The organism is Dysgonomonas massiliensis, from assembly GCF_900240225.1.
In the GTDB taxonomy this organism is placed as follows: domain Bacteria; phylum Bacteroidota; class Bacteroidia; order Bacteroidales; family Dysgonomonadaceae; genus Dysgonomonas; species Dysgonomonas massiliensis.
In genome coordinates this window covers 115,344-173,014 of the sequence record NZ_OEPV01000010.1, presented here as the reverse complement: position 1 = coordinate 173,014, position 57,671 = coordinate 115,344, and the positions used below count along the sequence as shown (strand labels likewise).

The 57,671-nt window shown below is 46.7% G+C and carries 56 protein-coding genes, 1 tRNA gene and 2 pseudogenes (2 of these 59 cut by a window edge); 22 read left to right on the top strand and 37 right to left on the bottom strand.

The genetic code is table 11. The annotated features are described in order from the left end of the window. A protein-coding gene (locus C1A06_RS11820; RefSeq protein WP_101690418.1) for an energy transducer TonB crosses the window boundary here: on the top strand, positions 1 to 205 show its 3' portion. 593 nt of this gene lie to the left of the window's left edge; 205 of the gene's 798 nt are visible here — the last part of the coding sequence; its start codon lies off the left edge, out of view; its stop codon occupies positions 203 to 205. A gap of 78 nt (positions 206 to 283) precedes the next feature. On the opposite strand, the gene C1A06_RS11815 is transcribed toward C1A06_RS11820, so the two are convergent. Continuing rightward, positions 284 to 1,606 carry an NAD(P)-dependent oxidoreductase gene (locus C1A06_RS11815; protein WP_101690417.1) on the bottom strand — a complete coding sequence of 441 codons (1,323 nt, stop codon included), beginning with the start codon at positions 1,604 to 1,606 and terminating at the stop codon, positions 284 to 286. A gap of 334 nt (positions 1,607 to 1,940) precedes the next feature. Here C1A06_RS11815 and C1A06_RS11810 point away from each other — a divergent pair, with 334 nt between their 5' ends. From C1A06_RS11810 to C1A06_RS11790, 5 genes are read left to right on the top strand one after another with little or no spacing between them, the layout of a single operon-like run. Beyond that, positions 1,941 to 3,011 (top strand): glycosyltransferase family 2 protein, encoded by a 1,071-nt coding sequence (locus C1A06_RS11810; protein ID WP_101690425.1) that lies wholly within the window; start codon positions 1,941 to 1,943, stop codon positions 3,009 to 3,011. Beyond that, positions 3,012 to 4,274: a hypothetical protein gene (locus C1A06_RS11805; protein WP_101690416.1), complete on the top strand. Its 1,263-nt coding sequence runs from the start codon at positions 3,012 to 3,014 to the stop codon at positions 4,272 to 4,274. It abuts the gene before it with no gap. A gap of 7 nt (positions 4,275 to 4,281) precedes the next feature. Further along, complete coding sequence (locus C1A06_RS11800; RefSeq protein WP_101690415.1) at positions 4,282 to 4,977, top strand: nucleotidyltransferase family protein; 696 nt, start codon at positions 4,282 to 4,284, stop codon at positions 4,975 to 4,977. Continuing rightward, the gene (locus tag C1A06_RS11795; protein ID WP_101690414.1) at positions 4,978 to 5,541 is read left to right on the top strand and encodes a D-glycero-alpha-D-manno-heptose-1,7-bisphosphate 7-phosphatase; all 564 of its coding nucleotides are present in this window, start codon (positions 4,978 to 4,980) and stop codon (positions 5,539 to 5,541) included. It begins immediately after the preceding gene. Then, positions 5,538 to 6,374: a hypothetical protein gene (locus C1A06_RS11790; protein WP_101690413.1), complete on the top strand. Its 837-nt coding sequence runs from the start codon at positions 5,538 to 5,540 to the stop codon at positions 6,372 to 6,374. Before C1A06_RS11795 ends, C1A06_RS11790 begins: the two co-directional genes overlap by 4 nt. Before the next feature lie 104 nt (positions 6,375 to 6,478). On the opposite strand, the gene C1A06_RS11785 is transcribed toward C1A06_RS11790, so the two are convergent. The 3 genes from C1A06_RS11785 to C1A06_RS11775 form a co-directional block, all read right to left on the bottom strand. Beyond that, positions 6,479 to 6,551: transfer RNA gene (locus tag C1A06_RS11785), tRNA-Gly, on the bottom strand. 118 nt (positions 6,552 to 6,669) lie between these two features. Continuing rightward, complete coding sequence (locus C1A06_RS11780) at positions 6,670 to 7,695, bottom strand: 2-oxoacid:ferredoxin oxidoreductase subunit beta (RefSeq protein ID WP_101690412.1); 1,026 nt, start codon at positions 7,693 to 7,695, stop codon at positions 6,670 to 6,672. 2 nt (positions 7,696 to 7,697) lie between these two features. After that, a complete protein-coding gene (locus C1A06_RS11775; RefSeq protein ID WP_101690411.1) occupies positions 7,698 to 9,545 on the bottom strand; it encodes a 2-oxoacid:acceptor oxidoreductase subunit alpha in 1,848 nt (615 codons plus the stop codon). A 729-nt stretch (positions 9,546 to 10,274) separates the two neighbouring features. Between C1A06_RS11775 and C1A06_RS15175 the strand changes: the two genes are divergently transcribed. The 5 genes and pseudogenes from C1A06_RS15175 to C1A06_RS11745 form a co-directional block, all read left to right on the top strand. After that, complete coding sequence (locus C1A06_RS15175; protein WP_032588465.1) at positions 10,275 to 10,685, top strand: hypothetical protein; 411 nt, start codon at positions 10,275 to 10,277, stop codon at positions 10,683 to 10,685. Between the two features lie 62 nt (positions 10,686 to 10,747). Then, the gene (locus C1A06_RS11760) at positions 10,748 to 11,083 is read left to right on the top strand and encodes a hypothetical protein (RefSeq protein ID WP_004310306.1); all 336 of its coding nucleotides are present in this window, start codon (positions 10,748 to 10,750) and stop codon (positions 11,081 to 11,083) included. Positions 11,084 to 11,090: 7 nt separating this feature from the next. Next, a complete protein-coding gene (locus tag C1A06_RS11755) occupies positions 11,091 to 11,306 on the top strand; it encodes a hypothetical protein (protein ID WP_005643957.1) in 216 nt (71 codons plus the stop codon). 11 nt (positions 11,307 to 11,317) lie between these two features. Continuing rightward, the gene (locus C1A06_RS11750; protein WP_008019901.1) at positions 11,318 to 11,539 is read left to right on the top strand and encodes a hypothetical protein; all 222 of its coding nucleotides are present in this window, start codon (positions 11,318 to 11,320) and stop codon (positions 11,537 to 11,539) included. Between the two features lie 23 nt (positions 11,540 to 11,562). Then, a pseudogene (locus C1A06_RS11745) lies at positions 11,563 to 11,766 on the top strand (PcfK-like family protein); the annotation flags it as partial. Between the two features lie 94 nt (positions 11,767 to 11,860). Here the strand turns inward: C1A06_RS11745 and C1A06_RS11740 are convergent. The 3 genes from C1A06_RS11740 to C1A06_RS15255 are packed head-to-tail and all read right to left on the bottom strand — an operon-like array spanning position 11,861 to position 15,100. Further along, complete coding sequence (locus tag C1A06_RS11740) at positions 11,861 to 12,889, bottom strand: tyrosine-type recombinase/integrase (protein WP_101690410.1); 1,029 nt, start codon at positions 12,887 to 12,889, stop codon at positions 11,861 to 11,863. Continuing rightward, entirely contained in the window at positions 12,886 to 13,875 is a 990-nt protein-coding gene (locus C1A06_RS11735; RefSeq protein WP_158639707.1) for a tyrosine-type recombinase/integrase, read from the bottom strand. The genes C1A06_RS11740 and C1A06_RS11735 overlap by 4 nt, the downstream gene beginning before the upstream one ends. After that, on the bottom strand, positions 13,868 to 15,100 hold the full coding sequence (locus C1A06_RS15255; RefSeq protein WP_237476146.1) for a site-specific integrase: 1,233 nt from the start codon (positions 15,098 to 15,100) through the stop codon (positions 13,868 to 13,870). The genes C1A06_RS11735 and C1A06_RS15255 overlap by 8 nt, the downstream gene beginning before the upstream one ends. Before the next feature lie 167 nt (positions 15,101 to 15,267). Between C1A06_RS15255 and C1A06_RS11725 the strand changes: the two are divergent. The 7 genes and pseudogenes from C1A06_RS11725 to C1A06_RS11695 form a co-directional block, all read left to right on the top strand. Further along, positions 15,268 to 15,492, top strand: a pseudogene (locus tag C1A06_RS11725) (PcfK-like family protein); the annotation flags it as partial. Then, a complete protein-coding gene (locus tag C1A06_RS11720; RefSeq protein WP_004310303.1) occupies positions 15,489 to 16,754 on the top strand; it encodes a PcfJ domain-containing protein in 1,266 nt (421 codons plus the stop codon). The pseudogene C1A06_RS11725 and the gene C1A06_RS11720, both read left to right, overlap by 4 nt. A 24-nt stretch (positions 16,755 to 16,778) precedes the next feature. Then, on the top strand, positions 16,779 to 17,036 hold the full coding sequence (locus tag C1A06_RS11715) for a DUF8466 domain-containing protein (protein ID WP_005827305.1): 258 nt from the start codon (positions 16,779 to 16,781) through the stop codon (positions 17,034 to 17,036). A 31-nt stretch (positions 17,037 to 17,067) separates the two neighbouring features. Beyond that, a complete protein-coding gene (locus C1A06_RS11710) occupies positions 17,068 to 17,286 on the top strand; it encodes a DUF3873 domain-containing protein (protein ID WP_008770680.1) in 219 nt (72 codons plus the stop codon). Then, on the top strand, positions 17,226 to 17,531 hold the full coding sequence (locus C1A06_RS11705) for a DUF6956 domain-containing protein (protein ID WP_004310302.1): 306 nt from the start codon (positions 17,226 to 17,228) through the stop codon (positions 17,529 to 17,531). Before C1A06_RS11710 ends, C1A06_RS11705 begins: the two co-directional genes overlap by 61 nt. A gap of 53 nt (positions 17,532 to 17,584) precedes the next feature. Beyond that, entirely contained in the window at positions 17,585 to 17,893 is a 309-nt protein-coding gene (locus C1A06_RS11700; protein ID WP_004310301.1) for a hypothetical protein, read from the top strand. 116 nt (positions 17,894 to 18,009) lie between these two features. After that, positions 18,010 to 18,231 carry a DUF7688 family protein gene (locus C1A06_RS11695; RefSeq protein WP_004310300.1) on the top strand — a complete coding sequence of 74 codons (222 nt, stop codon included), beginning with the start codon at positions 18,010 to 18,012 and terminating at the stop codon, positions 18,229 to 18,231. 62 nt (positions 18,232 to 18,293) lie between these two features. Here the strand turns inward: C1A06_RS11695 and C1A06_RS11690 are convergent, their stop codons facing one another. The 18 genes from C1A06_RS11690 to C1A06_RS11605 form a co-directional block, all read right to left on the bottom strand. Beyond that, on the bottom strand, positions 18,294 to 18,821 hold the full coding sequence (locus tag C1A06_RS11690) for a glycoside hydrolase family protein (RefSeq protein WP_005827312.1): 528 nt from the start codon (positions 18,819 to 18,821) through the stop codon (positions 18,294 to 18,296). Beyond that, positions 18,818 to 19,324 carry a DUF3872 domain-containing protein gene (locus tag C1A06_RS11685; RefSeq protein WP_032595742.1) on the bottom strand — a complete coding sequence of 169 codons (507 nt, stop codon included), beginning with the start codon at positions 19,322 to 19,324 and terminating at the stop codon, positions 18,818 to 18,820. The genes C1A06_RS11690 and C1A06_RS11685 overlap by 4 nt, the downstream gene beginning before the upstream one ends. Further along, complete coding sequence (locus C1A06_RS11680) at positions 19,324 to 20,223, bottom strand: DUF8464 domain-containing protein (protein WP_004310298.1); 900 nt, start codon at positions 20,221 to 20,223, stop codon at positions 19,324 to 19,326. Before C1A06_RS11680 ends, C1A06_RS11685 begins: the two co-directional genes overlap by 1 nt. Positions 20,224 to 20,231: 8 nt before the next feature. After that, positions 20,232 to 20,807: a conjugal transfer protein TraO gene (locus tag C1A06_RS11675; protein WP_032588474.1), complete on the bottom strand. Its 576-nt coding sequence runs from the start codon at positions 20,805 to 20,807 to the stop codon at positions 20,232 to 20,234. Between the two features lie 2 nt (positions 20,808 to 20,809). After that, positions 20,810 to 21,868, bottom strand: a complete 1,059-nt coding sequence (traN, locus tag C1A06_RS11670) for a conjugative transposon protein TraN (protein ID WP_032588475.1) — start codon at positions 21,866 to 21,868, stop codon at positions 20,810 to 20,812. 69 nt (positions 21,869 to 21,937) lie between these two features. Further along, positions 21,938 to 23,293: a conjugative transposon protein TraM gene (gene traM / locus C1A06_RS11665; protein ID WP_032595739.1), complete on the bottom strand. Its 1,356-nt coding sequence runs from the start codon at positions 23,291 to 23,293 to the stop codon at positions 21,938 to 21,940. Next, the gene (locus C1A06_RS11660; protein WP_004308924.1) at positions 23,274 to 23,582 is read right to left on the bottom strand and encodes a TraL conjugative transposon family protein; all 309 of its coding nucleotides are present in this window, start codon (positions 23,580 to 23,582) and stop codon (positions 23,274 to 23,276) included. The genes traM and C1A06_RS11660 overlap by 20 nt, the downstream gene beginning before the upstream one ends. A 6-nt stretch (positions 23,583 to 23,588) precedes the next feature. Next, positions 23,589 to 24,212, bottom strand: a complete 624-nt coding sequence (traK, locus tag C1A06_RS11655; RefSeq protein WP_004308925.1) for a conjugative transposon protein TraK — start codon at positions 24,210 to 24,212, stop codon at positions 23,589 to 23,591. 31 nt (positions 24,213 to 24,243) lie between these two features. Further along, positions 24,244 to 25,248 carry a conjugative transposon protein TraJ gene (gene traJ, locus C1A06_RS11650; protein ID WP_004308926.1) on the bottom strand — a complete coding sequence of 335 codons (1,005 nt, stop codon included), beginning with the start codon at positions 25,246 to 25,248 and terminating at the stop codon, positions 24,244 to 24,246. Between the two features lie 3 nt (positions 25,249 to 25,251). After that, complete coding sequence (locus tag C1A06_RS11645) at positions 25,252 to 25,881, bottom strand: DUF4141 domain-containing protein (protein ID WP_004308927.1); 630 nt, start codon at positions 25,879 to 25,881, stop codon at positions 25,252 to 25,254. Positions 25,882 to 25,911: 30 nt separating this feature from the next. Then, complete coding sequence (locus tag C1A06_RS11640) at positions 25,912 to 26,295, bottom strand: DUF3876 domain-containing protein (RefSeq protein ID WP_004308928.1); 384 nt, start codon at positions 26,293 to 26,295, stop codon at positions 25,912 to 25,914. Between the two features lie 37 nt (positions 26,296 to 26,332). Continuing rightward, on the bottom strand, positions 26,333 to 28,837 hold the full coding sequence (locus C1A06_RS11635; RefSeq protein ID WP_005827325.1) for a TraG family conjugative transposon ATPase: 2,505 nt from the start codon (positions 28,835 to 28,837) through the stop codon (positions 26,333 to 26,335). Continuing rightward, complete coding sequence (locus tag C1A06_RS11630) at positions 28,834 to 29,166, bottom strand: DUF4133 domain-containing protein (RefSeq protein WP_004311206.1); 333 nt, start codon at positions 29,164 to 29,166, stop codon at positions 28,834 to 28,836. The genes C1A06_RS11635 and C1A06_RS11630 overlap by 4 nt, the downstream gene beginning before the upstream one ends. A gap of 10 nt (positions 29,167 to 29,176) precedes the next feature. Further along, positions 29,177 to 29,488 carry a DUF4134 domain-containing protein gene (locus C1A06_RS11625; RefSeq protein WP_004311205.1) on the bottom strand — a complete coding sequence of 104 codons (312 nt, stop codon included), beginning with the start codon at positions 29,486 to 29,488 and terminating at the stop codon, positions 29,177 to 29,179. Between the two features lie 201 nt (positions 29,489 to 29,689). Further along, positions 29,690 to 30,430, bottom strand: coding sequence for a hypothetical protein (locus C1A06_RS11620; RefSeq protein WP_032595736.1), 741 nt, complete (start codon positions 30,428 to 30,430; stop codon positions 29,690 to 29,692). Then, positions 30,427 to 30,816, bottom strand: a complete 390-nt coding sequence (locus C1A06_RS11615) for a DUF3408 domain-containing protein (protein WP_299338276.1) — start codon at positions 30,814 to 30,816, stop codon at positions 30,427 to 30,429. Before C1A06_RS11615 ends, C1A06_RS11620 begins: the two co-directional genes overlap by 4 nt. Continuing rightward, positions 30,813 to 31,262: a DUF3408 domain-containing protein gene (locus tag C1A06_RS11610; RefSeq protein ID WP_004311202.1), complete on the bottom strand. Its 450-nt coding sequence runs from the start codon at positions 31,260 to 31,262 to the stop codon at positions 30,813 to 30,815. Before C1A06_RS11610 ends, C1A06_RS11615 begins: the two co-directional genes overlap by 4 nt. Before the next feature lie 5 nt (positions 31,263 to 31,267). Next, positions 31,268 to 32,023: a ParA family protein gene (locus C1A06_RS11605; protein ID WP_005643916.1), complete on the bottom strand. Its 756-nt coding sequence runs from the start codon at positions 32,021 to 32,023 to the stop codon at positions 31,268 to 31,270. Positions 32,024 to 32,169: 146 nt separating this feature from the next. Here C1A06_RS11605 and C1A06_RS15405 point away from each other — a divergent pair, with 146 nt between their 5' ends. The 4 genes from C1A06_RS15405 to mobC all read left to right on the top strand — a co-directional run bounded on the left by C1A06_RS15405 (position 32,170) and on the right by mobC (position 36,408). Next, complete coding sequence (locus tag C1A06_RS15405; RefSeq protein ID WP_032595732.1) at positions 32,170 to 32,391, top strand: hypothetical protein; 222 nt, start codon at positions 32,170 to 32,172, stop codon at positions 32,389 to 32,391. Positions 32,392 to 32,704: 313 nt separating this feature from the next. After that, entirely contained in the window at positions 32,705 to 33,133 is a 429-nt protein-coding gene (gene mobA, locus C1A06_RS11590) for a conjugal transfer protein MobA (RefSeq protein ID WP_004291488.1), read from the top strand. Then, positions 33,112 to 34,359, top strand: coding sequence for a conjugal transfer protein MobB (mobB, locus tag C1A06_RS11585; RefSeq protein WP_004291483.1), 1,248 nt, complete (start codon positions 33,112 to 33,114; stop codon positions 34,357 to 34,359). Before mobA ends, mobB begins: the two co-directional genes overlap by 22 nt. Before the next feature lie 30 nt (positions 34,360 to 34,389). Continuing rightward, the gene (mobC, locus tag C1A06_RS11580) at positions 34,390 to 36,408 is read left to right on the top strand and encodes a conjugal transfer protein MobC (protein WP_101690407.1); all 2,019 of its coding nucleotides are present in this window, start codon (positions 34,390 to 34,392) and stop codon (positions 36,406 to 36,408) included. A gap of 131 nt (positions 36,409 to 36,539) precedes the next feature. Here the strand turns inward: mobC and C1A06_RS11575 are convergent, their stop codons facing one another. From C1A06_RS11575 to C1A06_RS11525, 12 genes are all read right to left on the bottom strand, one after another. Further along, positions 36,540 to 39,794 carry a P-loop NTPase fold protein gene (locus tag C1A06_RS11575; RefSeq protein ID WP_004291481.1) on the bottom strand — a complete coding sequence of 1,085 codons (3,255 nt, stop codon included), beginning with the start codon at positions 39,792 to 39,794 and terminating at the stop codon, positions 36,540 to 36,542. A 16-nt stretch (positions 39,795 to 39,810) separates the two neighbouring features. Beyond that, positions 39,811 to 40,941, bottom strand: a complete 1,131-nt coding sequence (locus C1A06_RS11570) for an ATP-binding protein (RefSeq protein WP_004291480.1) — start codon at positions 40,939 to 40,941, stop codon at positions 39,811 to 39,813. A gap of 301 nt (positions 40,942 to 41,242) precedes the next feature. Further along, positions 41,243 to 41,848, bottom strand: a complete 606-nt coding sequence (locus C1A06_RS11565; protein ID WP_004304269.1) for an RteC domain-containing protein — start codon at positions 41,846 to 41,848, stop codon at positions 41,243 to 41,245. 238 nt (positions 41,849 to 42,086) lie between these two features. Then, positions 42,087 to 42,509, bottom strand: a complete 423-nt coding sequence (locus C1A06_RS11560; protein WP_004291474.1) for a dihydrofolate reductase family protein — start codon at positions 42,507 to 42,509, stop codon at positions 42,087 to 42,089. Further along, a complete protein-coding gene (locus C1A06_RS15015; protein WP_008777431.1) occupies positions 42,502 to 42,750 on the bottom strand; it encodes a hypothetical protein in 249 nt (82 codons plus the stop codon). Before C1A06_RS15015 ends, C1A06_RS11560 begins: the two co-directional genes overlap by 8 nt. A gap of 38 nt (positions 42,751 to 42,788) precedes the next feature. Next, on the bottom strand, positions 42,789 to 44,111 hold the full coding sequence (locus tag C1A06_RS11555) for a sigma-54-dependent transcriptional regulator (RefSeq protein WP_101690406.1): 1,323 nt from the start codon (positions 44,109 to 44,111) through the stop codon (positions 42,789 to 42,791). Further along, on the bottom strand, positions 44,104 to 46,422 hold the full coding sequence (locus C1A06_RS11550; RefSeq protein WP_004291467.1) for a hybrid sensor histidine kinase/response regulator: 2,319 nt from the start codon (positions 46,420 to 46,422) through the stop codon (positions 44,104 to 44,106). Before C1A06_RS11550 ends, C1A06_RS11555 begins: the two co-directional genes overlap by 8 nt. Next, complete coding sequence (gene tet(Q) / locus C1A06_RS11545) at positions 46,422 to 48,347, bottom strand: tetracycline resistance ribosomal protection protein Tet(Q) (protein WP_004291466.1); 1,926 nt, start codon at positions 48,345 to 48,347, stop codon at positions 46,422 to 46,424. The genes C1A06_RS11550 and tet(Q) overlap by 1 nt, the downstream gene beginning before the upstream one ends. Positions 48,348 to 49,004: 657 nt before the next feature. Then, positions 49,005 to 54,821 carry a helicase-like domain-containing protein gene (locus C1A06_RS11540; RefSeq protein ID WP_004291462.1) on the bottom strand — a complete coding sequence of 1,939 codons (5,817 nt, stop codon included), beginning with the start codon at positions 54,819 to 54,821 and terminating at the stop codon, positions 49,005 to 49,007. Further along, on the bottom strand, positions 54,811 to 55,263 hold the full coding sequence (locus tag C1A06_RS11535) for a DUF1896 domain-containing protein (RefSeq protein ID WP_004304266.1): 453 nt from the start codon (positions 55,261 to 55,263) through the stop codon (positions 54,811 to 54,813). The genes C1A06_RS11540 and C1A06_RS11535 overlap by 11 nt, the downstream gene beginning before the upstream one ends. 162 nt (positions 55,264 to 55,425) lie before the next feature. After that, positions 55,426 to 57,513, bottom strand: coding sequence for a type IA DNA topoisomerase (locus tag C1A06_RS11530; RefSeq protein ID WP_004291456.1), 2,088 nt, complete (start codon positions 57,511 to 57,513; stop codon positions 55,426 to 55,428). A gap of 60 nt (positions 57,514 to 57,573) precedes the next feature. After that, positions 57,574 to 57,671, bottom strand: the 3' portion of a protein-coding gene (locus C1A06_RS11525; protein WP_004291455.1) for a DUF3945 domain-containing protein. The gene runs 1,474 nt beyond the window's last position; only the last 98 of its 1,572 coding nucleotides appear in the window; its start codon lies beyond the right edge, outside the window — the gene reads right to left on this strand; it ends in the stop codon at positions 57,574 to 57,576.

Below are 57,671 nucleotides of genomic sequence, written 5' to 3'. Positions count from 1 at the left end.
TAAAGGACGAACTGTGATTCGCTTTGTTGTTACAGAGAAAGGTAAAGTTAATGATGTTACTATTTTGAAATCCAGCGGATCGAAGGTATTAGACAATACAGCAAAAAAAATAGTAGAAAGGATGCCTGATTGGGAGCCTGGCTTAAAGAACGGCAAGCCTGTATCAGTATATTTTAGCCTTCCCTTCAATTTCAATAGGCCATAAACAATATCTCGATATACAAAATAAGTCCCAAAAGTTATTCAACATTTGGGACTTTTATCATATAGTTTGAAAGCAAATCTAGCTCAATAGCTTCACTGCATCTACATACATTGCAATACCTTTAGCAACTTCTTTCGCCTCGCGCATTGCCAATACAACGGTTTGCGGAGTATGCACGACATCTCCTCCGGCAAATACCCCTTTGCGAGTAGTCATTCCATAAGGATGATTAGTAGTTTTCACATAACCATTATCATCAACATCTATACCTAAAGTAGTAGATACAATTCTATTAGCCGGTTTCGTTCCAATTGCAAGCATTACTCGATCTACACCAAGTATTTCTTCCCCTTCAGGAGTTTCAACTCTCATACCTGCCAATACTCCACCTTCTCCTATAAATTCTTTAGTAGCTGTATTCCATCTGAATTTAACACCTTCTTCTACTGCCTCATTATATTCGGTTTGAAGGGCTGACATATTCTCAATACCACGATAGTAAACTACAGTAACTTCTTTTGCTCCCATTCTAATTGCTGTACGTGCTGTATCCATAGCTACATTTCCAGCTCCGATGACTACAACTCTATCACCTTCTAACATAGGGACACGATGACGACCAACACTACCACTTGTATGCAAATAGACCATTCGAAGGAAATAAGATGACTGAATTACTTTGTGCAAATTAGCTCCCGGCACATCCATTGTCTTAGGAACAGCTGTTCCTGAACCAATAAAGACTGCATCGAAGCCTTGTTCGAACATCTCATCAACTGTGATATTTTTACCAACTAAACAATTACAAAGAAAAGTCACACCTAGGGCTTCAATCTTCTTCACCTCACGACTTACAATATCACGAGGTAATCGATATTCCGGAATACCATACAACAGAACTCCTCCCGGTTCATTTTGTCCTTCGTATACTGTTACATTAAATCCATCTTTTGCCAGATCACCGGCTACACTTAATCCGGCAGGGCCTGAGCCAATAACAGCAACTTTACCTCTTGTTTTTTGAGGTAGTTTTTCTTTGATTAGCTTCATTTCGCTATCAAAATCAGCAACAAAACGTTCAAGTTTCCCAACACGAACTGGATTTCCTTTTTTATTTAGAATACAATGTCCTTCACACTGTTTCTCGTGCGGACAAACTCGCCCACAGATAGCAGGCAAATTACTCTTCTCGTTAATAATACTAATTGCACCACCTAGATTCCCCATTGAAATCTGGTTGATAAATCCCGGTATATCATGACTGATCGGACATCCTTCAATACAAGTAGGCTTCTTACAATTTAGACATCTTTTGGCTTCTGTTATAGCCTCAAGCATCGTATAGCCTTTTTCCAGTTCTCTAAAGTTTTTGTTTACGTTTAATGTTTTATCTTCTTCCATTTTGAATAATCAAGTATTACTAAGCTGCAAATATAATCATTTTTGCAATCTCTAGTTTACAAAACAGAGACATAAATAATATATCAAATAAAAAGCATTTCCTAAATTCAATAATCTTTATTGTTAAAACTGTATTACATTGAACAATCATAGCTTTTCTTGGCATTGATTATACAATTTGATCAAAGAGTATTAATACGCTCAGAGCTATCATTTTTTTCTATATCCTTGATAAGAGTATTTGAACTAGTCAAAAACTAAAAAAGACAAGTACAAGATGTTTTTAACAGACAAAAGGAGTATCTTTGCGTGGTCACAAAACATGCTACAATACATGAATAAACCTCTTGTCTCTGTTTTAATGCCTTGCTATAATGCTGAAAAGCATGTAGAACAAGCTTTACGATCTATTATGAACCAGACTTATGACAATCTGGAGATAATAACGATCAATGATTGTTCGACAGATAAGACAAGAGAAATACTTATTAGTTTATCTAACATTGACAAACGAATAAAAGTAATTGATAACGAAACTAATCTTCGTCTTATACCAACTTTAAACAAAGGAATTTCCTTATGCAATGGTGAGTACATTGCACGAATGGACGCTGATGATATTTCTCTTCCTGAACGAATCGAAAAAGAAATACTTTTTCTAGAAGAGAATAAAGATATAGACATAGTAAGTACACTATTTTATGCCTTTCCGTCAAGAAATCCCAATAAAAGGAGTTTACATCATAGTCCGTCCAAACCCGAGGAACTTCAGGCCTATATGCTATTCAAAAGTGGAATATGCCATCCTGCTTCAATGATAAGAAAAAGAGTCTTTACTGAGCTAGGATTAAAATTTGAGAATCAATATCTCCATGTAGAAGACTATGCACTCTGGTCAAAAGCAATTTATAAAACTAAAATAGCAAATATAGCTGAACCACTTTTACTCTATCGTGTACATGAAAACCAAGTATCTTCGTTGAATGAACAACTTCAAGCCGATAATAAAAAGTTAGTGTTTAAAATTCATTGCGATAATTTAGAGTTACCCCAAGATGATGAATATCTCGACGTATATGCATCGGTAGCAGAATGCGTACCTAAAATTCCATCTGCTGAATATCTAGGTAAATGTGAAAAATTTATGGTTAATCTTATAGACAAGAATAGGAAGAAACCTTTTTGTGACAGCACTTTTCTGCAGCATATGATGTCTATCCATTGGTTGCGATTATGCGCAAACTCACAACTTGGATTTAAAGTGGTAAAACAACTAAAAAAATCGACTTTATATTCAAGAACAAATTATAGTAGACAGGATATGCTGATTTTCTACTTCAAATGTTTATTTAAAATTAAGTACAAACAATCATCTATATACAAATATATAGACATGTTTTCATAAATGGAATCAAGTTCTTTTATTACATACGCAAAACATTTTGGATTGCTTTTAGCATTCTACTACTATATATATCCCCAGGCTATAGCTGTGGGAAGCAGTTCGATGTTAATCCCAATGGCAGCACTAGGCTTAGGAATATATCTTCTACATGGTTATCCTTTCCGTGAAGTATTTAAGGTTCTTGCAGCCTTCACTATTCTCATTTTCTGGTTTTATACAGCACCATTTATCAATAAATTCTGGCGTGAAGACTTCCATATAATGTATACAAGAACTCAAATGGGTTTTTTCTTTGCATCATATCTGGTCACTTTCTTATTTTTTAGTTTACATAAAAAACCTACTTTCAATAAATTTGTATTGTATATTGTTGGAGCAGTAACATTACAATCTGTTGTGACATTTTTAATGTATAAGTTCCCTGATGTAAATGAATTCTTTTTATCTATTCAAGTTGGTAACGCTTTAGAAGATGCTGATCGCAGCCGTTTTCAGACCGAACGCTTGGTGGGAAATGGTACAGGCCTATTTGGAGCTGGTGTAACTTCTGGGGCTGCACTCATAATGTATGCATATGTGCTTATATCTAAAAGACATACAACTTTTCAGTTAATCTTACTAACCATCGGTTTTGCAATTACCTTCTTTATTGGATTATTTATGGCTCGTACTACTGTCATCGGACTTGCCGGAGCAGCAGTATATCTGATTGTCTTTTTCATCACTAACAAAGATTCATCGAATAAAAGACAGTTTCTCAAATTCATAGGGCTTTGTTTCATATTTTTCAGTCTCGGTACTAGTTTCGCATATGTATACATGCCTCAGTTTACCGATTGGGGGTTTGAGTTATTTATTAATTTTCAAAGAACTGGAGAATTAACCACAAGTTCATCCGAAGATCTTTTAGGTATGTTTATTATTCCTGACGATGCTATGACATTCTGGGTTGGTAATGGATCACTATTCTTTATGGGGCATGATGTAGGCTATACTAGATTATGGTTCTATTCCGGTATTATTGGAACAGTATTATTCTTTGCATATCAGGCATATGTTGTTGCATTAAGTATGACTAAAGATCATGCCGCAAATCTTATGATAGTATTTATTTTCGGGCACTGCCTTATATCAAATATCAAAGGTATAGTTGACGAAAATTATTATTTATACTTGTTCTTTTTCTTTTTTGTTTATTACAAGTATTACGTATATTATCCGAGAACTTATAGTATTGCATTATCGCATAGTCTAAAAAAATAATCCCTATATGAAAGAATGCATTATACTTGCAGGAGGACTTGGAACACGCCTGCAGACTGTAGTAAATGATGTTCCTAAGTGTATGGCTATCGTTGCAGGGAAGCCATTCCTTAAGTATATTTTGGATTATTTAGAACTGGAAAAAATCGAACATCTGGTTTTATCGCTTGGCTACAAACATAAAGTTATCCTTGATTGGCTAACTACACAAAAATATCCTTTTTCCATATCTTATGTCATAGAAGAGGAGCCTCTTGGCACAGGCGGAGCCATTATATTAGCTTTTGAGAAGATTCAGTCTGAACGAGCGTTAGTGATTAATGGAGATACATTTTTCGATATAAAATTAGATGATCTATATCATTTTCATGGTGTACATGGTGCAGATATAAGTGTTGCGCTAAAAGAGATGAAAGATTTTGACCGATATGGTACAGTTAAAATAAATTCAGAAAATAAGATCGAGATATTCGAAGAAAAAAAATACCAAGATAAAGGTTTGATTAATGCTGGGATATATTGTATCGAGAAAAAACTATTTACGAACCTTAATTTACCTCAAAAATTTTCTTTTGAAAAAGAAATACTAGAAAGTAAATTAAGGGTATTAAAGATATACGGCTTTGAAACTAGTGGCTATTTTATTGATATCGGCATTCCTTCTGACTATGAGAAAGCAAATATTGATTTCAAAAATAAGTAAATGACAAAGTTTGATCCCACAAAATATAAATTTCTTCTTCTTGACAGAGATGGCGTAATCAACATAGAACGTCCTGCGGACTATGTTAAGGACGAGAGTGAATTTATTTTTACCGAGAATGCTGTCAAAGCCATCAATATTCTCACCAATGAATTTGACAAAATATTTATCGTAACGAATCAGCGGGGTATTGGAAGAGGTCGAATGACAGTAGAGACTCTAAATACGGTTCATTCTTATATGTTAGGAGAAATAAATAAAGCATCTGGAAAAATAGATGGGATATACTTTTGTACTGATATTTCGGATCATTCAATTAACCGCAAACCGAATATAGGAATGGCTTTCCAGATCCAGATGGATAATCCTGAATTTAAATTTGAGGAGACAATCATGATCGGAAATAGCAAATCGGATATTATTTTCGGAAATAAGCTAGGTATGTACACTGTGTTGGTTGGAGACAAATATCCAAAGAACGACTCCATATATAAAATAGCCAACACCTACTTTGAAAGCCTATATAAATTTGCCGAATTCTATAAAACTGAAAAAGAAAAATGAAAATTGCTGTACTTATACGTGTATACGACAGAATTGAAGATCTGGGATATAATTTGCAGATAATTCGTGATACATGGAAAAACAACGAATATTATATTATCGTTGTTAGCAATGGTAAAAATAAAGGTTATACTATTTCAGACGACATTGCATCTAAGATTGACAAACTTGTTATTCTTCAAGAGAATGCAGGTCACAAAAAAGGGAATTCTCAACTACTAATGGAAGGAGCCAAATTCATCCCCGACAATTGTGAATATACCCTTATTCTTGAAGCTGATACTTGGATGTACGGAGATCATATACAATCGAAATATACGAATTTATTATCTCAATCATCAGATAAAGTATGGGCCAGTGCCGATTGGTATGACAAATATTATGCTTTGGCAACTGATTTTTCGATTATCAAAACTCAATATATAAAAGAGAATCCTGATATATTTAATTTCGAATTATACCCTGAGTGTCATATATCAAACTTCCTTCGTGACACAGGAAAAGGCTACATCTGGATCACAGAGAATATGCCAGTACATGTACCTAGTTATGTAAAAAAATATCCTTATATCCCAAACATTAAAGAATGTAGATTCTATGTATTTCCCAAATCAAAGATGATTACGCATCACATAGAATATCTAAAAAAAGGAATGTATCGCAAAAAACAATATTTTAATATTATTTCCGATACTGATTACTTCACAGATGTGGAGCGTATCCAAAATAAATCTTGGGAAAGGTTCAAAATGAAACTCTGGATTTCGCTAAGTAAATGCTTCATAAAACGAAGCTGGTATAGCGCAAAAACATACAAGCAGATAGACGAATAAAATTCAAATAATAAAGGCTTATAGTAAAATCTATAAGCCTTTATTATTTACACTTCATCTGTATAAAACAAAAAATGTGACTTATTAGGTCACATTCTGATCAGAGCGAAAGACGGGATTCGAACCCGCGACCCCAACCTTGGCAAGGTTGTGCTCTACCAACTGAGCTACTTTCGCGTTTGCGATTGCAAATATAGAACCATTTTTCGAATTTGCAAAATTTCATTTTCACTTTTTAGAAATAAAATTTCACATCCTATAAAGAAGCAATCACAACTATTAGAATATGAATATTTTACTTAATTTCCCAAATATCTTTAGTCATCAAGTATTCATTCAACGAACGTATAGGATTCTTCTTCTTAACCTCATTTATCTGATTTTCGACCTCACGATCGTAGACCAAAGCCTCAACATCACGAATCACACCCAATGCTAGAGGTAGTCCATCTTCCGGAAGCATCAGTCCCAACTTCATATGCAACGTACTATCTTTACATTTCGCATCGTGAACTAGAATATCATCCAAAGTATAGCCGTCTTCTCCTACAGTTACAACTTTTAAATTCCAACCATCTAAAACAAGGCCTTTTTCTTTATTTTTACCAAACAGCATTTTTTCGCCATGACGCAAAGATATTGTATTAGTTGCTCTGGCTTCTTTATCACGAACAGCTTTATGCACCTCATCATTAAATATCACACAATTCTGAAGTACTTCTACGACCGAAGTTCCTTTATGTTTAGCAGCTTCAACCATCATTTCTGTCGTATTAGCCAAATCTACATCAATGCAACGGGCAAAAAACGTTCCACGTGCTCCTAATGTTAATTCGATCGAACGAAAAGGATCCTCGATAGTTCCGAAAGGAGAAGTTTTTGTTTTGAATCCTCGATCAGTAGTCGGCGAGTATTGACCTTTCGTTAACCCATATATCTTATTGTTAAACAGCAAAATATTAATATCAATATTACGTCTCAATGCATGAATAAAATGATTACCTCCGATAGCTAAACAGTCGCCATCTCCAGTAGCTAGCCAAACTGTCAGTTCGGGCTTAGCAACTTTCACTCCTGTTGCGATTGTAGCTCCACGTCCATGTATCGTATGAAATCCGTACGTACCCATATAATAAGGCAAACGGGATGAACATCCTATACCTGAAATTACGGCCGTCATATGTGGGGGAATATTCAATTCACCCATTGCTTTGTGTAAACAATTCAATACTGCATGATCTCCACAACCCGGACACCAACGTACATACTGATTGCTTTTATAATCTTTGGCATCATAAAGAGCCATTTTAATTGCTTCCATAATTATGCCTCCATTTCTTTAATGAATGTTTCAACTAAATCTGATACTGAGAATGGCTGACCTTCAACTTTATTGTATCGAATGATATTTAATCCTTTGATTTTAGACTCCAGATAATCTGCAAACTGGCCATTATTTTGCTCTGCCACTATCACTTTCTTATATTTAGACAATAATTCAGCCGTATTTATAGGAAGTGGACTAATAAAACGAAAATGAGCTAAAGCCAATTTCTGTCCTTGCTTGTTTATTTGCTCTACAGCTTCTCGTAAATAACCATACGTACCGCCCCATCCTACTATAATTGTATCAGCATCTTGATTTCCAAAAACCTCTTGCCCCGGAATATATTTAGCAATTCTATCAACTTTCTCTTGACGAAGATTAACCATCTTCTGATGATTTTCAGCATCTGTAGAGATTGCTCCCGTAATAAAATCTTTTTCGAGGCCTCCAGTACGATACATACGACCTTCGGTACCAGCAGCAGCAATATATCTTGCCAATGTTTCCTCATTACGAGCCATACTAGTCCAATCATCTCCTCTAAATTGAGATGCATCATTTGGTATAATAGGCGGATATTTTGACGTGTCAGGTATTCTCCATGCCGAAGATCCATTTGCAATATAACCATCCGACAAAAGAATAACTGGAGTAACATGCTCTAGGGCAATCTTAGAAGCCCAGTATGCTGCATCGAAACAATCAGTAGGACTAATAGCCGACATCACTACAGCCGGACTCTCTCCATTTCTGCCATATAATGCCTGACGCAAGTCTGTTTGCTCTGTTTTGGTAGGCAGACCAGTCGATGGACCTCCTCGTTGGACATCAATTACAACTAAAGGCAATTCAGCCATTACAGCCAGCCCAATAGCTTCACTCTTAAGTGCCAGCCCCGGTCCTGAAGTAGATGTAGCAGCTAATGAACCTGCAAAGCTTGCTCCAATAGCTGTTCCTATACCCGAAATTTCATCCTCAGCTTGAATAGTCTTGACACCTAGATTTTTGAATTTCGATAATTCTTGAAGAATATCGGTAGCAGGAGTAATTGGATATGATCCTAGAAATAATGGTCTTCCTGAGTTTTCGGAAGCAGCTATCAAACCATAAGCTAAAGCTGAATTACCATTTATATCCAAATAATATCCTTTTTCTATATCAACTGTTTCAATACGATACGTAGTTGCAGTCAAATGCTGATTTTCGCCATAGTTATATCCATCAGCTAAAACTTTCAGATTGGCATGAGCCACTACTTCATTTTTCGAGAATTTTTCGGATAACATATGGTTTGCGACCTCTAAAGGACGATTAAATAACCAGCAAACTAGTCCTAATGCAAACATATTTTTACATCGTACTTTTGCTTTATTATCCAAATCAAATTCAGCTAAGCTTTCTTTAGTTAAAGTAGTAATTGGAATTGCCAAAATCTGTTGAGTAACCAACCCTAATTCGTTGAAAGGATTATCAGTCTTAAATTCGGCTTTTTCTAAGTCCTTAGGACCAAATGAATCCGAATCTACCAATATTATAGCATCCTTCTTAATGAATTTCGCGTTAACTTTTAAAGCTGCAGGGTTCATCGCAACTAGTGCATCTGTTTTATCCCCAGAGTTGAACACCTTTGTTCCTATATGTACCTGAAAGCCCGAAACCCCAAACAAAACTCCTTGAGGAGCGCGTATCTCAGCTGGATAATCTGGGAATGTCGCAATCTGATTTCCAAAAACAGCTGACAAATTCGAAAAAATTGTCCCAGTCAATTGCATTCCGTCACCCGAGTCACCCGAGAAACGGACCACAATGTTGCTGACATCTGTAACATCAACTTTTTTATTCATATGCAATTAGATCTATAAAGGTTTGTATAGTTGTCTATTGATTGATTCTTATAAATACGAGCGACATAGATGATATTAATTATGACAAGCTAATATCTATTAGATCAATTTGCAATATAATAAATTTTCTAAAAATAGACAGTTAAAAGTTAGCTAAATAAAATACGAATCATATAATAGCTTTTTTTGTACCTTTGCACGCTGAAGTTACGAAAAGAGTGTAATTTATTGGAAATGAGCATTGGGTAATCGCTCATAATAGTAATAGGTTACGAATTAGTTAGTTATCTACTGCATTATTCTTCTGTGCGTTGCGTAACCTTCAAAGAACTCTTCGTATGCAAAAGTAACAATAAAACGGGAGATTTAGAAATGAATCTCCTGATTTTTTCTTCTCACACAAGTTTTTCCGTAAAAGCGATTTTATCCGTCAGCACACCATCGCCCAAAAAGATTTTGAACGAACGTGTGCCGACTGCCGCATAAGCGGAGAAAAGGGCTTTGCCTCACGCCTAAACAATAGTTTAGACTGATGAGACAAGGCCCCTTTCTTTTGTGCTTATGCCAAAGAGGTGCTTTTACGGGGTTTTGACGATTTTTCTTTTTTCGTTGTCCTTTTGAGCCGGAAGCGGAAAGCCGTGTATGACCGCACATTCCATAAATGGAACAAGCCGTCACTCACGGCAGACAAACCGGGAAGAATGATTTTATCCATCCGACCAAACACGTTTGGCCAAACAGATAAAAACATACTTCCTTGCCGATGGTTTGCTCGGTTTCACGCTACCGGCTATGTTCTTTTCTGTTGGGGATGTCTTTTTCACGGATTTCTCTTTTGAAGTTTTCCTGTCTAATCTGCCTCCACTTCCGTTTACCTCCATTTTCGCGCCTTTCAGTGAGCCGCATCAGGCAGTCATTTTCGTGCTGGGTGCAAAGGTAACTCCGGGATTGTACGGGAAAGCAAGGTCAAGCCTCCTGTTTTCTGGAAAAATCTCCAGCCTTTCGGGTAGTATTTTTCCGAAAAACCTTGCATTCCCTAATCCCTACCTTTTTAAGCACCCGAAACGAAAACGACCGATGCGACAGAAAGACGCATTAAAAAAAATGTCGGATAAACGAGAAGCAGATAAGATAGTTTGAAACTCAACTCCCTCAGCTCTTGAATCCGCATTAAAAAACAAAAAATCAAAAACAAAACGGATATGAGAACGGCAATAGCAACAAAATTCGTGGCATGGGAAGTACCAAGTTTGGAGAACCTGCAAGGCAGCAAGGTGTACGGACTTCGCACCAAACTGAACAATGGTGAGAAATTGAGCCGAGAGGAAAAGGATTGGCTTACACGCAACGTGAACAGCAACACCTATTTCAAGAGCGCAGTACCCTTGCAAGGTTGGATGTTTGACTTTTCCGACATTCTCCGAACCTACATTGTAAAGCAGTATGGACATTGGGCGGAATACAAGGCTACCGACAAGACCGCACTCCGCAGTTTCCTATACGGCAGGATAGACAGCATCGTGGAACTTAACAAATGATACGGCTATGACAGCAACGGTAAATTTCAGACAAATGGCGCAATACATAGGGCTTGCGATATGCACCCTAATCATGCGCACCGCCTTTTGGGTGTCCGGCATCCTTTGGTACATCGTCAGAGAGATAATAAACGGAGTGTTCCGAGTGGCAATAGGGGTAATCGTGGCTATTCTTTCCGTTATCCTGTTCTTCGGCTTCATTCTTTGGTTATTCACCCTTTAATCCCTACCGACATGGCAAAGAGAAGAAGCAAGACAGTGGAGCAACAATGCAGATACTACGAGGTGGGCAACATCTTCGAGTACATGGTGGAAACATACCTCAACGGCAATATGTCCGTGTTCCGTGGACTCTACCACGAACTGAACAAGGACGCACGGAAGGACTTTATAGACTTCCTATTGAGCGAGGTTGAGCCGATTTATTGGAGGGAGATTTTGAAACATACTATTTGACAACTCATAAAAACGACAGCGATATGAAAGGAACAGACCATTTCAAGAGAACGATACAGATGTATTTGGAACAACGTGCGGAGGAAGACACGCTCTTTGCGAAGAACTACCGCAATCCAGCCAAGAACATTGACGATTGCGTAACCTACATTCTGAACTATGTGCAGAAAAGCGGTTGTAACGGCTTCACGGACGGAGAGATATACGGACAAGCAGTACACTATTATCCCAATTAGATTATTATCCAAAGTCGCATACAAATAGTGTTGATTATCAATTGGTACAACACCCAACTTTGTAAAACGACTTTGGATAATATTTTTATCTACCAAGACTTCTCAACCATTTTTTGAGTTCTTGGTCGCTTTCCCATACCCCATCCGTGGATGCTTTGGGGATTAAATCCTGATATGCGTTTTCCAGAGCTTCACGCTTTTGCTTAGAATCTGCCCGTGCATATATTTCAGTAGTTTTCATGGAAACATGCCCAAGAATGTCTCTGACATAGATTATGTTCACGCCGGATTGGAGAAGATGCATAGCCTTTGAGTGACGGAATGAGTGTGGCGACAACTTTCCGGGTATCAGGTCAGGACGCAACACTCTCGCAGGAGATGCGTAAAGTGAGATGATATATGCCAGACCAGTTGTTGTCAATTTTCGACCGTTTTTGTTCATGAAGAGCGGTCGGTTGGATGTGTCAGCAGTGTCTAAATCCCAATCTTCCATATACTTTTTGACAATGGCGCACAGTTTGTCCTGCAACGGAACGATGCGTCGTTTCCGCCCTTTGCCAAAGAGGGTCGCATGTGCCGGAATTTCAAAGAAGATGTCGCTTGGTTTAAGGTTCACCAATTCGCTTGCTCTTGCACCTGAGTCATAGAGAAAAGCGAGTATGGCGAGATGCCGCCTGCCATCCCTCGTATCTGTCGGGATTTGCGAGAGCAACAGTGCCATGCCCTCCGTAGTTAGGTACGAGAATGCATCGCGGTCGATTTTCTTTTGTTTAATCGCAAGTATTGCCTGCCACTGGCCCACGTGCATCGTATCATAGTACTGCATAAAGCAGGAGAACGACTTAATGGCGGCCAATCGTATGTTCCGTGTTGACACAAGGTTATTCTTTTCTTTTTCCAACCAAAAAAGGAAGTCCTTGATTGTCTGATGAGTCACATCTTTAAGCCTTACTTTGTGGGCTGGAACTGAACGCACCAATGACATAAAATCGTAGAAAAGATTAAACGTGTCGCTATAGCTTCTCAACGTGTGGGGACTGACACCGCGTTCTCCAACAAGATATTGTGTGAAGAACAGTGTGACATATTTACCAAAGTCTGTTTCTATTTTCATGGCGTATCAATGTTTGGGAAGATTGACTTCACGGCATCTCCGTTTTTTGTTACAATGTCAGGGAATAACTGGATGGTGAGTCTGACATAATTTTCCGTAGCATATACACTGGAGTGTCCGAGAAGCACCGACAATATCGGAAGAGCAGTATAAATGTCAAGGCCGGATTCGACCATATGCTGAAGCGAGTGTACAGCGAAGGTGTGGCGGATATCATGCAGGCGAGGTCCCTGATTGTGGCCAAGGTGAGATATTCCGCATTTCTCCAGAATTTCCTTGAACCTGTTGTATGCAGAGTTGGCGGAGATTCTTGTGCCGTCTGCCTTGACAAAGAACGGACCTGATGGAATGTCAAGGCCATCGGCCTTCAATCTGGCGCGATACCATAGGTATTGGGAGAAGATGGATTTCATGTTGTCATTCAAAGGTATCAACCGGTTCTTTCTGTTCTTGGTATTACGCAAAAGAACCATGCCTTTGACCATATCGACATCCTCGTTGTTAATCGAGATTGTCTCTCCGACTCGACAACCTGCGTAATACAGAAAACGAATCAAAGCAGGCATTGATATAAGGCAACTGTTGAACATGGGTTTTGGTAGAGTTGTAGCATCGGCAATGCTGAAAATTTTTGCAATTTCTTCTTTGGAGAAGATTCTTGGTACAAAAGAATTGGCCGGCCGTTTGGGCTTCGGCATAATGTATGAGTCGATTCCAATGTGGCACAGGTAGGTACAAAATCTAATCATTTGACAAGCCTTTGCGTATTTTGTGCGATCAGATTCATTAAATTGCATACTCTGCCATTCCTCGATAAGCTCGCGGGTAATCCGTTCCACAGGTTTTCCATGTCTGGCCATTATTTGATCCAGCTCTTTCATTATTGTCAGCTCATGGGCGATGTTGACACCTTGGCTCTGTCTTATGCGCAGGTATTCATTGATTACCCGGGCAAAAGAGCTTTTGAAGATTATCGTATTATTCATACAAGATGCCTCCTTTCTGATTGTAGAATTCATCCGGCACGGGCGGTACCGGCAACAAGCAGCATTTCATTGCCTCTATGTCCACGCGCAGGTAGTTCATTGTTGATGTCTGGCTTGTATGCCCGAGTATTCCGGAGATTGTCGGCAGCGGGACTTGTGAACTCAGAAGTTCCGAAGCGAGTGAATGACGCATGGCATGGATACCATGATGACGTCGCCCGGCGTTTATGCCGGCATCGCTGAACGCTTTTCTGAAACCTGTATTGACCGTGTCCTTGGAGACGCGCTGAAACGGAGGTTTAAGTGAGATGAACATATGCTCGTCATTGCATACCGGCCTTTCGCTGCGCAGATAATCTATTATTGCGTTGCCAACTTCCACAAGCAGAGGAAGTTCCACGACTTTTCCGGTTTTGAACTGCTCGATGCGGACGATATTCCTATCCCAGTCTATGTTTTTCAATTTTAGGCGTATGATATCGGAGATGCGAAGTGCAAGTCTTGCCGCAAGAAGAAACATGGCATATAGACGTTTCCCACCGACCTTGTTACGGTTTATAGCCTTCTCTATCAATTGTACCTCTTCCGGTGTATATACCGACGGTAGCTTTTCTCGAATTGGGAAACGATAGCCTTGAACCAGACTTCCGTAATGAGCAGGAACCAAACCCTCTTGAACAAGATATTGGCAAAAGCCACGGACGACCATCACTCTCTGTGATGGGTTTGACTGTGATGATGAGAGGAACTCAAGAAGCAGGGGTTCCGACATCTTGGAAAGGCTTGTAACCTCTTTTATACTCAGGAAAGATATGAGGCGACCCAGCATACGGTTATAAACTTGAACAGTTATGCTACTAACCAACTGTGATTTCTTTTTAGCCAAAAACGACTTGGCAATTTCTCCAATTTCGCCAGGCATGTCGAACGATACCCATTGCGGTTTAATTCGCCCGATTTTGCCATCCTGAAGGACTGTGTCAAGGATAGTGATAACACGTCTCCAGCGATTGGTTAGTGTGAGCTTGTCTCCCGGCAGGGAGTTTAAGAAATCAAAACCGACTTCAGAGGTATACATCGTAATTCTTTTCTGCTGCATGAAAGGTTTCAGATGCCATTCCCACAGTTCATTGTAAGTGGCCAGTGTTCTCGCACTGTAACCAGCTTCGTTCATCAATGCCTTGCATTGGTCAACGAGGTCTTGAAGTAATTTTTCTTGTGCCATATCAAATATAATTTGGTTACGACACAAGATAAAAATATTATCGGGAGCACATTATCAAAAGTGACGTTGTAAAGTATTGTTTTTTAATATTTTATACTTCAACAAAAATATCAACTTGTGATAAGTCACTAATTGGGATAATAGTGGTTATCACAAGTTTTGATAAGCACTACTATGACGAGAACGAGATTGAGGTGGGCAAGCCTATCCAATGCCAAGTGGCGGTGAACCACATTGTGGAACTCACGGCAGAGGAAAAAGCAGAAGCACGTCAGCAGGCAGTCCGCAGATACCAAGACGAGGAACTCCGCAAGTTGCAGAACCGCACCAAGCCGACAAAGGCGAAAACAGAAACCCAAGTTCAACCCTCATTATTTGATTTTGGCTTATGAAACCGAGAAACAAATTTGAAAAAGCAGTTCTTGCCCAAAGCAAGAAACTACGCCCGATAACCCCGATACAGATAAATTGGGCATTCCGTAATTGCGTGGAGCATTATGCACACCGCTTGCCGAAAGGTCGTACCACTTGTATGGATTGCGGTCATAGTTGGGTAATGACGGAGCAGACCGAGCATTGTACGTGTCCCGAATGTGGAGCAAGTTTGAAAGTCTGCCTCACCTATCAGCGCAAGGTAAGACAAAAGCAGTATTTCACAACCCTTACCACAAGCGGAGAATACCAAGTGCTACGAATGTTCTTGCTTGTCGTGGGTATGGAGAAAGGGGTTAATGCCAAGTCCTATGCCCTTGAAATCGGGCAGTATTGGTGGAATGAACAAGGGCGTAAGGCTGTTGTTGCCATTCCACGCACATTGGGATGCTACATCGACACGTTCTCATTCGCTTCTCCTTTTGCTATCCGCAATGACAATGAAGCGTACCGCCATATCTCATATTCCCCGATATATCCAAGATATAAGGTGTTGCCGACGCTCCGCAGAAACGGCTTTAACGGCAATTTCCACGACATTGTACCCACCAAACTAATACCGGCATTATTGTCGGACAGCCGTGCGGAAACGCTGTTGAAGGCAGGGCAATATCCCATGTTGCGCTACTATCTGTACCACTCTTTCAATATTGGAGAGTATTGGGCTTCAATCAAGATATGTATCCGCAACGGCTATACTATTGAGGACGGCTCAATGTGGCGTGACACCATAGACCTCCTGCGTCATTTCGGCAAGGACACAAACAGCCCGAAATACGTTTGCCCTGCCGACCTCAAAGTTGAACACGACAAGTTGGTGGCAAAGCGCAACCTGCAAAGGAAACATGAGCGGACTGAACAGCAACGCAGGAAAGCGATTGAGGACGAGAAACAATATCTGAAAGCTAAGGGCATATTCTTCGGACTTGCCTTTACCGACAGCCTTATTTGCGTCAAAGTCATAGAGAGCGTGGAAGAAATGGCAGAGGAAGGAAGGACGATGCACCATTGTGTGGGCGGTTACCACAAACGAAAAGACTCCCTTATCCTATCCGCCACCATTGACGGAAAACGAATTGAAACGATAGAGGTGTCACTAAAAACTTTTGAGGTGGTGCAGTGTCGTGGCGTATGCAACGAGAACTCCGAATACCACGACCGCATCATCGCCCTTGTGAACAAGAACGCCAACCTTATCCGCCAGCGGATGAAAGCGGCATAATATCGACATCTAACAACTAACATTATGGAAGTAAGATTTGAAAGCATGGTTTTCCTATGGGATGATAAAATCCCCACGATGTTCCTTGAATTTATGAACCTCCTCACTCTTTGTCAGAGTGAGGAGCAATTAAGGGCGAGCGTCAAGGACTTTGCCGAGAAACACGAACTTGACAAGTTCTTCCTTTACGGCTTCGGCTCTCATCATTTCTACCTGCACCAACGCTACACGAGCGACCCCGAAATGGTGATGCAACACAGAGTGCTGTCTGTACATTTCTAATCATCTAAATAACAACGACTATGGCAACAAAATGACAATTAACGGAGTAAGCACCTGCCAATCGGCAGGAACGGAGAACTACGAGAAATTCCAAACGGGTATCGACAGACGCAAACGCACCCTTGTGCAATACGACTACCGCCACACGGACGGGGAACTTTTCTCTTGTGTCAAACCCACATTAGACGAATGTCGAGCCGCACGGGACAAGTGGCTAACGGCAAAGGAAAGGAAGGAGGAGAAGCGATGAACGAAGCAGGCTACCAAACGCTGATAGTCAAATTCAGCGAACCCATTACGGCATTGGACGGCATCTTTGACGATGCCGAAGCGTGGGGAGTTGATACCCTAAAGGGGTGGATAGACAGCTATGAAAGCAGCCGTTTCACTGCCATTGACAGCCATACGGCAGTCATCACGAGCGAGTATAGCATGGAATGTCTGAAAGAGTGGCTGGAAAAATGCACACCCATAACCGAGAAAACAGAATTTTGAACATTGGGGCGGTGTCCGCACCGCCCGAACCATAAACCTAAAAGACAACGGATATGATAGCAAAGACAATTTTAGAGCAGATTGGCGGCAGACGCTTTGCCGCCATGACGGGAAGCAAAGACTTCACAGACATGGGCAACGGCTTGCGCATGAGCCTTGCGAGGAACAAGACCAGTGCCAACCGCCTTGACATCATCTATGACGGAGGGGCAGACCTATACAATATGCGTTTCTACCGCAAGACGTTCAGCAAAAAGACATTCGAGAGCAGGACGAAGGACATTGAAACGCACGAGGGGATATATTGCGATATGCTGGAGGAAATGTTCACGATGGTAACGGGACTTTACACCCGCTTTTGAGGGGTGGGCGGCAAAAGCCGCCTACTTTCTTTCATGAGCATGATGGCGGATAAGAAAGTAGGCAAAGAAACCTTTGTACCAATCTACGATAGTATTCACAAAAACAAGTTTTAATCATGGAAACAATCAGACAGAACGGAAAAACCATCTTGTACAGCAACGACGGCATAAGCATAAAGATGGTTTTCAAGAACCTTACGGGCAGGAATTTTCAAGGTCAGGAATATACAGACTATATCCGGCATATCGCAATCGGCAGCATGGGATTTTCACCCGGTATCATAGAGCATTGCAGGGACGGTGAGGTTGCAGGCAAAGGGACAATCCCGAATGTATGAAAACTGAAACTCCGATGAAGTTGGCGGCTTCATCGGAGTTTCTTTCGTCAGACACTTATTCTTTATGGTACATACAGCAGCGCAAACTCAGCCTTCCTTCGTTTGAGCAGCATGGCGTGGCGTTTCCCCTTATAGTTACAGAAAGCGATATACTCCCGGTAGATGTTCCTGTCACCCGCCTCCAGCTTTCGGATTAGCGTGCTTTTGGGTATCTTCCCACTCCCCAAAAGACGGTACGGACCGACATTGTAGGCGAGCGTGGCAAGCAGAAGCGAATCCTTCCCGAACTGCTGGAACATCGCGCAGAACTTCCGCAGGTCTTTTCGCAGAAGCGCGTCCGCCTGCCGCTTCGTCATGGTGCGTGCCGAATACCTTTCCCCCGGCTGCAACCGATGTCCATATCCTACATACGGGTGATGTTTTTCCGAATGCCAGCCCTCAAAATACTTCGTGCATCGCACCGCCCTCTCAAATGGTGGCAGCCGGTAGATAGCCGCCTGCCCGTCCGTTCCCTCATGGCGTCTGTTCCGTGCGGACACGGAACAGACCGCCAGAAGCGAACAGAGGATAGCCATGAATACACGCATCATCGTGTAAAGGGCTTGAAGTTCCCGATGGGGACAACAGTGATAACCCCGTCATCCTTCACGTTTCGGTTGTTGAAGTCAAATTCCAACTCATAGGAGTTGCCGAAATTGTCCTCCACTACCACGATGAAGTTGTGCGCCTCGTCACCTTGCGCCGTGTAGTACAGCCGGAACTTCTCGTTTTCGAGCAGGTAGCGGTCATTGGGCAGGAAAGTGATGCCGTTGTCCATTTTCAGTGTGCCCTCACCCTCGAACTGGAAATACCGGATGGTATAGAGGGTATTGGCGAAATCGCCCGTTTTCTTCAGCTCACAGCGGATTTCCACCGTCTGCCCCTTTGTGACCTTGTTCGGCACGGGCATGGTTTCCACCGTGAAGGGATAGGATTGCTGGATGTCCATATCGTCGTCGCACGATACGAATGTGAATGACACTGCGGCGAACAGGCAGAGTGCCAACGCCTTGAAGATTGATGTTCTCTTGTTCTTGTTGTTCAGTATGTTCATTATTCTTTGATTTTTAGATTGTTGTTCTTTTGTTGTTTTCTTGATACTTGTTGCAGGTACTCGTTCAAGTCCTTGCAGCCTTGATAGATGCCGGAACGGTCTGTCACCTTTCCTCCGTAGCGTGTCCGCAGGGCTTCCATTGCCCTGCGTCCGGCTTCGTCTCGGTCGAGGTAACAGTCGATGCGCTCGTACCCGTCCAGATGTTTCAAAGCCTTTTCCACGTTGGCGACGGAGTTCAGCACAAGGCAGTCACCCGTTGCCAAACCGAGCGTGACGGCGGACAGGAAGTCCATAAAGCCCTCGAACACGCTGCACACGTCCGCCGGGATGTCCCCCGCCTTGACCAGCGACACGTCCTTTGGTGGTACGCAACCCTTGAAACGGCGGCTTCGGGTTTCATAGCCGCCCGACACGTTCGGAAAGCCGACGGCAAAGTACCGCTTACCACGCACGCCGTAGTTCAGGCGGCAGCAGTGGCGGGATGCAACGGCATAAGGGATGCCTCTTTCCTTCAAATACTCCGTCAGCGGAGAGCGGAGCAGCGGGACGGCTTCCACTCCCTCAAAGGCAGGTTCGGACGGTTCCGGCAGGTACAACGGCTTTTCTGCTGCGGCAAGCGGCATACGGGCGGTTTCCGCTATGAATCTCGCCTGCGCCATGAAATCCCCGCTTCGGGTAAACTCCCCGACAAGCGTGAAGATGTCGCCGCCCTTGCCCAAGCCGAAGTCGTACCAGAGCTGTTTCGCCACGTTCACACGGAAGGAGGGCGTGCGTTCACTGCGGTATGGCGCACGATACCACAGCTCGTTTCCGCTCCTTCGGACAGGCTCATGTCCCAGCCGTGCGAGAAAGTCCGCAATGGGTATCTGCCTCATATTCTCAATGTCCGTCCGTTCCATGCGACGTGTCAGTTGATGATTATCTTGACGCCCGCCCCGAACTGCGTATGGAACTTCCGTGTGTCGCCACCCCACAGCAGGCGCTCCCGGAGGTTGGCGAGCAGGGCGATACGGTCAGCCACGTAAAACTCCACATCGAGCGTCAGCGCACCGCCGTAGATGAAGGCGTCCCGGTCATGGAGCGTGGAGCCGTCATGCAGCACTTTCTCGCCCCAATTCACCGACTCATATCCGGCGAGAGCCGAAGCCCCCGCATAGACGAACACTATTTTACGGGCGTCGGAGAGTATCTTGAAATAATAACCGCCCTCCGCCGTGAACTGCGCCACAGGTATGGCGGTATCCTTGTACGGGTTGTTCTTCAAGAGGTATTCGCCACCGAACACCCACTTGTTACCGTTCTTCGTGTAGGTGGAGAGAGCCGCCCCGAAACTGTAACCGCCATTGTTGCCACTTAAACGCATACCGTCCACAAGGTTAGCTCTCAATTCGATGCCCTGCATCTTCGGCAGGCATCGCTGGGCGTGCGCCTGCCCCGTGAACAGGGCAAGCGACACGATGATTATTGCGATGTACTTTCTCATGGTCAGCGCACTTGAAGTTCGTTGATGGTATTGGCACGTACCAAGTCCTCGTTTTCAATCACGAAAGACTGGTGACGCCCCCCGTTCTTCTCGTTGAGTTCCACCACGAGGCATTTGTCGTCGGGAATGGTGAACTTCGCCATCGTGAATACCGTGCGCTCGCTCTTCTTGCCCGGCACGAGTGTGGCGTAATTCTGCGCACGGAGCGGCAGGATAATCTGCTCCTGCACGGCGGTACGCTTCGCCACCTTCTTGTCCACGATTTTCCATGTGATGTAGTCCACATCGAAAGGCACGTTGCTCTGGTTCTTTATCTCCGTGTGGAAATAGAGTAACCCATTATGCGTGTAGATACCTTTCAGCAGGTACTGGATGCCGAATCGCTTGCAGCCGATGTGCTTCACCTCACGCTTGTTCTGCTTGTGGATGGACTTCATGATAAGGCGCACCAGCATCGGGCTTTCGCTGCCCAGTTCCTTCAGGTAGATTTCCTGCGCGTTGTTCGGGCGGTTCACCTTCTCGCCGTCATGGATGAAGTCGCACATCTCCACGTTGAGAAGCAGCGGTTCGGAGGCGTACTTCACGTTAAAAGTATAGAAACTCCCGTCCTCCGTGATTACCGACATATTGGTTTCGTTCGGGAAGTTACGCACGGTAGCTTTCACGCGGATGACGTTCTCCGCTCCGTCGGCTTTACCCGCAATCAGGTCGGGCGAGCCTAAATCGACGTAGCGCACCTCCGAGGGGAAAATGACGTGGACGGTCTTGTCGTAGGTCACTTCCAATCCGTGCGGGGGAACCATGCGGTCGAAGGTCAGCTTCTTTGTCAGCCCGTGATACAGATCGCCGTCCGCCTCCTTCTGCGGATAGACCTCCTTTGTCAAGGTCGGTTGTTGGCTTTGCCTTCCTCCTCCTTGCGAGGCATAGTCAAGCGAGCTTGTCTCTGCTCTCGCTTCGTTCGTCGGTTCACTTCCGTTGTTCTCTCCAACGGTTACGTTCTCCTGCGCGTTGGCAGTTATGATGCCCATAGCGAGGGCAAACATGATGATTACTTTTTTCATTCTACTTTGGATTTTAGTGGTAAATAAAAATTTGGTTGTTGTTTTTTTAGTCGTTGATTGTTATTGTTTTCAATCTCTGTCCTGATATAGCATGACCTTGTATCCGGATTTCAGATGCACCTTGACGGTACGCATCTTCTTGGCGATATACTGGCTCGTGCCTTGTATCAGCCCCTTGCCCAAGTCGGAGGCGAGCTGCGCCCCTGCGTTGGTGGAGATATTAATGCTGCTGCCCAGCGAGCCGCCCATGTTGGCGGCAACCTCCCTGACGGCGTTCATCTCCATCGAGTTTGGAATGAAGATGCCGGGCTGTCCGTCCGTGTCATACACCGCCAGTTCTACCGGGATAATCGTACCTGCGTACTCCAGCGAAGTAATTTCAATATCGAGTCGTTCGCCCTGAATCTTTGCCGTGCCTACCACCACTGCATTGCGGGGTATGATTTTGTCCGCCACTGCCATCGGCTCCAGCAGCCGTAATCTTACCGCCTGCCCGTCAGTCACACTCTGCGCCCCATAGACACACGCCGATATGGTGTTCCTGTCCGATACAGTCGTGACACCCACCGCCGTATTGAAACTGCGGTTGCGCTCCTGCGAGAAGGAGGCGACAAACTCAGCGTTGCTCATCGGCTGTGAGAGCGAAGATACCACCTGATGCGTTACCTGCCTGACAGGTGCAGCCGTGTTCTTTCCGGCTTTCTGCACGGGGTAAGGCTCTGCCGCCTGTCCGACAGGTGGCTGTGTGCCGTTCTGCCCGCCCATGTACTTCGCCGCCAGTTCATAGGACTTCTCCATGAGTGCCACTTGGTCATCCATAGCGGATGCCTTGCCTTTCTCGGTTTCCAGTTCCGATTCCAGCGAGGCGATACGCTCTAACAGTTCGTCCATTTCCGCGTTGTCGTTCTTCGGCTGCTCATAGAAGTTGCCGAGCGTGGTATTGAGGTCGCGGTAGGCAGCTGCGGAGGATTGGATGGTTTTCGGAGCGGATGATTTTGCTGTTGCATCTTCCGCATTTCCGGGATTAGCAAGGTCGAAGTCCCTGCCGCCGTCCGTTTCCGCCACCTCGCGGTCGAACATATCGCCCAGTTCCTGCATGGCGCGGCTGCGGTTCTCCTGCCGTTCCTCCATTGCTCCCTGTTCGTAGGCTTTCGCCTTGTCGCCGATGATCTGGCGGTTCGCCTTGTCAGCGTCGGGCATTTCGATGTTGTAACCACCCGTTCCCGGTTGCTGCTCCTTGTCGGAAGACGGGGCGAATATCAGCCACATAGCACCGATGAATACCAGCACTATAGCGGGCAGCACTATCATTTTCTGACGTTTCAGCCTTTGGGCTTCGGTCAGCGGCTTGCGCTCCTTCTTCGGTTTCCCGTTGTCGGGAGCCGCCTTGTTCTCGTTTTTAGGTTCATTCTTCGTCTGTTCCATATAAATAAGGTATTACATTATGATTGTTGTCCGGCTTTATGGACAGTTCCACCTGTCCGGCATGGTCTGTTACCATCCGGCTGCCGTCATTCCTGCCGATTTCATAGACGGCTTTGCCGAAGGTGTAGAGGGCAAGCACCGCAAAGGCGGCGAGCATCGCCAGCACGATGCGCCTGCGTGTCTTCGGGGGCAAACCGTCCAGATAGCCTTTGAGCCTTGCCACCAGCATTTTCTTTTTGTCGTGGAGCTTCCAGTACGCACGCCAAAATGATTTTTTGATTTTCTTCATGTCCGTTTACCTTTTGATGGTTTGTAAATCCTTGTTCTCGATGATGGTGAATCCCTCGATGGTGAAACCGTTGGGATTGTCGTCCGAACGGGACGAGTTCAAGAGGCGGCACGTAGTCACGAGGCTGCGCTCGGTGACGTTGCTCTGCCGGATGATCTTCTGCGTGGCGTAGGTCACGGCACGGTAGGGATAGCCGTTGAAATCGCACACCACGCTGTCCACCTTCAACACCTGATTGATGTTCCCGGCGATGATGCGGTTGTAGTACCCCTTCTCGGCAAAGTCCGAATAGTAGTTGTACACGCTTTTGTCCGCTAATAGCAGGGCGCGTTTCACGTTATGCTCTATCGCGCTCTTTTCGGGTGAGAGCGTGAAGAACAGCTCGTGGAAACGGCGCACGTGTTCCCTCGCTTCTGCCGGACGGTTCTGCGACAAGTCTTGCGAGAGAGCCAGCATCAGCGACTTGCCGTTGTCCAGCACGTAAATCTTTTCCCGTTGCCGCTCCGCGAAGCGGTAGGAACTCCACACGCTCCATACCGTTATTACGGCACACAACGAGAGGAAGACGATACCGAACAGGCGTATCTGCCTGAACGATGATTCGATGTTTTTAAGTGACTTAAATTCCATTGTTGTTTATTCGTTTTTAATTGTCAGTTGATTATTTCAGCAGCTTCCCGACACGTCCGACCACGTTTCCTGCGGCTGCGCCCGCCACGCTGCCCGCCATACTTCCGGCTCGTCCTGCCGTCTGGTTCACGTTGCGACCGTAGCTTCCCATGCCTCCGGCTTGGATAATCCAGCCTGCTACCGTGGGGATGGTGAAGTAACCAATGATGCCGATTATCATGAAGACGATGTACACCCCGTCGCTCGAATCCAGCGAGAAGTTCGGGTCAGCCTGCATCCGTTCGATGTCGCTTTGCAGCATCAGCACTTGTATCTTCGCCAGTATGGTGCTGAACATATCCGACACGGGCAGCCACAGATAGACCTGTATGTAGCGGCATATCCACTGTGTAAGCGTGCTTTGGAAGCCGTCCCACACCGATATGGCGAAGGCTATCGGACCGAGTATCGCCAGCACCACGAGGAAGAACGTGCGGATGGTGTCTATCACGAGGGCGGCGGCTTGGAACATCAGTTCCAGTATCTCGCGGAAGAAGTCGCGGATGCCCTTCTTCATGTTGTACATCCCGCGCTCGATGTACATCCCCGCCATCGTCACCATGTCGCCGGGCGACCAGCCCAGTTCTTCCAGTTGTTTGTCAAACTCCTCATTTGACACGAGGTAGGCGGTTTCGGGATTGCGCATCATCGCTTCGTACTCCAGTTTGTCCTTCTGCTCACGGTATCGGTTCATGTCCAGCGTTTCCGCCTCCAGCATCTTTGCCGTACCCTGCACGACGGGCGACATGATGCTGTTTATCGTACCCAGTACCACCGTCGGAAAGAACATGATGCACAGACCGATAGCGAACGGGCGGAGCATAGGGAACACGTCTATCGGTTCGGCTCTCGCCAGCGACTGCCATACCCGGTAGGCCACATAAAAGAGTGCGCCCAGCCCGGCGATGCCTTTCGCCACGCCCGCCATGTCCCCGCATAGCGGCATCATCTGTTCGTAGAGCGAGCGCAGAATTTGGTGAAGGTTGTCGAAATTCATAGGCTACCAATATCTTTCGTTCATGTTCCCGTACAGCCCCATGATGCGGTCAAGGTCGTTTTTCTTCTTCGCACGCAGGTAACTCACGCTAATGTTCTTGTTGGTGTAGTAGCTCACGAGGTTGCGGTAACGCTTCATTTTGGAGTAGCAGCGTTCCACCACGTCCATGCGCTCCTTGTCCGTCATGGAGAGCGTGGTGATATTCACCACATTCTTCAGTTCCGTCAGCACATCGTTGGATTCCTCCAATAACTTGGTGTAGCCAAAGGCGATGGCTCCCAGTTCCTCCACCGTGAAGTTGTCGTCACGCATCATCTTCTGGAAACTGGTCACATAGGTGTCGGTGATGTCACCCACCATCAGAATGGTCTGCTGCACCTTCCGGGCGTCCTTTACCAGATTGTTCACGGATTTGAGTGCGTCGTAATACTTCTTGCCCTGTTCGTAAATCTTCACGGTCTCTTGAAAATTTTTTATCATATTCTGGGCGGTCGTGGAAGTGTGTACCACGTTCTTCGAGGTGTTCACGATGCTCTGCGCGATGTTGGACGGGTCTATCACCGCCCACTGTGCGCTTGCCCTGCCGACTGCAAACAGGCACAGGCAGATAATAAGTGTTATTCTTGTTCTCATGTTACTTTGGATTTTAGTGGATTTCATTATTTATTGCTCGCCTATCGGATGGTCCGGTTTCGGGTTCACACGCACGTAGTCCCCGTTCGGCGAGAAGGTCAGGATGTCCGTCGCCTCGTTGTAGGACACGTCGATGCGGAATCCGGTGTTCATGAACAGATTGCCGTTCTCCTCCTGCAAGAGATAGGTTTCCGGCTTCAGCTTGCGGCGGATGCCGCTCCGCTTGAATACCGTCACCTTATAGGCTTCGCCCTCCTTGTAGATAAGCACGTCGGGCTTGCCCTCCACACTCTCCCAGTTTCCGCAAAGCAGGTCGCGTCGGTTGTCCGTTATGTCGCAGGATTGCAGCACCATGACCGCCAGCCCGATTAAACACTTGCTGACTTGCAGCATTTTCGTTCTTGATATACTCATACGCATTTTCTTTTTTAGTTGATGAATCTGTTTCTATTTATTCCTTTTTTCTCCGCCTTTCGGCAAGCTGCCGGATGACGGCTTCAATGTCGCCGCCCAACTGTTCCGCCAGACGGTAAACCTCTACTTTTTCCGTTTCTTCGGTGGTGTACGCCAGATACTCTTCAGCACTAACTTCGGTGGCATAGACTGCCGACTGCGTGCCGCCCAGTCCTATCCACACTTCCTTGTAGAGCCTTGACGGGTTGTTCGCCATGTTGATGGAGAGTATCTGCGACTTCTCTTTCTCCGTCAGACCCAACAGGGACTGTATGGCATCAAACTTGTTCATGTACTTCCGCTGGTCAAGGAGTATCTTGCAGTCGGAGTTGTTGATGATGCTCTCCTTGACGACGGGCGAGGAAATGATGTCGTCCACCTCCTGCGTCACCACGATTGCCTCCCCGTAATACTTGCGCACGGTCTTGTACATATAGCGCAGGTACTCAGCCATGTTCGCCGAAGATAGAGCCTTCCAAGCCTCTTCCACTATCAACTGTTTCCTTACGCCTTTCAATCGGCGCATCTTGTTGATGAAGGCTTCCATGATGATGATGGTCACCACAGGGAAAAGCTCGCGATTTTCCTTTATACTGTCAATCTCGAAGACGATGAACCGCTTGCCGAGCAGGTCGATGTTCTCCGTGGAGTTGAGCAGGAAGTCGTAGCGTCCGTCCCGGTAATACTGCCGCATGGTGGTGAGCATATTGTCGATGTTGAAGTCGGACTTCTCCACCTTTATCTCACGTTCCGCCAGTTCGCGGCGGTAGTCGTCGCGCATATACTCGTAGAAGGTGTTGAACGAGGGGACGATGCTCCGGTCAGCCCTGATACGCTCGATATAGGCGTTCACCGCACTGCCCAGTTCGCCGCTCTCCGTCTTCGTCACTTTGTCGTCCTCCGACTTCCAGAGCGTCAGCAGCAATGTCTTGATGCTGTCCTTTTTCTCCACGTCGAACACGTAATCATCGGTGTAGAACGGGTTGAACGAAATCGGTTTCTCCTCCGTGTAGGTGAAGTACACGCCGTCCGCCCCGTTTGTCTTGCACCGGATCATCTCGCACAAGCCCTGATAGGAGTTTCCCGTGTCCACCAGCACCACGTGCGTACCCTGCTCGTAGTATTGCCTCACGAGGTGGTTCATAAAAAAGGATTTGCCGCTGCCCGAAGGACCCAACACGAACTTGTTGCGGTTGGTCGTGATACCCCGCTTCATCGGCAGGTCGCTGATGTCGAGGTGCAACGGTTTTCCCGTAAGCCTGTCCACCATCTTGATGCCGAAGGGCGAGAGCGAACTGCGGTAGTTGGTTTCCTCCGTGAAGAGGCACACCGCCTGCTCGATGAATGTATGGAAACTCTCTTCCGCCGGGAAGTCCGCCGCGTTGCCGGGCATCGCCGCCCAGTAGAGCGTCGGGCAGTCGATGGTATTGTGGTGCGGCACGCACTCCATGCTTGCCAGCTGGCTGCCCACATCGTTCTTGATATGCTTCAGTTCCTCCGCGTCATCGCTCCACGCCATGACGTTGAAGTGCGCCCGTACCGAGGTCAGCCCGTAGGAATGGGCTTCGTTCAGGTACTGGTCTATCCACTCGCGGTTGATGCTGTTGCTCCGGCTGTATCGGGATAGCGACTGCATATTCCTTGCGGACTTCTCGAACTTCTGCAAATTTTCCTCGCTGTTGTCGATAATCACATACTGGTTATAGATGTGGTTGCAGGAAAGCAGCAGCCCCACGGGGGAGGCGAAGGAGAGGCGACAGTCCGAGCGGTCGGTGGAGAGTTTCTCGTAGCGGATGTCGGTAGCCACCTTTCCTGGCATATCCTCCGCGTCGGAGAGGGTGTGCAGGCACAGGCGGTTGTCACCGATACGCATTTCTTTTGCCGAGAGGTCGATGTCCTGCAAGGTCGTGTCGCCTTCGGGCATGAGCGAGAAGTAACGCTCTATCAGCCCGGCGGACTTCTCCGTCCCGACAATCTCGTCGGTGGAGAGGCGGCGCAGCCTCACAAAGCCGCTGTCGTTCATGATGCGCTCGAACTGTTCGGCGGCCTCCATGAACTTCCCGGCGGTTTCCTTGTCCAGCTCCTTCGGGATGATATGTCCCCGGCACAGCGTACTGAAGTTGCTCTGCATACGGTTACGTTCTTTCGTCGTCTTGGTCAAGTAGAGATAGCAGGAGTGTTTCAGGTACGGACGCTCGTTGAAGTGGCGTTCAAAGGAACGGCTCAAGAAACTCATGTCGTCCTTCTGTAACTCCGGCATATATTTCTCCTTGATGAACCAATCCTGCTTATGCACGACGCAGAAGTACGGCAGCACCTTGATAGCCTTGCACCAGCAGCCGTGTATCGCCTCGTACTCTGCGCCCGTCACGGTGTAAAGCTCCGGCAGTTCCACCTCAAAAGCCACCGTGATGTCGGCGTCTTTGGAGATGATGCAGCCATGCTCCACCGCCAGCAGGGGGAACTTGTTTTCCAGTGTTGTCATTTTGGATGTATTTCTCATGTCGTTTCTTCCTTTCGTTGCCGTTTGAGTAATCGGGTGATCCGCCGTCGGTTGATAAGGTATCGGGGATGGCTCCTTGCCGCTCCCAATTTCATCAGCCCGTGTTCGCCGTACCGGGCGTTCAGCGCGAAGGTCTGCCATACGAGGACGGAAGACGATGCCGCGCCGAAGCCGATACATATCCACTGGTCGATGCCGACCATATAGAGGATGACGAACAGGACGAAGAGAGCCAGCAGACCTCCGCAGAAGATGAAGAGGTACTGAGCCTTCAAACCCTTGAACTCGACCGGACGGCCGATACCCTTGTTTATCGGGTATTCAGCCATACATTGTTTATTAAAGGAAGAATGAGCGCAGGATAGTGGCGGCGACAATCAAGAAGATACAAGCCCCGAACCACGAGGCGGCGGTCTTCGAGGTGTCCGGGTCTCCGGACGAGAATTTTCCGTACACTTTCACGCCACCGATAAGCCCGACTACCGCGCCGATGGCGTAGATTAATTTCGTGCCGGGGTCGAAATACGAACTCACCATAGAGGTGGCTTCGTTGATGCCAGCCAGACCGTTTCCCTGTGCGAAAGCGGAGGCGGTTGCGGCAATCATAAGTGCCGCAGCGATGATTAACTTTTGTCTGATGTTCTTGTTCATAAACTGTTCTTTTTTGTGCCGTCCAAAGGGTGGATAGTCCTTTTTCGGGCGGTTGATACTTGATTACTTTACTTTGGTTTTAGTGGTTGCCCGTTTGTTTCTACGGACTTGGGGCTGTCCGTTGCGGGTTGGCTGTACCTTGTACCGCCGTGCGCGTGGGTGTCGTCATTTTACGTTTTCATTTCCATTCTTTTTTAGTTGTTATACATAGTTTCGGAAGTCGAACTCCTCGATGTTGTCGGGAATCACGAACACCTTTTCCTTTTGTTGTGTCACGGTCATGTTCACCGTGTCCACGAAAACTGCCATCGCCTTTGCAATCCTCTCGCTCATTGCTTCATCGGTCAGGCGTTCCGTTATTCTTGTGAAAAGCTCTGTCCCGTCCAGTTCCGTCATGACCTTTCCGGCGTGTCGCATTTCCTCATCGGATGGTGATTCCTTCCGTATGGTGTGTACTGCCATGTCAATATCCTCGAAGCTACTTCCCGAAGCCTGCTTTTTGTCTGGTTCTTCATCCTCCGGTTCATCTTCTCCGTACTCCAGTTCCGAGGGCGGGATGCTCGTGAAGGTTTCATCGAGTTTGTCCTCCGGTACTTGTGTCGGGCGTGAGACGGTTTCCGTGTTTCCGTCGTCAAAAGTAGCCTCTTCCTCCGACAGCTCAATGCCTTTTTCCGAAGTGGCGGCTTCTTGCGTCGGTATGGCAGCGGTTGTCCGGGTCGATGCCATCTTGAAACGGCTCTTGCCAATGATGTCCGAGGTGTCTGCGTGAGGTATTTCCTTATCCTTTCCTTGCTCTGCCACCGTACTGTCCAATGACCGCCACAGCCCGGCAATATGTCTGAAGAAACGGATGAGCTTCATGTCCATGATGCGGTCATAGAACAGCAGAAACAGAAACCACACGTTGCAAGCAACCGATACGATTAAAAACGCCTTTGTCATAATCTTACTTTTTGGGCGTTTTCAATCTGTTCCATGTACTGCTGCCCGTATTGTCGGAAATGGTCGCGGAGGATGTTATCCACAAACTTGCCGATGCTCAAACCGTTTCCCATCCGACTGGTAACGATAGCGACTTTCTCATGAATTTCTCGGCTGATGTATATACATTGCCGCGTTTTGATTTCCGATGCTTGCAGGAAAGTCGAGAGCGGTTTGTCTCTGCCTTTATCCTTGCGGAAGTCAACGTCGGTATTTTCATGCCCGTAGTCGGTTACACACTTTGCTGCACGGACAGCGGTTCTTTCACTCTTTCCTGTTTGCAGATACTCAGCCTGACGGTTCTTATTTGTTCTTTTCATACTTCTTTGTTGTTTTTGAGTGTTTATAAATTATAGGATTCCATGTGCCGTTTGAACGATTCGGCTATCTCGTCTTGGAACAGCGTGAAATGGTGTGTCAGCACGTTGTCAAGAAATGCCGCGATAGTCACTTCGTTGCCTCCGATTACATGAAGCATCTTCTGTATGCGGTCGTGGTACTCCTTGCGGATATAGACCTGCTTGCCGAGCCTTGCCGTGATATTGGAACCGCATATGAATACTGTGTCATAATCCAATTTTTCCGGCTTGCTGTTCCTGCGCCTGCGTTCCGGCTCCTCTTTGGAGTGCGAGGCGGGTGGAGAAACGGCTTCTTGTATCGCTTCTTTCGGAGGTGGGACAGGAGCGTTCCCGTCCGTGCTTCTCGCTTCCGGCGGAATGCTTGTATCGTCCAGTCGAAATGAGTTGATTACGGCTTCGCTGTCGATGTCCTCGATTCTTGTTTTCTTTGCCATGCCGTTCAGTTTTTGATGATGCCGAGAATCTCATCGACGAGTTTGTCGAGGTTGCTGCCGCGTACCAGTATTTTGTCCGCCGGAAACGCCGTGGAGCGGAATACCGCCTTGCGTTCTGCCGCCGTCTCCTTGCGGAAGCGCTTACTGTCCGGTAGATGTGTTTCCAGAATGGGCAGGGCGAACTCGGCACAGACCTTGTCGTATGCCTTGTAAAGTTCAGTCTTTTCGCGTCCGTCCACCATGTTCCACACGAGGTAAATCCCTTTGATGCCGGACTTGCCCGTGCTTATCATCTGTTCGTTGATGACAGTGGCGAACTTGATGGAACTCTCCATCACCACACGGTCGGCGATGATGGGCGTGAAGATATAGTCCATTTGGGAAATGGTCTGCACCACATCGGCATTGTTGATTGTTCCCGGCAGGTCGAAGAACACGAAATCGAGGTCGGGCTGCGCTGCCACCAGATTTTCGGCGGTCTTTACCGCATCTTCCGCACGGCTGCATCTGATGGTGTACGGGTTCTTCTTCAGTCGTTTGAGCTGCTCATACGCCAGCACCTTGTAATGCCCGTCCTCCATGACGGCTTTCATGTCACGCTTGCGCATGTCATGGATACTGTACTGCGGGAAATCGCAGTCCACCACGGCTACGTTGTAGCCTTTCACATAGTGCAGATAGCTTGCTACAAGCACTGTCAGGGTTGTCTTACCCGCTCCACCTTTCTGCGTGGAGATTGCCACATAAGTTGCTTCTTTCATTTTTTTGATAATTTATTTGGTTATACATCTGTCCGGTGGCGGTAGCGTATTGTCATTAGTACGTACGCACGCACTCCCATTCATTTATTTATTCACTCCTTAATCCGGCTGTGCCTGCGGGTATTCATCGGTTTGTCCAACCGTCCATGCTTTTATCCGTCCGCACGGACGTGTGCTTGGAAAACTATCTGAATACATACACCTGTTTTCAACCGTTTGGATTGATGCCCGGATTGCTGTCCGAACATCCGGCGGAAGGAGTGTATTTTCAGTCCCACATCCGAATCACACTGCAAATAAACAAGGATATTTTGGAACTTGTATCACTTCTCCGGCAAGTGGCAGCACGTTGCGCCGGTTGGCACTGATTGTCCGGGTCAAGCCTCTGTCGGACATCGCCTTAAGGGCGTAACTTTGCACCCGAACGGCAGGGTACGCCGCAGGTAGCGCAGCCCGGAGTTTGAAAGGAATCATCCCCAATCCGTCCCCGACGGATTTTTATGTTCACCTGAACATAGCAAGATGTCTTTTCAGCCGCTCAAAATATTTTGAGCAGCCACGAAAAGCACTTGCCCTTGCAGGGGGCGGGCTTTCCCTCCGAAGTCGGGAAGCCTTTCAGAACTGCGGTGCTGTAATCCGAAGCGGCGGCTTATGCCGTCAATCCGCTAAATCCAAAGTAATATGAAAGAGAAAAGGAAAAGCAAATCAGGGAGAAATCCCAAACTTGATCCGGCGGTGTACCGGTACACCGTCCGTTTCAACGAGGAGGAACACAACCGTTTCCTCGCCATGTTCGGAAAATCGGGTGTCTATGCACGGTCTGTTTTCCTCAAAGCGCACTTCTTCGGGCAACCGTTCAAGGTGCTGAAGGTGGACAAGACGTTGGTGGACTATTACACCAAACTGTCGGATTTTCATGCACAATTCCGTGCCGTGGGTACGAATTACAACCAAGTCGTGAAGGAACTGAGGCTGCATTTTTCAGAGAAAAAGGCGATGGCGTTGCTCTACAAATTAGAGCAACACACCGTCGAACTCGTGAAACTGAGCCGCCGGATTGTGGAACTTTCAAGGGAAATGGAGGCAAAATGGTCGCAAAAATCAGTGTAGGAAGTTCGTTGTACGGCGCGATTGCCTACAACGGGGAGAAGATTAACGAGGCGCAGGGGCGGCTTCTCACCACCAACCGCATCTACAATGACGGTTCGGGAACGGTGGACATAGGCAAGGCGATGGAGGGTTTTCTCACCTTCCTGCCACCGCAGATGAAGATCGAGAAGCCGGTGGTGCATATCTCTCTCAACCCGCACCCGGAGGATGTGCTGACCGATATTGAGTTGCAGAATATCGCCCGCGAGTATCTGGAAAAACTCGGTTTCGGAAACCAGCCTTATCTTGTATTCAAGCACGAGGACATCGACCGCCACCACCTGCACATCGTGACGGTCAACGTGGACGAGAACGGGAAAAGGCTCAACCGGGATTTTCTCTACCGCCGCAGCGACCGTATCCGCAGGGAACTGGAACAGAAGTACGGATTGCATCCGGCAGAACGTAAAAATCAGAGATTGGATAATCCGTTGCGCAAGGTGGCCGCATCGGCAGGTGATGTGAAGAAGCAGGTAGGCAACACCGTGAAGGCTCTGAATGGGCAGTACCGTTTCCAGACGATGGGCGAATACCGTGCGCTCCTTTCCTTATATAATATGACGGTGGAGGAAGCGAGGGGCAACGTGCGCGGACGGGAGTATCACGGGCTGGTCTATTCCGTCACGGACGACAAGGGTAACAAGGTGGGCAACCCGTTCAAATCCTCGCTTTTCGGGAAGTCCGCAGGCTATGAAGCCGTACAGAAGAAGTTTGTCCGTTCCAAATCGGAAATCAAGGATAGGAAACTGGCAGACATGACGAAACGCACCGTCCTTTCCGTGCTGCAAGGCACTTATGACAAGGACAAATTTGTATCCCAACTCAAAGAGAAGGGCATCGACACCGTACTGCGCTACACAGAGGAAGGGCGCATCTATGGGGCTACCTTCATCGACCACCGCACGGGATGCGTGCTGAACGGTTCGCGCATGGGTAAGGAGCTTTCGGCGAATGCCTTGCAGGAACACTTCACCCTGCCATACGCCGGACAACCGCCGATACCGCTATCCATCCCTGTGGATGCTGCGGACAAGGCACACGGGCAGACCGCCTACGACAGTGAAGATATATCGGGCGGTATGGGCTTGCTCACTCCCGAAGGTCCGGCGGTAGATGCCGAGGAAGAGGCTTTCATCCGGGCGATGAAGCGCAAAAAGAAGAAAAAACGCAAGGGCTTGGGTATGTAATCAGAGTATCAACAATTAAAAAATCAATGTATGTCACAACAAGAAGACGATTTGAGGGCATTGGCGAAAATCATGGATTTTCTGCGTGCCGTGAGTATCATTTTAGTGGTCATGAACGTGTACTGGTTCTGCTACGAAGCCATCCGGCTGTGGGGCGTGAACATCGGCGTGGTGGACAAAATCCTTCTGAACTTCGACCGCACGGCGGGGCTGTTCCATTCCATTCTCTACACGAAGCTGTTTTCCGTCCTTTTGCTTGCCTTGTCCTGTCTGGGTACGAAGGGTGTCAAGGGTGAGAAAATCACTTGGGGGAGAATCTGGACAGCATTTGCCGTCGGGTTCGTGCTGTTTTTCCTGAACTGGTGGTTGCTGCCCCTGCCGCTGCCGCTTGAAGCGGTGACGGGACTGTATGTCCTTACCATTGGAACGGGCTATGTCTGCCTGTTGATGGGTGGTCTGTGGATGAGCCGCCTGTTGAAACACAATTTGATGGAGGATGTTTTCAACAACGAGAACGAGAGTTTCATGCAGGAAACGAGGCTTATCGAAAGCGAGTATTCGGTCAATCTGCCGACACGTTTCTATTACAGGAAACGCTGGAACAACGGTTGGATCAATGTAGTTAATCCCTTCCGTGCGTCCATCGTGTTGGGTACGCCGGGCAGCGGCAAGTCCTATGCCGTGGTAAACAATTTTATCAAGCAACAGATTGAAAAGGGCTTTAGTCAATACATCTACGATTTCAAGTATCCCGACCTATCTACTATTGCCTACAACCATTTGCTGAACCACCCGGACGGCTACAAGGTAAAGCCGAAGTTCTATGTGATCAACTTCGACGACCCGCGACGCTCTCATCGGTGCAATCCCATTCACCCGGATTTTATGGAAGATATTACGGATGCCTATGAGAGTGCCTACACAATAATGCTCAACCTCAATAAAACGTGGGTGCAAAAGCAGGGCGACTTCTTCGTGGAGTCACCTATCATTCTGTTTGCCAGTATTATCTGGTATCTCAAAATCTATCAGAACGGGAAGTTTTGCACGTTTCCCCATGCTATCGAGTTTCTGAACCGCCGTTACGAGGATATATTTCCGATACTGACCTCTTATCCGGAGCTGGAGAACTACCTTTCGCCGTTCATGGATGCGTGGCTTGGAGGGGCTGCGGAGCAGCTCATGGGTCAGATAGCGTCGGCAAAAATCCCGCTTTCGAGGATGATTTCACCGCAGCTCTACTGGGTGATGTCAGACAGCGAGTTTACGCTGGACATCAACAATCCCGAAGAGCCGAAAATCCTCTGCGTGGGTAACAATCCCGACCGTCAGAATATCTACGGTGCGGCACTCGGTCTGTATAATTCCCGTATCGTGAAGCTCATCAACAAGAAGGGGATGCTGAAGTCATCGGTCATCATCGACGAGTTGCCCACAATATACTTCAAAGGGTTGGACAATCTTATAGCTACCGCCCGAAGCAACAAGGTTGCCGTGTGTCTGGGCTTTCAGGATTTCAGCCAGTTAGTGCGTGACTACGGGGACAAAGAGGCGAAAGTGGTGATGAACACTGTCGGCAATATTTTCTCCGGTCAGGTGGTGGGGGAAACAGCCAAGACGCTCTCCGAGCGGTTCGGTAAGGTGTTGCAGAAACGGCAGTCCATCTCCATCAACCGGCAGGATGTTTCCACCTCCATCAACACGCAGATGGACGCGCTCATTCCACCGAGTAAGATTTCCGGGCTTACGCAGGGAATGTTTGTCGGTTCTGTATCCGACAACTTCAACGAGTGTATCGAGCAGAAGATTTTTCATTGCGAGATTGTGGTGGATGCCGAAAAGGTGAAACGGGAAGAAAGTGCCTACAAGAAAATTCCCGTCATTACAAACTTCACGGACGAGGACGGCAACGACCGCATGAAGGAAACGGTGCAGGCGAACTACCGGCGCATCAAGGAAGAGGTGAAGCAGATTGTGCAGGAGGAACTGGAGCGTATCAAAAACGATCCGGTGCTGTGTAAACTGCTACCAGATAATGAGACTGTCTAACAAGTCCCCAAAATTGAAAATTATCCCTATCGAAGTTTGAAGTGACCCCCAAAAGTTGGATACAATTTTTTTGGGGGGCACTTCAGTTCTGACGGGTAAAATCGTAAAATTCGGACTTGTTAGACAAATACTTACGCGGTTTCAACCTCAGGTACTGAATCTATCGAATTGACAAATTTAACCAATTGCGGATCTGAATCTTTTTGTATGAGGTTTCGGAGACTCTTTTTCAATTCATAAGCATCATCCCCTGCTGTATTTATTAAATCCATATAAAAATCTTTGTTTTGCAGAATCAATGAACGGCATGCCCCATCGGAAATTACAGGTTTCACTATTTTATCAATAACGTCTCCAGCTTGACTTTTCAAATTACCATGCGATCTAAGCCATGTTTCGAAAAATTGAAACTTTATTGCATTGATAGTCTTTTTACCGATGCAGAAATCATTTCTTATATCGGTAACTGTCGATTTAATTTTTCGTTTATCCAATCTTTCAACTATATTCTTGAAACAATTAGGGAAAGGATTCAAACTTTGAGTTCCAGAAGCAATATCCATCAGAATCTTTTTGCCAAATTCAGTCAAGTTATCTGGCAAGGATTTGATTTTAGCCAGTAAATGTTTTATTGCGACAAACCAATAATATGATGTATGTGCTGTTCTTTGGGCGTATAATGTATCAACACTTATTTCAGACAACGCTTCGAACGCTATTTTATTGATATGATCGGTCAGGACATTGCTTATTTTAGTGGTCAAATCGTAAAAAGATGCGTCAGGAATTACATCTTTAATATTGTTCTTAGTGATATACTTATCCAAATCGGTATTCCACTCTGCTAAATGCTCGATAAATACCTCATCCGTTACACCTATTCTGTTCTTAATATCTTCAAATTGGGGCAATATGTCTGAGAGCAATAATTTATAGCCAAGTTTATGATTTACCATGTATTGTAGTGTTTCATTTAATAGCGGTATATTCCATCCCACACTATTTACTAATAAGTCTCCATGATCCACATAATAGTCCATGAGTTCTGCAACATATTTTATATCTCCACCCTCTATTAAGGAAACGGAATGACCATGTGCCAATTGCATGGCGACTAAATCGTAATATCCAGACTCTTTAATGTTTCGGCCATCAGTTTCTAATTCAGAATGCAACTGATTTATGTAGGTTGAATCTAACGTTACAGGTAAAGGTCTTTCTTCGTCAGATGCCAATAAACGATAGGTTGTAAATATAGCCCCTATATTATCTTTATTTACATTCTGTTCATCAATGCAATTCGTGATCGCTTGCAAAAGCGTTGGAAACGTATAGGTAGAATTATCTTTTAACGTTTTTACAATATCTGCATGGTCGAAATTATCGGGTAGTAAGTTTGCCAAATAATTATCGAGCGCCTCCGAATTTGTTGCTACTTGATAATATTTATATGCTTTAGTTGTCGCGTTATCCCGATAGGCAGCATCTGTTGCATTTGCAGCTTGAATATAATCGATAAATGTATTTGGCTTGACTGTTTTTGCTTCAATCAATGACGTAAAATCGCACGCCAACTTATTTTGCGCAATAAACCTGTCTATTGCATCTAACGTTTTGAAATAGTCGCCGCCATTGAAGTCATTGAACCGAACTATCTTCTTATATAATTGAGCAATCACATGGTTTTGGCTTTCCGTGTCTAAATGCAACAGCAGTTCTTGGTATTCGACAGGGAACACCTGCTTCTCTATGGATTCTTTTAATTTCAATTGTGCTATTCTTTGCCATACACGCAGAATAACATCGCTCTTTCGAGTTAATTTATGCAAACAATGTATAATCTTATCGATAAGCGCATTGTCCATACATTGTATAACTTCTTCTAATACAGTGTCAAATTGTTTATTAGTCTCTGCATATTGATTTATGTCGTGGTCTTCTTCTCCGTTGATGCAGCCTTCAATATATTTTTTCAATGGAATTTGTCGAGCATCTTCAACATCGACACCATATACCAAAGCTGCAATTTCGCGTTGTGTTTGCAGATCATTGTTAATTATTGTTTGAATGCCATTCAGATAGTCGCCGGACAATATTTGTTCTACTGGATTTGCCAGAATATCCGTCTTCTTCAAACAGAACAATGCTATGTTTATCATCAAAATTTCGTTACACCACTCTTGTTTAAGAGCGACCATCTCATTGATATATGATATAATTTCCCTAACATTGGCATTAGGATTTACCAATCTGAATATCCGATTTATAGTTTCTTTCGCTTCATTTTCTGTTTCTCCAAATGCTTCAACAAACAGTTTGTTGAATATACTTCGATAGTCGGTAATAACAGGAGGAGCAACACGATAAACAATAGGGAAAGTTTTATTGATAAAATACTTGGTCAGTTGTTTCGTTTGTTCGTCGGTCTCATCTCCGAATGCACAAGCTAAATGTGTTTCATCGAAAGGAATAACAGCCCAAACATTTTCAAAACCGCTATCGGCGAAGAACGTATGGATAGAAGACCATAATTCTTTTACTTTTTCAGCGGGGAGACGATCCATGTTGTCAAAAACAAGGACTAATTTACGTTGTCCTTTTTCCTTGATAAAATCAGAAATGTCTTGCATCCATGTTTTGAACTCGTAAACCGTTGGTTCGTCTTCGCTCAAAGTCTCATAGCAAACGTCCTTTTCGACTTTATCTTGATAAATAGCTAACATATAACTCCATCCATATTTATGATCTTTGCTATATGCCCATTTCCAAACGCACAATGCAATAAGAACTGGCAGTGCAGCTATGATAATAGACAATAAAGAAAACCACCATGTTGTGGGTGTAGGTTTTACTGCATACGCAATAAATGTAAATATCGGAGTTAAAACTGCAACCAAAAATGCCGCAACCATACCATTACTGATAAGGGGATATTTTTCGGTTACGGTCTCCGTTTTACGGGCTAATAAATATTTCAGCTTTTCAGACCATGATACGGTTTTCGTACCTCCACCTTTGACTTTTATTGTTGCATTTCCAGATAGGATACCATCATCAATAAGTTTGCTTGTAAGCAATTCCAATATAGAGCGGCGTTGCAAGTCCTCTTGATGTCCCCATGCGTCATACTCAAAAAAGTAATAGTCGTCTGATAATTCACGTTCCAACATTTTAACCACGTTGGATTTTCCAGATCCCCAAATACCTTCGATGCCGATAATTCGAGGTAAAGTACATTCCTCATCCAATGAATCATTCTGACAAAAATGGCGAGCAATAGTTTTTGCCAACCTTTCTTGCGAACCTCCATCGAATTTGTCAATACCACACGGTTTATTTTGGATAAACCGCGGATATTGCTGTTTGGATTGTAGTTTTGTTTCCATATACGTAATTTATTGATTATACGAACTCCAAATAATTCTCCCGATTTACCACATGAAACTCGGCATAGGGATAGGCTTCTTGGAAGGCTTTCGGTGCGGCCGGCATTTTATTTCCCCACTTGAACTCCAAGGCGGTAAGACTGTCGGCACTCTCCTCAATCAGGTCGATTTCCTGTTTGTCGTAGGTGCGCCAGAAATAGAACTCCCTGTGCAGTCCCTCATTGAAGTTCGCTTTGCGCCGCTCTCCGATGATGTAGTTCTCCCACAGCGCACCGACATCCTGCCGAATGGCCAGCGGTGAGAAAGCCCCGATAATGGCATTGCGAATGCCGTTGTCGTAGAAGTACCACTTGCCAGCTTTTGTAACCTCCTTGCGTAGGTTACGCGAATAAGCCCCCAGACGATAGATAACGAAGACCTTTTCCAATAGGTCGAGGTATTTTTCAACGGTCGTCTTGCTCATGCCGAGTTGTTTACCTAACTCTTCGTAAGAAACTTCGCTGCCCAACTGAAAAGCTATCAATCGCAGTAGATCGCGCATCTTGCTCGAATTTTTTAAGCCGTCAATTGCTAAGATATCTTTAAGCAGGTATGCACCGACAATATCACGTAGGTAGTCTGTTTTACGTTCATAGTTCTCCATCATTACTACTTCGGGATAGGAACCGTAAATCAAGCGCGCTTCGAGGTTCTGGCGGGTTTCAAGTGCCGTTTCCGTCTGTGCGATTTCCCGTTGCGAGAATGGTGTAAGGAGAAATTGCGTACTGCGGCCGACCAACGGTTCACCAGTCTTATTCAGCAAATCGAATGACGAAGAACCACTTGCCAAGACACTTATTCCCGGTATTTCATCAACTATCAACTTCAGAATACTACCGATTTGTGGTATGTTCTGTGCCTCATCAATAGCCAGCAAATCAATACCATCCAATAAATGCCGATAATTGGCTATTGAGCGATTCTCCAATAGTGCTAATGTGTCGTAGTCTTCGCCGTTGAGCATCATCGTCCTACCTGAATAGTTGTCCACAATTTTACGCATCATTACCGTTTTACCAACACGGCGAGCACCAAAAATCAGTACTGCTTTATTGGGCGCGATTCGTGCTGTAATCTTCTCTTGAAGTATTCTATTTACTGTTTCCATACCTTATAAAATATAATGCAAAGATAATCATATTTTTTTAATTGGCGAATTTTACAAAAAAAACGGGCTATTAAATGGCGATTTTTACAACCACAATCTTATGGAAGTTGTTTCATTGTTTTTAGTAATGATATATGTTCATACTATGATGACTCAATAATTTACCAGACATACGTTTCTGAAATTTGTCCTTATAGGAATGAAAAACTCACATATATTGTGCTAATTAATATATAATTAAATGAAAATAAAAAGACAGGATACGAGTATTCCTGTCTTCTCATATGTAATGGATATTTTTTTATTTTCTCATCCGCTCCAACTCCTCATCACGCAACATTCTCTCGTTCAGTTTTTCCTGCATCCTGTCAATGAAATAGGTGCGGCTTTCGTTCTTCCGGCGTTTGATATCAGTGTAGAAGCGGTAGCAGTCTTTAGAATCAACCCCGAATATCTTATAGAGAAGTGGGGCGAGCTGTTTGAGCGGCATATTGCCGTTGTTGATGCAGCCCATCACGTCTATGCCGTAGATAAGTTCCACGAGGTCGATGGCATTGCCCGTCCATTGAAGAAGGCTGGCGGTGGTTTCTGTTGCGTTGTTGGCGGATATTAGTGGTGGCACTTGGGGCGTGGCAAGGAATTTCTGCATCTTTCTTACGAAAGACAGAGCCTTGCTGACGTAGGCGGCAATCTCTCTTTTTTCTTCTGACAGATTACGTACGGGATGGTGCTGCAACTCGATTTCGATGTAGGCAAGCGCGATGACGGTAAGGTTCATGTCCATGCCGCCGTTGCACAGTTCGATCACTTGGGTGGCGAAAGCCGTGTATGCCGTTTCCATATTGCAGTCGCCGGCTTCGTTTATCAGGCGGAAAAAGTCGGTTTCCGCCAGCAAGAAATAATTCATGGTTCTGTCAATTTTGAAAATTACACTTTGTTTTCTGCGTGCGCACATGAATATAATTGGCAAAAAACGCGGCAGAAAATAAAAAATCCAACACTCAATTTTACAAAGTGCTGGATTTCAGAGGTATAAAATTCAGTATTTTTTCACAAGGACAAATTATCTCCGACTTAAATTGTTTGTAATCGGAACATTTATTCTATTCCTGAAAATAGAAATGTATGCTTGCCGCACATTTTGGCTATCTTGCTTTTTTATCAAGGATATAGATAATGCGACATACACCGTTGGGATAGCTTTTCAAAGAGGAAAGCGTCCAGTGTTGCTCTGGCAGAGCCGACTTAAAAAAATGTCGTCCGCTTCCGGATATGAAAGGAACGGTGTATAGTATGATTTCATCCACAGCGTGCATCCGCAGCAGTCCGTTTATATAGTCTGCCGTGTCCGGTGTGGCTTCCGCGAGGTAACGGATGTTTGTGCAGTCTTTTCTCCATTCGTGCAGCATTGAAATGGAATAGTCCGGTGTCACACGGTAAAAGGCTTTCTTCCTGATTTCATCAAGACCGCAACGGTCAAGGCACAAATCCTGATGTGCTTTATCATATAACTCTGAAGAAAGACATCCGTCCATCGTCAGTACGGCGAGAATCTGAACTTTACCCATAATCGTTTCCTTTCGTTAGGCAAGGGTAAAAAAGTAGCGTGCAATTCACACTACCTTCAAGCGATGGCTCTGGTAAAGCCTTTACGGAGAGTACGTGAATGCACGCTATGCGTAAGCATAGCATAAGCATCACGCAATCGTCTCCGTAGTTCCAATTTACCAGATTTTCGCTTGAAACGCCTTGCGGTCTTATCCTATATGTTGGCGGCGAAAAGCTCCTGCCAATCGCCGTTTTTCTCAAATGTTATGCAAAGATAGCCAAATTCAGTGAATTACGGGCTATGATTGCTTGAATTTATATTTAAGTCCATACTCTTCAAGTTTGCTGTATAGTGTTGTCCTGCCTATGCCGAGCAGTTCTGCGGCGACACTCCGGTTGCCGTTTGCCTGTTTCAACGCACGCAATATCCGCTCCTTATCCTCCGCGTCATTGCGCAAGGCGAAGCTGACAGTAGAGGTCGGTTTCGTCACGGCAAGTTCCAGATGCTCTTTCATGACAACACCTTCCTGCGCCTGCAATACAGCACCCATAACTTTCTGCCGAAGTTCCCGCACGTTGCCCGGCCATGCGTGTGTCAGCAACGCTTTACGTGCTTCGGAACTGAACCCGCTCACGCTACACTCCAGCTCTCTGTTTGCCATATCACGGAAGAACTCTGCCAGCGGCATAATGTCTTCTTGACAGTCACGCAACGGAGGAACGGTTATCCCGAAGTCGTGCAGGCGGTACAGAAGATCCTGCCGAAAACGCTTTTCATTCACCGATACCTCCAAATCTTCATTGGTAGCAGCGATGATGCGGACATTGAAATTCCGGTCTGCCTTGTCTCCGACCGGGCGATACCGCCTCTCCTGTATGGCACGGAGCAACATCTGTTGGGTTTCCAACGCGAGGTTTCCTACCTCGTCCAGAAACAACGTGCCGCCTTCCGCCTCATGGAAATATCCTTTCTTGGCATTGTCCGCACCTATAAATGCACCTTTGACGTGTCCGAAGAAAGCCGACGGTGCAAGCTCTTTGGAGAGTGAACCGCAGTCCACCGCCACAAATGGCTTGCCTGCACGTTTGCTCTTGTCATGCAACAGGTGGGCAATATGCTCCTTGCCCGTGCCGTTCTCACCAAATATCATCACGCTCATATCGGTGGCGGCTACCAGCCTTATGCGGTGCATGATTTTCTGAAAGGCGGAACCTTCACGGGCGAATATAGGCATACGGCGTTGTCCTGCCTGACGTTCTTTCAGTATGGAACGGATCAGGGGGACAAGTTTATCCTCCACAAGCTGTTTGGGAATATAGTCTATCGAGCCGAGTTTCATGCTTTCCACGGCGGTATTAACTTCGGCGTAGTCGGTCATAATGATGAAGGGCTGCATCTTTCCCTCCTTTCGCATCCAGCACAAAAGGTCTATGCCACTGCCGTCAGGCAGACGCAGGTCGGCAACCACGATATCATTATCTGTTGCCTGTTGCAGATGTTTCTTCGCGGTTGAGAGGTGGTAAGCCTTCATATTGCGGTAGCCCTCCCGTGACAGCATATTGCAGACATATTCGCAATACACGATGTTGTCTTCCACCACAATTATTTTTGTCTTATTCATCTTCGTATTTTCTCCTTTCCTCTTCTGCCAACCGTATTATTTCCACTCCCTTATCCAGCACGGCAGTCACGGCATGGCTTAACGCTTCACCATCCGGGAGAGCATCGCCACGAAGCAATCCGTAAAGTACATTCAGCGGTTGGTCGGCACGGAGCACCTCCCACGAACTGCGCAGGTGGTGGATCAGGGAATCCAGCTTTTGCAGGTCTTTTTCTTTTGCTGCATCCCGTACCGCCTGCATTTCCTTTTCTGTTTCAGTTATCAACTTTTCCAGCATGACGGCTTCATTGCCATAGGACAATAAGGCGGAAAAGTCCGGTTTCCCGTCCGGTGTCGCTTTTATGGCACACCTGTCGGAAACCTCCATCAGTTCCGATATGGAGAACGGTTTGAACAGGCATCCGGCAAAGCCTTTTGCCAATAGTTCCCCTTTGTTACAACTGCCCGAAGCGGTTGCCACAACCACCGGGATTGTTGGTGAATTGCCCACGTTGGACGAACGCAACAGTTCCAGCAATTCGAAACCGTTTATATCGGGCATATTCAAGTCTGTCAGCAACAGGCTGTATTCTTTCTGGCGTATCATTTCCATCAGTGCCGCAGCATCGGTGCAAGTGTCGCAGTGTATTCCTTCTTGGGAATACATCTCTTTCAGCATCAGAAGTAATACCTCATCATTGTCAATGGCGACAACATCATGGAATTTATTGTTATGATAAACAGGTGTATTGCTTGTATATCCAAGCTGTTCTTCAGCTTCCTGCATAGAAATTTCAACTGTGAAACGACTGCCTTTCCCTTTCTTGCTGTCTAAACGGATTGTTCCGCCAAGCATCGACACAATATTACGCATTATGGCAAGCCCAAGCCCGAAACCCTCCTTTGCGGCGGCATTTGATAGACGTTCAAACGCACCGAACGCTTGTTTCTGTTCCTCTTCTGTCATGCCTGTACCTGTATCTTCAACGACCAGTGTCAGAACTCCATTATCATATTCAGTAATCAAAGAAACACCGCCTTCTTCTGTGAACTTGACAGCGTTTGACAGCAGGTTATTCCCGATTTGTATTATTCGCTCTTTGTCGGTCAATACAATGGCATCGTGTCCAGTCTTCACGGACAAGGACAGCCCTTTGTTCACGGCAACAGGCATGAACTCCGTTTCAAGTGTGTGCGTGATTGCTGAAATCCGGCAGGGTGACAGACGGGGCTGTTCCTTGCCGTTGTCCAGGCGGAAGAAGTCAAGCAAAGTGTTAAGCATATCCCGCATACGGTCGGAGGATTGCAGTATGTTTTGGATATACTGCCCGGACTTATCCTCACACTGTTCTTTCCGTATCAGTCCGGCATAGCCTGTTATTGCTGTCAGCGGTGTGCGCAGTTCATGGGTGATAGTATGTACCGCCTTCTTCCTTGACGTTATCAGTGCCTCGTTCCGTTGTACGGATTGTTCCAGTTGCCTTATCAAATCAGTTGTCTTGTGCTTGTATTGTTTAATGCTTTTTGCATCACGATGTATGATGATGTAGGAAATTAACAACAATAGAAGAACGAATCCCATTAAACCGCCTACTTGCATAAATGACTTTTCACGCATGGCAACTATTTCGTTTTCCCGGCTTTGCAGTTCGGTTTGTACCTTTTCTTCTATTTGGCAAATCAATTCTTGCAGTTGTCTGTTAAGTTCTGCATTACGAGCTGCAAGGCTGTCGGCTTGTTCCGACAATTGGCGATCCTGCACTTTCTGTTCGCTGATTACGTTTCTATTGACCGAATGAAGGATAGTGGTTGATACTGCTGGAGTTACTTCCTTTTTTTTGCCGAATATGCCTAAGAAACCTTTTCGTTTTGGCTTTTTGGACTGTTCCTGCACACTTTTCTGTACAATAACCGGAATTTGATTGGCTATCTTCTTGTTAATAGATTGTTGTTCATCCATTAACCGGACTATCTGGAACATCTGTCGTTCCTTATCCTCTAAAAGACTGCGCACACTATCGATGCGCTCTGCTGGATAGGTGGCCTTGAAACGGCAGAGCATACTGTCCATTGCCATACGCCGTGCATGGTAATGCTCGATATCTTTATCGTTCCATTCCAGTATTGTTTCACCCAATAGAGAAAATTTTATCATTTGAATATTGATATTGTTTATTTCTTTTCGGAGCTCGTCTATTTTTTTATTGCCAAGTTCTAATGCTTCTATCTCCTGCCATTCATAGAGGCTATTATATGCCATACATCCGATAAGAATGGAGATAAGTATATATCCCAACCGTATTGCCTTATAGAAATTTCCTGACCGCTCCATTATTTTAATGACATTGATTTTTGGAACATGAATAAAAGTTTATCTTTTTCGTTCATGCGGATATTATCAGAATAACCGTCTTTTGTTATTTGATACCCACATGGCTTAACCATAAAAATGCCTAAGCCCTTAGTGTACGAACTTACTTCTGAGGCATAGTCTTTACTTGTATTTAATGGAACTTTCCCTTTAATATGACACCACTCATTATTACAACTGATGTCTTCAATCTCAGACATCAGTTTTTGCAAATCTGTAATAGCTTTGGAACTCGCTACTTGGGGTATCTGCAACTCAAAACAGAGCATCGGTTCGAGAATGTCCACACCTGACTGTTGCAAAGCCAGCCTGAAGACATAAGGGGTCAGCTGTCTGAAATCAGCAGGTGTACTTACCGGGCTATAATACTCGGCTTGAGTAAAAGTTACTTTCAGATCTGTCACTTCCCATCCATGTAAACCAGATTGGCAAGACATACGAATCCCTTCAAAAACGGCATTTTGAAAAGAATGGTTCAGATAACCATAGGAGATGTCACTTTCGATTTGCAACCCTGCCCCTAACGGTAAGGGTTCAAGAGTCAGCCCTATTGTGGCCCAGTAAGGGTTGGGTGGTACTTCGATCTGAATAATCTTATTGACCTTTTTTATAGGTCGTTCTTTGTAGATAGTCTTGATCTCATCAAAATGGACCTTTACGGAAAATCGTTCTTCCAGCAATGTCTGTATGATTTCCTTTTGGGTCAAACCATATAACGAGATTTCCAATTCATCACTATATGAGTTTATGGAAAAGGACAAAGACGGGTCTTCAATCCACAATGTATTCAGAGCGGATATCACCTTGCTTCTCTCTTCGGGCTTATTTGGCCGGACGGAGGATTTGAGAGCGGGATGCTGATGAGATAATCCTTGAATCAAACAAGGTTTAGCACCTAAATAATCTCCGATTCGAAAATCTTCTATATCTTCTACAATCGCGATATCATTGGCACCCACTTCATCAACATTTATCTCTCTGCCCTGATAAATAGTCTTTAGATTTTTAATCTTGATGAATTTTTCCGAATCGTTGATTCTTACAACGTCTCGAAGTCTCAGACTTCCGTCAATTATTTTAAGAAAACTTCTTTTATGCCCTTTGGGGTCATGCTCTATCTTATAGAGATAAGCTGAAAGTCTGTTTGAGACTGATGCCGGAGGAAGTATAAAAGAAGAAATGGCGTCCAACAACTCATTGATACCGATATTGAACATTGCTGATCCATGTAGCACCGGATAGACTTTGGCTTTTGCCACAAGAGCGATTATCGTATTCCAATAATCAGCCGGTGAAATTTCGCTATCCGCCAAATATCGTTCTAATATATCGTCGTCATGGTTGCATACAAATTCTTTGTATTCTTCCTTTATATATGTTTGGGAGCAAACCGGATAAACCGATCCATCGACAACAGTTTGCATAAACAGGACATCTTGCGACAGATTTGTTTTTATATCCATATACAAACGCTCCAAATTCACACCGGCACGGTCAATCTTATTGATAAATATAATTGTCGGGATTTGCAGCTTTTGTAAAGTACTGAACAGCAACTTTGTCTGCGCTTGTATGCCTTCCTTTGCGGATAAGATGAGGACTGCTCCATCAAGCATTTTGAATGTCCGCTCCACTTCCGCAATAAAATCCATGTGTCCCGGAGTGTCAATGATATTGCATTTCACTCCATTCCAGATAATAGATGTCGTAGAAGCCCGGACAGTAATTCCTCTACGTTTCTCTATATCCATAGAGTCCGTTATGGTGTCACCATTATCCACACGGCCGCACTTTTCCGTTGCTCCACTGGCAAACAGCAGATTCTCGGTTACGGAAGTTTTTCCTGCATCAATGTGAGCAAGAATTCCTAAATTTATAATATTCATTTGGATTAAGCAATAATATACTACAGTAGATGCATTGTCGAAACGCACCTTTTAATACCTCCTCGTAGCATATGAGAACTACAGGATTACTAACTCGTATTAATATGTATATTATTACTGCCGCATAACGATTACAAAATTACACAAAAAAATATATCTAACAAAAGTGGGAGGATTTTTTAACTTTTTACCATAGACATTTTATTAGGGAAGCGTAGGTTCAACTGGCAAGTACAAATAAGTAGAAATGTTTGAACAACACCGTTTTAGGAAGTTGAAAAATCAAGTTTCTCTCTCGGTATAGCGTTTATTTTGGCCAATATCTTCTTTAGTTTAGCATTTGTGTATTTCCCATTCGTGTTCTATTTAGCTCCTTATTATGAGTATGTAGCAAGTTACTTATCAAATTCAGCCTCTTTGAGGGTCAAATATGGTTTTGCAAATGGTGACTGACAAGACATAAACAAGGTCAGCAGGAATTTTTTACATAAATGGACATGAATGTATATAACCTAAAATAAGAATAAATTTTAATAAGGGCTGCCCAAAAAGAAAAAAATGCAGTTGCCATCCTATAGATACTTGCAGAAAGGATAAAATTTACTTTTAGACCTTTTGGGATAGCCCTTATTAATACTTCAGATAAAATTCCTTAGGTTATATTTTCAATCCTTTGGACCGGGTTTCCTCCTTGGCATACAGTCCCGGACGCCCGATTATGACATGGTTGGCAACGATACTATCCGCCGGACTGCGTATCTGCGGCGGTGCATTTTCGGGATATTGCGCCTGCCTGTTCCTCACATCTTCCGCTTCCGGCTTGAGCTGTTGCCCTTCATTCTCCTTTTCTGCGACTTCGGGCGTGGGTGGCGCAAGCTCCAGCTGAATTTTTCGGTCAAGGGCGGCAAGTTCGGACTTCAACTGCTTCAGCTCGTCCTCCTTCTTCCACACCTTACCCGCTATCTCCTGTAACTGCGGTATCTCCATCTCCAGCACCTCGTTCTTCGCCTTGTACTGGTCGATGATGGAGGGTATCCTCTCCATCGCGTTGAGGAAGTTGCGGGCGGCGGCCAACGGGTCAGCCATCGCCAGATGCCCGTTGTTGTAGGTGTACTTGTAGTTCCCCTCGACCACGAAGCGGTTGTCGGTGAACTCCAATCCCTCTTTGAGTATCCTTTCGCTCACCACCTTTATCGGAAAACCGTAAAGTTCACCGACCTGCGTGTACAACCCTCCGGTCGTGGCATTCTTGGCTATCTCCTGCAAACGCTTTCCGATGACCTTCTCATCGGCGGAATCCACTCCGTCCACCTTTATTATATTAAGGCGGTTGCCCTCCTTGTCGGTCTGCACCACCGACAGGAAGCGGTTCCAGTCCTCCGTCATGGCATCTATGAAAGCCGTGTTGTTGCGCAACTCGCCGGTCTTTGACTCCAGCTTGAACTCCGAATCACGCTTGCCCTTGTTGAACGACTTGCGTTCCCCTTCGAGCGATGCGATCCGCTTTTCCAGTTTCGCCTTGTCCAACAGGTCGGTATTGCCGGAGAGCAACGCCATGTATTCCGAGAAATTCATGCCCGATTTTTCGTCCATTGCCCCCTCGTCGATGGTACGCGCACCCATCGCACCGCTTTTGAGCTGGCTTATGAAAGTCTGCTTGCAGTGCAGGAGGTTGAACTTGTAGCTGTCCAGTGACTTCTCCACCGCGTAGATGATTACATCCACGTTGTTCCCGGCGAAATGTTTGGCAATCTCATTACCTGCCCTAACTCCGCGTCCGTCACGCTGTTGCAAGTCGGACGGTCGCCACGGCGTATCGAGATGATGGATAGCCACACACCGTTTCTGGGCGTTCACACCCGTTCCGAGCATAGAGGTAGAGCCGAACAGCACACGCACCGTCCCGGCGTTCATGGCGTCTATCACCGCCTTCCGCGCCTTGTCGGTCTTGCACTCCTGAATGAAGCGCACCTCGCTTGGCGGTATACCGTAGTCCTCCGTCAGTTTGCGCTTGATTTCCGAATAGACGTTCCACCCGTCGCCCGGCTGGTATGTCCCCAAATCAGAGAAAACGAACTGCGTGCCTTTCTGGGCGTCGTATTTTTGATAATACTCCGCGATCATCTTGGCACAGTGACTCGCTTTGTTGTCGGGATGATCTTCGTAATTCGGGTCTATCATGCGCATGTCGAGTGCCATTTTCCGGGCATAGTCCGTGGCGATGAGCATCTTCGCCTTTTCTTCCGTTTCCGAAAGCGGCAGCCTGCCCAACAAGGTGGCATCGCCCGTCTTGGCGAACTGCATCAGTTTCTGTATGAAGTCCTCCTGTTCCGGCGTGGGCGGTATATGGTGCAGTATCTCGTTCTTGGCAGGACGGTCAACGCCCACATCCTCCGCCGTGCGGTAGTCCGTGATTTCATTATAGAAGGCGGCAAGCTCCGGCACTTTGATGAAGTAGCGGAAACGCTCCTTCTGGACCACATTGTTCGTCACGTTAAATTCAAAATCCGTCGTCTTCTTGGCAAATATCGCCGCCCAAGCGTCGAAACACCTTATGTCCTGCCGTTCCAGCTCCTTCGGGCGCAGGTACTTGAACAGCAGGTACAATTCAGTCAGTGAGTTGCTGATAGTCGTGCCGGAGAGGAAGGTCGCACCCAAGTCTTTTCCTGTGCGCTCCTGTATGGTGCGTATGGCAAAGAGCATGTTAAGTGCCTTCTGGCTTCCCTCGCTGTTTCCCAATCCCGCCACACGGTCGTGGCGCGTGTTGAAAGTCAGATTCTTGAACTGGTGGCTCTCATCTATGAAGATGTGGTCGATGCCCATCTGCTTGAAATCCACCACGTCGTCCGTGCGTGACTTTATGGCGTGTTCCACCTTCTCCAGCTTCGCTTCAAGGTTGTGCTTGCGCTTCTCCAATCCTTTCAGCATCGCCCGCGACACGTTCTTTCCCTGCTGCCGTAGCACTTCGAGGTTTTCCTCCACCGTGTCAAGCTCTGCTTGCAGGATGCGCTGCTGCAATTCCGGCGACTGCGGTATCTTGCCGAACTGGTCGTGCGACATGATGACGCAATCGTAGTCGTTGTTCTTTATATTATTGAAGAAGCGCACACGGTTGGCGGTCGAAAAGTCCTTCTCCGAAGCGTACAGAATACGTGCGTTGGGATATGCCGCCTGATAGGTGGCTGCAATCTCCGCAACGTTGGCTTTCAGCCCGATAATCATCGGCTTGTGTGCCAAATTCAGACGCTTCATCTCATGCGCGGCGATGCACATTATCAGCGTCTTACCGGTTCCCACCTCGTGGTCGCAAATTCCGCCGCCGTTCTGTTTCAACATCCAGACGCAATCCATCTGTGAGGGATAGACGCTCTTGATACCCCGGCTTGCCAGCCCTTTCAGGTTGAGGTCGGGAAAGGTCTGATGGGAGCCGTCGTAGCGCGGGCGCACGAAACAGTTGAACTTGCGGTTATACATCGTCACAAGCCGCTCCTTGAACTGCGGCGACTGCTCTTCGAGCCATTCGGAGAAGCCGTTTCGTATCTCGTCAATCTTGGCGTTGGCGAGTTGTATTCCCTCGCTGTCGCGCATCTTGATGTCGTTGCCATGCTCGTCCTTGCCGATGGACTTCATCATGTCAGGGCAGGTGTTGTGCAGGGCGTGTTTTAGGAGGTGCATACCGTCATAGTTCCGGTAATACCCCTTCACCAGAAACTCGTCCGTGATTTTCATGGTGCGGTAGCCGCACACCACCGAAAACTCGTCCATGCTTGCGGAATAGGCGATTTTCACCTCCGTGTCGAACAGCCGGCTCATGTAGGCGGCATAGACACCCGTCGGAATCCAGCGTTCCCCGAAATTGAAGTCCAGATCCTCGAAGGCGATGCGCTGCGGCTCGGCATCTTTCAGAGCCTCCAACGCCTGCTTCACCTCCGGCATACGCTCATTTTCGGGATTGTCACCCATCCATGCCTCTATGCGTTCCGCTTTCTCTATGACATTTCCGGCGATGAAACGGTCTTTGATTTCGTAACCGGTCACGAGCGGATTGTAGTAGATGCGCCCTTGCAGGGCAGTGAGCAAATCCTCCGCCGTGCTGTCGGTTATCTCCCGCATATAGTCGAGATTGACCGTACCATATTTGTTGAGCGACGCAGACAGGGCTTCTTCGGGAGAGCCTACGTTGGCATGGCTCTCCACCGCGAAGGAAACAGGATGCTCGAAGATGTCCGCCTTGACGAACTTTCCGTTTTCCATCCGTTCCAGCGAAAGGATGTCGCGCCCGCCCGCATCCATCATCACTAACTTCACGTTCTGCTTGGCGTTGAGGTTGCCGTAGCGCATGACAAACTCATCGTAACAGGTATTCAGATGCTCTCGCCACGGAACATTTGCCTCGCGCCGGAGCGATTCATAACGGTACAGACGCTCGTAGGCGTCACGCAGCGACACATACAACAACGCCTTTTCCTTCTGGTATCCTTTCAGGTCGAGCGGCTGGAATGTCGCCCCGTATGGCGTGATGTCTTTCAGGTAGCCGATGTTATGACGCCCCCGGTCAGCCACCAGCGACCCTTCGCGCAGGTGCATCTCCGGCGTGCGGTGGTAGGCACGCGGAGAAAGGTCCACGACTTCCTCCTTCGGCTTTTCCGCTTCGATGTCGGGGAAAAGGAAAGTCCCCACCGCTTCCGATGGGGTATCTGTAACGGCAGGTGCGGCGACTGCCTCCGGCTGTGTTTCCTCCTGTCGTGGCTGCTCACGGGAAGTTTCCGGCACGGCTTTCACTTCCGTCTTTTCCGCCACTTGTTTCTCGTTATGCTGCCTTGCCAGTTCCCGAAGTTCTTTCCTACGCTCCGGCGTCAAACCCATCATCATTTCATAGAAACCGTTGATGGGAGGATTGGTATCCCAGTCCAGTGTGGCATAGATGTCGTCCGGGTCGGCAGGCTTGGCGGTGTTCTCCGCTTTCACCTCCTTATTCTCCATTGCGGGTTTTGCAGTTGGAGCTGTCGGTGTAACCGTGACTTTCGGTTTGGGCGGAGTGGACTTTGCCGTAACTGCCTTTTTCACCGTCTTTTTCTTTTTGGAGGTTTTCGGTTGGCTGACCTCTTCCGTCATCCCCCAGAGGTCAAGCAGGGTGAGCTGCACGCCTGCGGAATATTGCGGGCGCGGTTCTATCTCCGGCTTTTCATCTGCGGGTTGCGGCTTTTCTGTCGGAGTTTCCACCGTCTGCGCCGAGGATACTGTTTCCAATTTTATGGCAGGACGCTCTACTTTATTTTGAACGGCAACTTTTTCTTCCGTTCCTGCCTGCCGGATTGAACCCGAATACAAGCGCATGGCAAGCCTGTAATGGAAATCCTCGTCGAGCATACGGCGCAAATCCCCGGCGATGCCTGCTGCCTTGCCCTCGTGCAGATAAACCATAGCGGGCTTCCCGTAGGGGTCTGTGTCAAGTTTCGCCATCGTATGCACGATGCGTTCCGGGTGGTGGATGAAATAGGCGTTGTCGGTCAGGGCGGTTTTCGTGTCCGTCTGTATCACGGTCATCAGCCGCTCGTCCTGCGACATTTCCTTCTTGCTGAGGTTCTTTTGCAGGACAATCAGGTCACTGCCCACCTCCGTGCCCGCGTTGTCCGTGAACAGGTTGTTGGGCAGGCGTATCGCGGATACCAGATTGGCCTGACTGAACAGCTCGTTACGCACGGAGGTCTTGGTGCTATTCAATACCCCTTGCGAGGTGATGAACGCCACGATACCGCCGTCACGCACGGCATCCAGTCCTTTGAGAAAGAAATAGTTGTGGATGGTTTTCTGGGCGGAGCGTCTGCCGAAAGAGTCGCTCCGCTGAAACTCCGCGTCGAACACGGCAATGTCACCGAACGGAATGTTGGACACCGCCAAGTCGAAATAATTGTTGAACGGTCTTTCGATTTTCTCAAAACCGCAGGTGCGCATTTTCTGGTCGGGATAGAGATGCCTCAAGATTGTACCCGTGAGCAGATCCTTCTCGAAAGCCATCACATCCGCATTGGGGCTGTGCCGCAGCATGGAATCCACGAACACGCCGACACCTGCCGACGGTTCGAGCATACGGGCGGGGCGGACGCTGTAATCTGCCAGCACGTCCGCGATGGTGTCGGTTATCTCTTTGGGGGTGTAGAAAGCGGTCAGCACGGACGCTTTCAGCGAATCCACAAACCGCTTGTACTCTGTTTCGTCCTTGCTGTTCTCACGGATAAGCCTGTGCAGCTCCACCGTCGGGGCGAACAGTTCGAGGTCGGATTTCGCCCACCGGACGGCATCCGTCAGTTCCTTTGCAGGGTTGAGGATACATTTCAGACCGCCGAAACCGCAGTACCTTTGAAGTATGGCACGCTCTTCGGTTGTCGCTGTCCTATTTTCCCTGTCAAGGATGAATGCCGTCCGTATCGCCTCGATGTTGTCCCGCAGTTTCTGTTTGCGGTTAAACGCCATATTCGTCTAAGTAAAGGACGGTTGCTCCCGTCAGCTCCGTGTAGAGCAGGTCGTAATCGGAAGACAGGGCGAAATTGTCATCCGAGAGGTCATAGACGGAGAACACGTTGCCGACAAGCGGCAGCAGTTTCAGGACAAAGGCTTCACGCTTCTCTTCCGGCACTTCATCGGCAAACTCGTTTTCCACGACTTCGCGGAGGATGGCGTAACGGGAATAATGCAGCCCGCGCAGCAGCGTGTCCATCGCCAGTTCCTGCGCACCATCGGCGGGATAGCCTTCAAGCCGTGCCCTCTCATACGTTTCGGCGGCACGGTCGGCCCGTTCCCGTATGAAAGCGGTGTCGTCAGCCTGTTCAAACTTGTTCGTGCGGAGATAGTCCAGCAGGTACAGACCGTAATAGGAAAAGTCGGTCTGACCCTCGTTTTTCTTCTTGTTGTTCATTACTTTGGATTTAGCGGATTGATAATTAACGGGATAATCGGTTGGAAAAAGGAAGAAAAAGGCACTCGGTATCCCTCCGAGTGCCACCACTAAATCCAAAGTATGAGTGTAATCCGGTATCGAAGAACAATTCATTACTCTGAACAAGTGGCAAAGTTAATACTATTTCTTCCGTCCTGAAAATTTCTTGTCCTTTTTAGCCTCCGGGAACACAAAAGTCGTGTTATATTCCCCGTCAAAGGCGACAACAGCATCGAAACTCTTGCCCTGTTTGCTCTTGAACCCTTTGAGCAGCTTGGTATGCCCTTCGGTGAGCAGGTCTTTGATTTCATCGTCGGACAGGGTGCGTCCCGCTTTCAGCCGGAACACGGGCAGTCCGCACTCCGTGTTGTCGCAGCGTACCACCTTGCCGTAGAACCGCATCCTGCCCGTGCCACACTTGGGACACGCGCAGCCGGAGTCACGGCTGCCGAAGAGCTTGTCGCACGAGATCAGTTCGGAGGTTATCTCACGTGTGTACGCCTCTATCTCCTTGCGGAAGGTGTCGTCGGACAGTTCCCCGCGCTCGATACGCGCCAGCTCCTTTTCCCATTCGCCCGTCATGGCAACATCGGCGATGCGCATCGTCTTGACGACGGAATTGAGGGCAAGTCCTTTTTCGGTGGGAACAAGCGACTTCTTGCAGCGTTCCATGTAACCGCGCTTGAAAAGCGTTTCGATGATGGAGGCGCGTGTGGCGGGAGTACCGATGCCACAGTCCTTCATCGCCTGCCGCAGTGCGTCGTCCTCAATTTCCTTGCCCGCCGTTTCCATTGCCGAGAGCAGGGTGGCTTCGGTATGCAGCGGCTTGGGTTTGGTCTTTCCTTCGGTAATGGACGAGCCTTTCGGTGTCAGCGTGTCGCCTTCCTGCCAGCCGGGGATGGTAATTTCCTCTTTTTCCTCGCCATAGACGGCACGCCATCCGGTTTGCTTCACGACGCTGCCTTTTACGGTAAACTCCACTCCGGCACATTCCGCCGTGACAGTGGTCACATCCTTGACGCATTTCTCAGAGAATGCCTCGACCATGCGCCCGGCAATCATCTGATAGATGGTATTGTCCTCTTTGGAGAGGAAGAGCGGTTTCTCACCCGTGACGAGCAGGGCATGGTGGTCTGTCACCTTGCCGTCGTCCACGCTGCGGCGTGTCGGGGCGGCTTTTGCCCGCACCTTGTCTTTCCATTCGGGCTGTGTGCCGATGAAAGCGAGCAGTTTGGGAATTTCGGCAAACACGTCTTCGGGGATGTAGCGGCTTCCCGTTCTCGGATAGGTTATCAACTTCTTTTCGTAGAGTTTCTGCGCGATTTCAAGCGTCTGTTCCGCCGTGAAGCCGTGCTTGGCGTTGGCTTCTTTCTGGAGCGTGGTCAGGTCGTAGAGCAAGGGAGTTTCCTCCGTCTTCTCCTTGCGCTCGGCTTTCGTGACAGTGGCGCAACCTGCCGCCTTTACCTTATTATATAGTTCCATCGCCGGTTCTTTCTCTTTCCATTTCTCGGAGGATGAGAATTTCACGACTTCGCCGTCGCAACCGTCCGTTGCGATATGGAGCTGCCAGAATGCTTCGGACGTAAAGCGGCGGTTCTCCCAGTAGCGTTCACATACCATAGCCAACGTTGGTGTCTGCACCCGCCCCACGGAATACGTGCCGTGTCCGGCGGCGATGGATAACGCCTGTGTGCCGTTGATGCCCACGAGCCAGTCGGATTCGCTCCGCGCTTTGGCGGCGAGGTAGAGGTTGTCGTATTTGCTGCCGTCTTCGAGTTTCCGCAGTCCCTCGCGGATAGCTTTGTCGGTGAGAGAGCTGATCCACAGGCGCACGAAAGGAGTGGTGCAACCCGTATAGTGGTAGAGGTAGCGGAAGATAAGCTCTCCCTCGCGTCCGGCATCGGTCGCCACGATGATATGTTCGCTTGTGTCGAACAGTCTTTTGATGACTTTTATCTGCGACACCACGCCGCTGTCGGGCTTGTAACCTTTCTCCGTCCTGACCTGACGGGGGACGAGCGTGAATGTGTCGGGAATAATCGGGAGGTTGTCACGGACAAATCCGCGCACGCCGTAGCCGTCGGGCATGGCAAGCTGAACGAGGTGTCCGAATGCCCATGTCACGGCATAACCGCCTCCCTCGAAATATCCTTCCTCTCTCTTTGTCGCGCCCACGATGCGGGCGATTTCACGTGCCACGGAGGGCTTTTCTGCAATGATTGTCTTCATGTCTTCTTCTTTTTTGTTGATACTTTGGATTTTATTTTGGATTCAGTGGCGGACACGGGATTACATTTTCATGCCCTTGCCCGTTTTCTTCTGCGGCTTCTCCTGCTGCTGTTGCTGGCGGGCGTCCTTCGGGTTGGTCTGACCTTTCTGCAACGGCT

Bases quoted from the DNA above. Each gene is read 5' to 3' on its own strand.
- C1A06_RS11750 (WP_008019901.1), top strand. From the start codon at position 11,318: ATGGCAAAGAGAAGAAGCAAGACAGTGGAGCAACAATGCAGATACTAC.
- C1A06_RS11660 (WP_004308924.1), bottom strand. From the start codon at position 23,582: ATGAAGAAAATCAAAAAATCATTTTGGCGTGCGTACTGGAAGCTCCAC.
- C1A06_RS11675 (WP_032588474.1), bottom strand. From the start codon at position 20,807: ATGAGAAAGTACATCGCAATAATCATCGTGTCGCTTGCCCTGTTCACG.
- C1A06_RS11740 (WP_101690410.1), bottom strand. From the start codon at position 12,889: ATGAAAATAGAAACAGACTTTGGTAAATATGTCACACTGTTCTTCACA.
- C1A06_RS11700 (WP_004310301.1), top strand. From the start codon at position 17,585: ATGATAGCAAAGACAATTTTAGAGCAGATTGGCGGCAGACGCTTTGCC.
- traM (WP_032595739.1), bottom strand. From the start codon at position 23,293: ATGGAACAGACGAAGAATGAACCTAAAAACGAGAACAAGGCGGCTCCC.
- C1A06_RS11715 (WP_005827305.1), top strand. From the start codon at position 16,779: ATGGAAGTAAGATTTGAAAGCATGGTTTTCCTATGGGATGATAAAATC.
- C1A06_RS11540 (WP_004291462.1), bottom strand. From the start codon at position 54,821: ATGGCGTTTAACCGCAAACAGAAACTGCGGGACAACATCGAGGCGATA.
- traJ (WP_004308926.1), bottom strand. From the start codon at position 25,248: ATGAATTTCGACAACCTTCACCAAATTCTGCGCTCGCTCTACGAACAG.
- C1A06_RS11720 (WP_004310303.1), top strand. From the start codon at position 15,489: ATGAAACCGAGAAACAAATTTGAAAAAGCAGTTCTTGCCCAAAGCAAG.
- C1A06_RS11790 (WP_101690413.1), top strand. From the start codon at position 5,538: ATGAAAATTGCTGTACTTATACGTGTATACGACAGAATTGAAGATCTG.
- traK (WP_004308925.1), bottom strand. From the start codon at position 24,212: ATGGAATTTAAGTCACTTAAAAACATCGAATCATCGTTCAGGCAGATA.
- C1A06_RS11530 (WP_004291456.1), bottom strand. From the start codon at position 57,513: ATGAAGACAATCATTGCAGAAAAGCCCTCCGTGGCACGTGAAATCGCC.
- C1A06_RS11690 (WP_005827312.1), bottom strand. From the start codon at position 18,821: ATGATGCGTGTATTCATGGCTATCCTCTGTTCGCTTCTGGCGGTCTGT.
- C1A06_RS11575 (WP_004291481.1), bottom strand. From the start codon at position 39,794: ATGGAAACAAAACTACAATCCAAACAGCAATATCCGCGGTTTATCCAA.
- C1A06_RS11735 (WP_158639707.1), bottom strand. From the start codon at position 13,875: ATGAATAATACGATAATCTTCAAAAGCTCTTTTGCCCGGGTAATCAAT.
- C1A06_RS11775 (WP_101690411.1), bottom strand. From the start codon at position 9,545: ATGAATAAAAAAGTTGATGTTACAGATGTCAGCAACATTGTGGTCCGT.
- C1A06_RS11755 (WP_005643957.1), top strand. From the start codon at position 11,091: ATGACAGCAACGGTAAATTTCAGACAAATGGCGCAATACATAGGGCTT.
- C1A06_RS11685 (WP_032595742.1), bottom strand. From the start codon at position 19,324: ATGAACATACTGAACAACAAGAACAAGAGAACATCAATCTTCAAGGCG.
- C1A06_RS11620 (WP_032595736.1), bottom strand. From the start codon at position 30,430: ATGACAAAGGCGTTTTTAATCGTATCGGTTGCTTGCAACGTGTGGTTT.
- C1A06_RS11800 (WP_101690415.1), top strand. From the start codon at position 4,282: ATGAAAGAATGCATTATACTTGCAGGAGGACTTGGAACACGCCTGCAG.
- C1A06_RS11810 (WP_101690425.1), top strand. From the start codon at position 1,941: ATGAATAAACCTCTTGTCTCTGTTTTAATGCCTTGCTATAATGCTGAA.
- C1A06_RS11625 (WP_004311205.1), bottom strand. From the start codon at position 29,488: ATGAACAAGAACATCAGACAAAAGTTAATCATCGCTGCGGCACTTATG.
- C1A06_RS11710 (WP_008770680.1), top strand. From the start codon at position 17,068: ATGACAATTAACGGAGTAAGCACCTGCCAATCGGCAGGAACGGAGAAC.
- mobA (WP_004291488.1), top strand. From the start codon at position 32,705: ATGAAAGAGAAAAGGAAAAGCAAATCAGGGAGAAATCCCAAACTTGAT.
- C1A06_RS11680 (WP_004310298.1), bottom strand. From the start codon at position 20,223: ATGGAACGGACGGACATTGAGAATATGAGGCAGATACCCATTGCGGAC.
- C1A06_RS11640 (WP_004308928.1), bottom strand. From the start codon at position 26,295: ATGAGTATATCAAGAACGAAAATGCTGCAAGTCAGCAAGTGTTTAATC.
- C1A06_RS11550 (WP_004291467.1), bottom strand. From the start codon at position 46,422: ATGGAGCGGTCAGGAAATTTCTATAAGGCAATACGGTTGGGATATATA.
- C1A06_RS15255 (WP_237476146.1), bottom strand. From the start codon at position 15,100: ATGGCACAAGAAAAATTACTTCAAGACCTCGTTGACCAATGCAAGGCA.
- C1A06_RS11705 (WP_004310302.1), top strand. From the start codon at position 17,226: ATGTCGAGCCGCACGGGACAAGTGGCTAACGGCAAAGGAAAGGAAGGA.
- C1A06_RS11815 (WP_101690417.1), bottom strand. From the start codon at position 1,606: ATGGAAGAAGATAAAACATTAAACGTAAACAAAAACTTTAGAGAACTG.
- C1A06_RS11570 (WP_004291480.1), bottom strand. From the start codon at position 40,941: ATGGAAACAGTAAATAGAATACTTCAAGAGAAGATTACAGCACGAATC.
- C1A06_RS11795 (WP_101690414.1), top strand. From the start codon at position 4,978: ATGACAAAGTTTGATCCCACAAAATATAAATTTCTTCTTCTTGACAGA.
- traN (WP_032588475.1), bottom strand. From the start codon at position 21,868: ATGAAAAAAGTAATCATCATGTTTGCCCTCGCTATGGGCATCATAACT.
- C1A06_RS11535 (WP_004304266.1), bottom strand. From the start codon at position 55,263: ATGAACAACAAGAAGAAAAACGAGGGTCAGACCGACTTTTCCTATTAC.
- C1A06_RS11780 (WP_101690412.1), bottom strand. From the start codon at position 7,695: ATGGAAGCAATTAAAATGGCTCTTTATGATGCCAAAGATTATAAAAGC.
- C1A06_RS11605 (WP_005643916.1), bottom strand. From the start codon at position 32,023: ATGAAAGAAGCAACTTATGTGGCAATCTCCACGCAGAAAGGTGGAGCG.
- C1A06_RS11560 (WP_004291474.1), bottom strand. From the start codon at position 42,509: ATGGGTAAAGTTCAGATTCTCGCCGTACTGACGATGGACGGATGTCTT.
- C1A06_RS11555 (WP_101690406.1), bottom strand. From the start codon at position 44,111: ATGAATAAGACAAAAATAATTGTGGTGGAAGACAACATCGTGTATTGC.
- C1A06_RS11805 (WP_101690416.1), top strand. From the start codon at position 3,012: ATGGAATCAAGTTCTTTTATTACATACGCAAAACATTTTGGATTGCTT.
- mobB (WP_004291483.1), top strand. From the start codon at position 33,112: ATGGTCGCAAAAATCAGTGTAGGAAGTTCGTTGTACGGCGCGATTGCC.
- C1A06_RS11565 (WP_004304269.1), bottom strand. From the start codon at position 41,848: ATGAATTATTTCTTGCTGGCGGAAACCGACTTTTTCCGCCTGATAAAC.
- C1A06_RS11695 (WP_004310300.1), top strand. From the start codon at position 18,010: ATGGAAACAATCAGACAGAACGGAAAAACCATCTTGTACAGCAACGAC.
- C1A06_RS11645 (WP_004308927.1), bottom strand. From the start codon at position 25,881: ATGAGAACAAGAATAACACTTATTATCTGCCTGTGCCTGTTTGCAGTC.
- C1A06_RS11630 (WP_004311206.1), bottom strand. From the start codon at position 29,166: ATGGCTGAATACCCGATAAACAAGGGTATCGGCCGTCCGGTCGAGTTC.
- C1A06_RS11760 (WP_004310306.1), top strand. From the start codon at position 10,748: ATGAGAACGGCAATAGCAACAAAATTCGTGGCATGGGAAGTACCAAGT.
- C1A06_RS11635 (WP_005827325.1), bottom strand. From the start codon at position 28,837: ATGAGAAATACATCCAAAATGACAACACTGGAAAACAAGTTCCCCCTG.
- C1A06_RS11610 (WP_004311202.1), bottom strand. From the start codon at position 31,262: ATGGCAAAGAAAACAAGAATCGAGGACATCGACAGCGAAGCCGTAATC.
- mobC (WP_101690407.1), top strand. From the start codon at position 34,390: ATGTCACAACAAGAAGACGATTTGAGGGCATTGGCGAAAATCATGGAT.
- C1A06_RS15405 (WP_032595732.1), top strand. From the start codon at position 32,170: ATGCTTTTATCCGTCCGCACGGACGTGTGCTTGGAAAACTATCTGAAT.